The sequence below is a fragment of the Neptuniibacter sp. QD37_11 genome (genome assembly GCF_047778105.1).
GTDB lineage: Bacteria > Pseudomonadota > Gammaproteobacteria > Pseudomonadales > Balneatricaceae > Neptuniibacter.
Genome location: NZ_CP180552.1, coordinates 3,228,229 through 3,285,899 on the forward strand (window position 1 = coordinate 3,228,229; position 57,671 = coordinate 3,285,899).

58 protein-coding genes (2 of these 58 only partly in view) are annotated in these 57,671 nt (G+C 45.1%); 22 read left to right on the top strand and 36 right to left on the bottom strand.

The genetic code is table 11. The annotated features are described in order from the left end of the window. From ACMXYT_RS15160 to rpmE, 6 genes are all read right to left on the bottom strand, one after another. A protein-coding gene (locus ACMXYT_RS15160) for a sigma-54-dependent transcriptional regulator (protein WP_415911645.1) crosses the window boundary here: on the bottom strand, positions 1–140 show its 5' end (the start). 1,204 nt of this gene lie to the left of the window's left edge; only the first 140 of its 1,344 coding nucleotides appear in the window; its start codon is at positions 138–140; the stop codon falls past the left edge of the window. A gap of 1 nt (position 141) precedes the next feature. After that, the gene (locus ACMXYT_RS15165) at positions 142–1,890 is read right to left on the bottom strand and encodes an ATP-binding protein (protein ID WP_415911646.1); all 1,749 of its coding nucleotides are present in this window, start codon (positions 1,888–1,890) and stop codon (positions 142–144) included. A gap of 187 nt (positions 1,891–2,077) precedes the next feature. After that, positions 2,078–2,278, bottom strand: coding sequence for a hypothetical protein (locus ACMXYT_RS15170; protein WP_415911647.1), 201 nt, complete (start codon positions 2,276–2,278; stop codon positions 2,078–2,080). A 173-nt stretch (positions 2,279–2,451) separates the two neighbouring features. Beyond that, entirely contained in the window at positions 2,452–3,699 is a 1,248-nt protein-coding gene (locus ACMXYT_RS15175) for a malic enzyme-like NAD(P)-binding protein (RefSeq protein ID WP_415882626.1), read from the bottom strand. A 160-nt stretch (positions 3,700–3,859) separates the two neighbouring features. Continuing rightward, entirely contained in the window at positions 3,860–4,642 is a 783-nt protein-coding gene (locus ACMXYT_RS15180) for a thermonuclease family protein (protein ID WP_415899379.1), read from the bottom strand. Between the two features lie 12 nt (positions 4,643–4,654). Next, entirely contained in the window at positions 4,655–4,870 is a 216-nt protein-coding gene (gene rpmE, locus ACMXYT_RS15185; RefSeq protein ID WP_415884686.1) for a 50S ribosomal protein L31, read from the bottom strand. A gap of 166 nt (positions 4,871–5,036) precedes the next feature. On the opposite strand from rpmE, the gene ACMXYT_RS15190 reads away from it, so the two are divergent. The 8 genes from ACMXYT_RS15190 (at position 5,037) to ACMXYT_RS15225 (ending at position 13,718) form a co-directional block, all read left to right on the top strand. Continuing rightward, complete coding sequence (locus ACMXYT_RS15190) at positions 5,037–7,232, top strand: primosomal protein N' (RefSeq protein ID WP_415911648.1); 2,196 nt, start codon at positions 5,037–5,039, stop codon at positions 7,230–7,232. 132 nt (positions 7,233–7,364) lie between these two features. Then, the gene (gene argS, locus ACMXYT_RS15195; protein WP_415911649.1) at positions 7,365–9,050 is read left to right on the top strand and encodes an arginine--tRNA ligase; all 1,686 of its coding nucleotides are present in this window, start codon (positions 7,365–7,367) and stop codon (positions 9,048–9,050) included. A 4-nt stretch (positions 9,051–9,054) separates the two neighbouring features. Further along, the gene (locus ACMXYT_RS15200) at positions 9,055–9,702 is read left to right on the top strand and encodes an SPOR domain-containing protein (RefSeq protein ID WP_415911650.1); all 648 of its coding nucleotides are present in this window, start codon (positions 9,055–9,057) and stop codon (positions 9,700–9,702) included. 161 nt (positions 9,703–9,863) lie between these two features. Further along, positions 9,864–10,394, top strand: coding sequence for an ATP-dependent protease subunit HslV (gene hslV, locus ACMXYT_RS15205; RefSeq protein ID WP_415882631.1), 531 nt, complete (start codon positions 9,864–9,866; stop codon positions 10,392–10,394). 20 nt (positions 10,395–10,414) lie between these two features. Next, positions 10,415–11,746 (top strand): ATP-dependent protease ATPase subunit HslU, encoded by a 1,332-nt coding sequence (gene hslU / locus ACMXYT_RS15210; protein ID WP_415882632.1) that lies wholly within the window; start codon positions 10,415–10,417, stop codon positions 11,744–11,746. Between the two features lie 28 nt (positions 11,747–11,774). Then, positions 11,775–12,155, top strand: a complete 381-nt coding sequence (locus tag ACMXYT_RS15215; RefSeq protein ID WP_415882633.1) for a gamma-butyrobetaine hydroxylase-like domain-containing protein — start codon at positions 11,775–11,777, stop codon at positions 12,153–12,155. Between the two features lie 162 nt (positions 12,156–12,317). Next, positions 12,318–13,076: a bifunctional demethylmenaquinone methyltransferase/2-methoxy-6-polyprenyl-1,4-benzoquinol methylase UbiE gene (ubiE, locus tag ACMXYT_RS15220; protein ID WP_415892702.1), complete on the top strand. Its 759-nt coding sequence runs from the start codon at positions 12,318–12,320 to the stop codon at positions 13,074–13,076. Positions 13,077–13,097: 21 nt separating this feature from the next. Further along, positions 13,098–13,718 carry an SCP2 domain-containing protein gene (locus ACMXYT_RS15225; RefSeq protein ID WP_415899384.1) on the top strand — a complete coding sequence of 207 codons (621 nt, stop codon included), beginning with the start codon at positions 13,098–13,100 and terminating at the stop codon, positions 13,716–13,718. A 30-nt stretch (positions 13,719–13,748) separates the two neighbouring features. Here the strand turns inward: ACMXYT_RS15225 and ACMXYT_RS15230 are convergent, their stop codons facing one another. Genes ACMXYT_RS15230 through ACMXYT_RS15245 form a run of 4 tightly spaced genes read right to left on the bottom strand, consistent with a single transcriptional unit; the run spans position 13,749 to position 16,866 of the window. Beyond that, on the bottom strand, positions 13,749–14,168 hold the full coding sequence (locus ACMXYT_RS15230; RefSeq protein ID WP_415882636.1) for a CopD family protein: 420 nt from the start codon (positions 14,166–14,168) through the stop codon (positions 13,749–13,751). Positions 14,169–14,177: 9 nt separating this feature from the next. Further along, positions 14,178–14,963 (bottom strand): DUF2927 domain-containing protein, encoded by a 786-nt coding sequence (locus ACMXYT_RS15235; RefSeq protein WP_415899385.1) that lies wholly within the window; start codon positions 14,961–14,963, stop codon positions 14,178–14,180. 3 nt (positions 14,964–14,966) lie between these two features. After that, positions 14,967–15,629, bottom strand: coding sequence for a fumarylacetoacetate hydrolase family protein (locus tag ACMXYT_RS15240; RefSeq protein ID WP_415899386.1), 663 nt, complete (start codon positions 15,627–15,629; stop codon positions 14,967–14,969). Between the two features lie 31 nt (positions 15,630–15,660). Then, the gene (locus tag ACMXYT_RS15245) at positions 15,661–16,866 is read right to left on the bottom strand and encodes an MFS transporter (RefSeq protein WP_415899387.1); all 1,206 of its coding nucleotides are present in this window, start codon (positions 16,864–16,866) and stop codon (positions 15,661–15,663) included. Between the two features lie 91 nt (positions 16,867–16,957). Here ACMXYT_RS15245 and ACMXYT_RS15250 point away from each other — a divergent pair, with 91 nt between their 5' ends. From ACMXYT_RS15250 to serA, 3 genes are all read left to right on the top strand, one after another. Further along, positions 16,958–17,842 carry a LysR family transcriptional regulator gene (locus ACMXYT_RS15250; protein ID WP_415899388.1) on the top strand — a complete coding sequence of 295 codons (885 nt, stop codon included), beginning with the start codon at positions 16,958–16,960 and terminating at the stop codon, positions 17,840–17,842. Between the two features lie 57 nt (positions 17,843–17,899). Continuing rightward, on the top strand, positions 17,900–18,181 hold the full coding sequence (locus tag ACMXYT_RS15255; protein ID WP_415899389.1) for a pyrimidine/purine nucleoside phosphorylase: 282 nt from the start codon (positions 17,900–17,902) through the stop codon (positions 18,179–18,181). A 227-nt stretch (positions 18,182–18,408) separates the two neighbouring features. Next, positions 18,409–19,641 (top strand): phosphoglycerate dehydrogenase, encoded by a 1,233-nt coding sequence (serA, locus tag ACMXYT_RS15260; protein ID WP_415899390.1) that lies wholly within the window; start codon positions 18,409–18,411, stop codon positions 19,639–19,641. A gap of 30 nt (positions 19,642–19,671) precedes the next feature. On the opposite strand, the gene ACMXYT_RS15265 is transcribed toward serA, so the two are convergent. Next, on the bottom strand, positions 19,672–20,649 hold the full coding sequence (locus ACMXYT_RS15265) for an alpha/beta hydrolase (RefSeq protein WP_415911651.1): 978 nt from the start codon (positions 20,647–20,649) through the stop codon (positions 19,672–19,674). 264 nt (positions 20,650–20,913) lie between these two features. Between ACMXYT_RS15265 and ACMXYT_RS15270 the strand changes: the two genes are divergently transcribed. Beyond that, entirely contained in the window at positions 20,914–23,091 is a 2,178-nt protein-coding gene (locus ACMXYT_RS15270; RefSeq protein ID WP_415899392.1) for a malate synthase G, read from the top strand. Between the two features lie 122 nt (positions 23,092–23,213). Continuing rightward, positions 23,214–24,044 carry an NAD-dependent protein deacetylase gene (locus ACMXYT_RS15275; protein ID WP_415899393.1) on the top strand — a complete coding sequence of 277 codons (831 nt, stop codon included), beginning with the start codon at positions 23,214–23,216 and terminating at the stop codon, positions 24,042–24,044. Here ACMXYT_RS15275 and ACMXYT_RS15280 read toward each other — a convergent pair. Further along, a complete protein-coding gene (locus ACMXYT_RS15280; RefSeq protein ID WP_415882655.1) occupies positions 24,041–24,235 on the bottom strand; it encodes a (2Fe-2S)-binding protein in 195 nt (64 codons plus the stop codon). The genes ACMXYT_RS15275 and ACMXYT_RS15280 overlap by 4 nt on opposite strands. A 361-nt stretch (positions 24,236–24,596) precedes the next feature. Here ACMXYT_RS15280 and bfr (ACMXYT_RS15285) point away from each other — a divergent pair, with 361 nt between their 5' ends. The 4 genes from bfr (ACMXYT_RS15285) to ACMXYT_RS15300 all read left to right on the top strand — a co-directional run bounded on the left by bfr (ACMXYT_RS15285) (position 24,597) and on the right by ACMXYT_RS15300 (position 26,311). Further along, a complete protein-coding gene (gene bfr, locus ACMXYT_RS15285; protein WP_415895302.1) occupies positions 24,597–25,061 on the top strand; it encodes a bacterioferritin in 465 nt (154 codons plus the stop codon). Positions 25,062–25,073: 12 nt separating this feature from the next. Beyond that, positions 25,074–25,544: a bacterioferritin gene (bfr, locus tag ACMXYT_RS15290; protein WP_415882657.1), complete on the top strand. Its 471-nt coding sequence runs from the start codon at positions 25,074–25,076 to the stop codon at positions 25,542–25,544. Positions 25,545–25,668: 124 nt separating this feature from the next. Beyond that, positions 25,669–25,953: a peptidylprolyl isomerase gene (locus ACMXYT_RS15295; protein WP_415886057.1), complete on the top strand. Its 285-nt coding sequence runs from the start codon at positions 25,669–25,671 to the stop codon at positions 25,951–25,953. 85 nt (positions 25,954–26,038) lie between these two features. Then, positions 26,039–26,311, top strand: coding sequence for a hypothetical protein (locus ACMXYT_RS15300; RefSeq protein ID WP_415899394.1), 273 nt, complete (start codon positions 26,039–26,041; stop codon positions 26,309–26,311). 27 nt (positions 26,312–26,338) lie between these two features. Here the strand turns inward: ACMXYT_RS15300 and ACMXYT_RS15305 are convergent, their stop codons facing one another. From ACMXYT_RS15305 to ACMXYT_RS15315, 3 genes are all read right to left on the bottom strand, one after another. Continuing rightward, positions 26,339–26,953 (bottom strand): flavin reductase family protein, encoded by a 615-nt coding sequence (locus ACMXYT_RS15305; RefSeq protein WP_415899395.1) that lies wholly within the window; start codon positions 26,951–26,953, stop codon positions 26,339–26,341. A gap of 72 nt (positions 26,954–27,025) precedes the next feature. Then, a complete protein-coding gene (gene ilvN, locus ACMXYT_RS15310; RefSeq protein WP_415882661.1) occupies positions 27,026–27,520 on the bottom strand; it encodes an acetolactate synthase small subunit in 495 nt (164 codons plus the stop codon). A gap of 2 nt (positions 27,521–27,522) precedes the next feature. After that, positions 27,523–29,244 (bottom strand): acetolactate synthase 3 large subunit, encoded by a 1,722-nt coding sequence (locus tag ACMXYT_RS15315; RefSeq protein ID WP_415899396.1) that lies wholly within the window; start codon positions 29,242–29,244, stop codon positions 27,523–27,525. Positions 29,245–29,708: 464 nt separating this feature from the next. Between ACMXYT_RS15315 and ACMXYT_RS15320 the strand changes: the two genes are divergently transcribed. Beyond that, a complete protein-coding gene (locus tag ACMXYT_RS15320) occupies positions 29,709–29,975 on the top strand; it encodes a hypothetical protein (RefSeq protein WP_415882664.1) in 267 nt (88 codons plus the stop codon). Between the two features lie 62 nt (positions 29,976–30,037). Here the strand turns inward: ACMXYT_RS15320 and ACMXYT_RS15325 are convergent, their stop codons facing one another. The 8 genes from ACMXYT_RS15325 to ACMXYT_RS15360 all read right to left on the bottom strand — a co-directional run bounded on the left by ACMXYT_RS15325 (position 30,038) and on the right by ACMXYT_RS15360 (position 38,299). Continuing rightward, on the bottom strand, positions 30,038–30,817 hold the full coding sequence (locus ACMXYT_RS15325; RefSeq protein ID WP_415899397.1) for a response regulator: 780 nt from the start codon (positions 30,815–30,817) through the stop codon (positions 30,038–30,040). Positions 30,818–30,985: 168 nt separating this feature from the next. Then, positions 30,986–31,657 (bottom strand): hypothetical protein, encoded by a 672-nt coding sequence (locus tag ACMXYT_RS15330; RefSeq protein WP_415899398.1) that lies wholly within the window; start codon positions 31,655–31,657, stop codon positions 30,986–30,988. A gap of 55 nt (positions 31,658–31,712) precedes the next feature. Continuing rightward, on the bottom strand, positions 31,713–32,447 hold the full coding sequence (locus ACMXYT_RS15335) for a hypothetical protein (RefSeq protein ID WP_415899399.1): 735 nt from the start codon (positions 32,445–32,447) through the stop codon (positions 31,713–31,715). A 290-nt stretch (positions 32,448–32,737) separates the two neighbouring features. After that, complete coding sequence (gene clpB / locus ACMXYT_RS15340) at positions 32,738–35,311, bottom strand: ATP-dependent chaperone ClpB (RefSeq protein WP_415899400.1); 2,574 nt, start codon at positions 35,309–35,311, stop codon at positions 32,738–32,740. Positions 35,312–35,475: 164 nt separating this feature from the next. Continuing rightward, positions 35,476–35,811, bottom strand: coding sequence for a hypothetical protein (locus tag ACMXYT_RS15345; RefSeq protein WP_415899401.1), 336 nt, complete (start codon positions 35,809–35,811; stop codon positions 35,476–35,478). After that, positions 35,795–36,751 (bottom strand): GTP-binding protein, encoded by a 957-nt coding sequence (locus ACMXYT_RS15350; RefSeq protein ID WP_415899403.1) that lies wholly within the window; start codon positions 36,749–36,751, stop codon positions 35,795–35,797. The genes ACMXYT_RS15345 and ACMXYT_RS15350 overlap by 17 nt, the downstream gene beginning before the upstream one ends. A gap of 226 nt (positions 36,752–36,977) precedes the next feature. After that, positions 36,978–37,331, bottom strand: a complete 354-nt coding sequence (locus tag ACMXYT_RS15355) for a hypothetical protein (RefSeq protein ID WP_415899404.1) — start codon at positions 37,329–37,331, stop codon at positions 36,978–36,980. After that, positions 37,328–38,299 carry a GTP-binding protein gene (locus ACMXYT_RS15360; protein ID WP_415899405.1) on the bottom strand — a complete coding sequence of 324 codons (972 nt, stop codon included), beginning with the start codon at positions 38,297–38,299 and terminating at the stop codon, positions 37,328–37,330. The genes ACMXYT_RS15355 and ACMXYT_RS15360 overlap by 4 nt, the downstream gene beginning before the upstream one ends. Before the next feature lie 438 nt (positions 38,300–38,737). Between ACMXYT_RS15360 and ACMXYT_RS15365 the strand changes: the two genes are divergently transcribed. Together ACMXYT_RS15365 and ACMXYT_RS15370 are read left to right on the top strand one after the other, a co-directional pair. Beyond that, a complete protein-coding gene (locus ACMXYT_RS15365) occupies positions 38,738–39,844 on the top strand; it encodes an FIST signal transduction protein (protein WP_415899406.1) in 1,107 nt (368 codons plus the stop codon). Continuing rightward, entirely contained in the window at positions 39,837–42,773 is a 2,937-nt protein-coding gene (locus tag ACMXYT_RS15370; protein WP_415899407.1) for an EAL and GGDEF domain-containing protein, read from the top strand. Before ACMXYT_RS15365 ends, ACMXYT_RS15370 begins: the two co-directional genes overlap by 8 nt. A 10-nt stretch (positions 42,774–42,783) precedes the next feature. Here ACMXYT_RS15370 and ACMXYT_RS15375 read toward each other — a convergent pair whose 3' ends face one another. The 3 genes from ACMXYT_RS15375 to rluD are packed head-to-tail and all read right to left on the bottom strand — an operon-like array spanning position 42,784 to position 45,119. Then, positions 42,784–43,410, bottom strand: coding sequence for a M15 family metallopeptidase (locus ACMXYT_RS15375; protein ID WP_415899408.1), 627 nt, complete (start codon positions 43,408–43,410; stop codon positions 42,784–42,786). A gap of 1 nt (position 43,411) precedes the next feature. Then, entirely contained in the window at positions 43,412–44,143 is a 732-nt protein-coding gene (gene pgeF, locus ACMXYT_RS15380; RefSeq protein ID WP_415899409.1) for a peptidoglycan editing factor PgeF, read from the bottom strand. 4 nt (positions 44,144–44,147) lie between these two features. Beyond that, the gene (gene rluD, locus ACMXYT_RS15385; RefSeq protein WP_415899410.1) at positions 44,148–45,119 is read right to left on the bottom strand and encodes a 23S rRNA pseudouridine(1911/1915/1917) synthase RluD; all 972 of its coding nucleotides are present in this window, start codon (positions 45,117–45,119) and stop codon (positions 44,148–44,150) included. 149 nt (positions 45,120–45,268) lie between these two features. On the opposite strand from rluD, the gene ACMXYT_RS15390 reads away from it, so the two are divergent. Further along, entirely contained in the window at positions 45,269–46,207 is a 939-nt protein-coding gene (locus tag ACMXYT_RS15390; protein ID WP_415899411.1) for an outer membrane protein assembly factor BamD, read from the top strand. Positions 46,208–46,286: 79 nt separating this feature from the next. Beyond that, positions 46,287–47,120 carry an ammonia-dependent NAD(+) synthetase gene (gene nadE / locus ACMXYT_RS15395; RefSeq protein WP_415899412.1) on the top strand — a complete coding sequence of 278 codons (834 nt, stop codon included), beginning with the start codon at positions 46,287–46,289 and terminating at the stop codon, positions 47,118–47,120. Positions 47,121–47,176: 56 nt separating this feature from the next. Here nadE and thiO read toward each other — a convergent pair whose 3' ends face one another. The 10 genes from thiO to ribF all read right to left on the bottom strand — a co-directional run. Beyond that, positions 47,177–48,262, bottom strand: a complete 1,086-nt coding sequence (gene thiO, locus ACMXYT_RS15400; RefSeq protein ID WP_415911652.1) for a glycine oxidase ThiO — start codon at positions 48,260–48,262, stop codon at positions 47,177–47,179. Between the two features lie 180 nt (positions 48,263–48,442). Further along, the gene (locus ACMXYT_RS15405; protein WP_415911653.1) at positions 48,443–50,074 is read right to left on the bottom strand and encodes a type IV pilus modification PilV family protein; all 1,632 of its coding nucleotides are present in this window, start codon (positions 50,072–50,074) and stop codon (positions 48,443–48,445) included. Positions 50,075–50,119: 45 nt separating this feature from the next. Next, on the bottom strand, positions 50,120–51,301 hold the full coding sequence (locus tag ACMXYT_RS15410; protein ID WP_415899415.1) for a PilX N-terminal domain-containing pilus assembly protein: 1,182 nt from the start codon (positions 51,299–51,301) through the stop codon (positions 50,120–50,122). Further along, a complete protein-coding gene (locus tag ACMXYT_RS15415; RefSeq protein ID WP_415899416.1) occupies positions 51,291–51,953 on the bottom strand; it encodes a PilW family protein in 663 nt (220 codons plus the stop codon). Before ACMXYT_RS15415 ends, ACMXYT_RS15410 begins: the two co-directional genes overlap by 11 nt. Continuing rightward, the gene (locus ACMXYT_RS15420) at positions 51,953–52,489 is read right to left on the bottom strand and encodes a GspH/FimT family pseudopilin (RefSeq protein WP_415899417.1); all 537 of its coding nucleotides are present in this window, start codon (positions 52,487–52,489) and stop codon (positions 51,953–51,955) included. The genes ACMXYT_RS15415 and ACMXYT_RS15420 overlap by 1 nt, the downstream gene beginning before the upstream one ends. Continuing rightward, positions 52,490–52,897, bottom strand: a complete 408-nt coding sequence (locus tag ACMXYT_RS15425; protein ID WP_415899418.1) for a type IV pilin protein — start codon at positions 52,895–52,897, stop codon at positions 52,490–52,492. 263 nt (positions 52,898–53,160) lie between these two features. After that, a complete protein-coding gene (locus tag ACMXYT_RS15430; protein ID WP_415899419.1) occupies positions 53,161–53,589 on the bottom strand; it encodes an FKBP-type peptidyl-prolyl cis-trans isomerase in 429 nt (142 codons plus the stop codon). Next, entirely contained in the window at positions 53,586–54,116 is a 531-nt protein-coding gene (gene lspA, locus ACMXYT_RS15435; protein ID WP_415899420.1) for a signal peptidase II, read from the bottom strand. Before lspA ends, ACMXYT_RS15430 begins: the two co-directional genes overlap by 4 nt. Continuing rightward, positions 54,116–56,932: an isoleucine--tRNA ligase gene (gene ileS, locus ACMXYT_RS15440; protein WP_415911654.1), complete on the bottom strand. Its 2,817-nt coding sequence runs from the start codon at positions 56,930–56,932 to the stop codon at positions 54,116–54,118. Before ileS ends, lspA begins: the two co-directional genes overlap by 1 nt. 16 nt (positions 56,933–56,948) lie before the next feature. Continuing rightward, positions 56,949–57,671, bottom strand: the 3' portion of a protein-coding gene (gene ribF, locus ACMXYT_RS15445) for a bifunctional riboflavin kinase/FAD synthetase (RefSeq protein WP_415899422.1). Its footprint extends 210 nt past the window's final position; 723 of the gene's 933 nt are visible here — the last part of the coding sequence; its start codon lies off the right edge, out of view — the gene reads right to left on this strand; its stop codon occupies positions 56,949–56,951.

Genomic DNA, 57,671 nt, shown 5'->3' on the forward strand with positions numbered 1-57,671 from the left:
CCTTGAAAATGCTCATCCAGTGTTTTTAAAGCCTGCGTACCGTTCGCGAACGCCTGGACTTCATAACCTTCTATCTTTAGAAGCTGGCTAAGGGAGTCACGAATGATCTCTTCATCGTCGATAATCCAAACTTTTGTCATTTTAATTGCTTCCAGTGTTACTTGATTTCAACGAGATCGTGAATGTAGCCCCAAGCCCAGAATCCGCATTCTTAGCCGTCAACTCACCATCGAAAGAACGAATAATGTTACGCGAGATAGACAAGCCCAACCCTAAACCTTGATCGGACTTAGTGGTAAAAAAGGCATCAAATATAGTGTCTATATTTTGCAGGTCCAAGCCAATACCACTGTCGGTTATATGAATATCCACATAACCTTCTCTTTGGCTAAAGCTGATGCTAATAGATTTTTCCTGCTGCTCAGACATTGCATCTATAGCATTAGATAAGAGATTAACCAGGACCTGCTCTAACTTTAAGGCCTCACCCCAAACAAAACCGCTGTAGCGCTCCACAGACAAATCTACTTTATAGTTTGTGATCTGGGGCCCTACCACCACTAAAGCGGCATCAAGGCACTTAGACCATTCACACCAAGCTAATGAGGGTTCTTTATTCCGACTGAATTGTTTTAACTGTGAAACAATTCTATGAACCCGCCCAGTCATATCCTGAATTGTATTAAGCGTCTCTTTAGCTTGCTGATAGTCCCCCCTATCAAGTAATCGTCGACAAGCAGCTATATAAGCATTCATAGCACTGAGCGGCTGATTGATTTCATGATTGATCGAAGCTGACATCTGCCCAATCGTAGCTAGCTTAGTCGACTGCATCAGTGCTTTATGCGCTTTATCTAACTCATCAGTGCGAACCGATATCTCCTTTTCTAACGCCCTGCGGGTATACAGCAACTGACGATAACCAGCAAAGCGTCGATAAAGGTAGAACGCCAAAACAAAGACCACGCTATACCCCAGCGAGAGCCAAATCATAAAATTGGTGACTTGATAGCCCACCGTTGCCGCGGGGCTAAACGTAACGAGCTTAAGACTCATGCTAGGCAAGCTGGATTCACCATAAAAATACAAGCCCTGCTCGGCCTCGGCGTACTCTATTTGCCACTGCTGTAAATCAGCAAGTGCATACTTTCTTTTGCTGTTATTTAAGATATTTTGCGTCAGGTCGAGGTAACGTTGGCTTTCTTTAATCTGAGCCCAACTCAATTCTTCGCTCTCGCTGAGCTGCTTGAGGCGCCAGTATGGGTGATTAGACATAAAGATGACATTGTCAGGTCCATAAACCATAAACTTTGTAGAATGCTGACCAGATAACCACTCTGTATCCTGCTCAAATCTGGAAATATCTACCTTTACAGCAGCAACACCAATAATCTTTTCATCGACGTAAACCGGAGATGAAAAAAAGATGCCGCGCTCTTTAGAGCGAACACCTAGGGCGTAATACGTCGAATTCTGCCCCTCAATTGCCTGCTGAAAATAAGGACGAAAAGAAAAATTGCCGCCTATAAAACTCGATGGGTTTTGAAAGTTACTTGCAGCAACAACATCGCCTTTAATATCGAGCACATAAACCTCACTAGCCCCGGTCGTTTTAGCAATATCAAGTAACAGTAGGTTTAATTCTTGCTCCCCTGTTTTGAACTGCAGTAGCTGACGAATCTGGTAATGGTTCGTTAACAGCTCTGGAATATGTGCATAACGAGCAAGTTCTTTATTGAAATAGGTACTGACATTTTCAGCTTCATTCTTCACTTTTTGATCAAGTTCGATATAGAGACTTCGCTGAAAAAGAGAAACGCCTGTAGACAGAGCAAGACCTAGACATACGAGGTAAATTAAGAATACAAATAAGATTTTCCTGTCTCGCATACCAGAGCCCATACATTATTACCCGCATACTATGCCGTAATAACTATTTTAAATCATCGTGCGCAGGGTATCTTGATGTTTTAGAACGCCCTTAGTGCATTGTTTAATGCTCAAAACACACAAAAAGCCCTGCTAGCAAAACTAGCAGGGCTTTTTTAAATACGTCTTTTTCTATCTGGCTGCTGCGTTAGCAGGCAAGACCCCATAGGGTGTCAAAGTCCAGATTTTCCCACCCGTCTTCGCCATCGTGAATCCAGAATGCGCCACAGCATTCACAGCGATAGATCGAGCTTTCAGGGATTGAGCTAATTAGCTTTAGGTCAGCATGCGGAAAGCCAAGCTTTTCTTGCTTTTCACAGTTACTGCAGGATCTTTTGTCATCTTCCATGATCGTGTACCTAAGTTTATTACCTAGATAAGCTTACTGAATAATACCGTTTGTGAAACTAGGAAAAATTCTTAATTCCTTAAATTTTGAACAGAATGCTATAATTTTCTATAGTTTTCTACAGACACAAAAAAACCGGCCTAAGCCGGTTTTTTTTAGTACGCCAGTGTCGATTAAGACAGTGGGTAGTTGTCTGGTAGTGGCAGACGCGCAACACCAGAATCGATCGCTGCTTGAGCAACTGCAGTAGATACAGCACCAAGTAGACGAGAGTCTGTTGCTTTAGGGATGATGTAGTCACGACCGAACTCTAGAGAGTCTAGACCGTAAGCATCAAGTACTTCTTGAGGAACTGGAGTCTTAGCCAGATCAGCAAGAGCGCGTACAGCTGCTTCTTTCATCTCTTCGTTGATTGCAGTAGAACGAACGTCCATTGCGCCACGGAAGATGAATGGGAAGCCAAGTACGTTGTTTACCTGGTTAGGGAAGTCAGAACGACCTGTCGCCATGATAACGTCATCACGAGTTTCGTGAGCAAGTTCTGGACGAATCTCTGGATCTGGGTTAGCACATGCGAATACAACTGGGTTAGCAGCCATTTTAGATAGCTGCTCAGCAGAAAGCAGGTTAGGACCAGATAGACCAACAAATACGTCAGCACCGTCGATAGCATCGTCTAGAGTACGCTTGTCTGTTTCAGACGCGAACGCTGCTTTCTCTGGAGTTAGGTTTTCACGGCCAGAGTGGATAACACCCGTACGGTCGATCATGTAGATGTTTTCGATCTTAGCACCCATGTTCACTAGCAGCTTCATGCAAGCGTGAGCTGCAGCACCAGCACCTAGGCATACGATTGAAGCTTCTTCTAGCTTCTTGCCAGCTACTTCTAGTGCGTTGATCATGCCAGCAGCTGTTACGATAGCTGTACCGTGCTGATCATCGTGGAATACAGGGATGTTACAACGCTCAATCAGAACACGTTCGATTTCGAAACATTCTGGAGCTTTGATATCTTCTAGGTTGATACCACCGAAAGTGTCCGCGATGCGCGCAACAGTGTCGATGAATGCCTGTGGGCTTTCAGCGTCAACTTCAATATCGATAGAATCAAGGCCAGCGAAGCGCTTGAACAGCAGTGCTTTACCTTCCATTACTGGCTTAGAAGCCAATGGACCTAAGTCACCAAGACCTAGAATTGCAGAACCGTTAGAAATTACTGCGACCAAGTTACCTTTAGCCGTGTAACGGTATGCGTTTTCAGGATCCTTTGCGATTTCACGAACCGGCTCTGCTACACCCGGGCTGTACGCCAAGGAAAGATCACGCTGAGACTCAGCGTCTGTAGACAGTTCCACACTGATTTTACCTGGACGTGGGAACTCATGGTAATCAAGAGCGGCTTGTTTCATATCATCAGACATAGCTGCTGTTCCAATCTAGTTAAAAAGTCGAACACAGAACTATATAGAAAACATATTTGCCGAACAACTATTCCGCACCTGCAACAGGCTTTTTTTCTTTAGGTTAAACCTAAAGTACTAAAAAAACCTGCAAGAAGTCGCATAAAGATAGGAATATTGTTTAATGATCCAAATGCACGGAGTGGCTAATGTTGATTAGCCAAGGTTGGTAGTGTGCAGGTGCGTTATGGCTTTTTGGCTTAATCCAACCCCTAACAGTTAGGGTTTTACCCTTAAAAGCTTCAATTTTTCTCTTGCCGCCTAGCTGCTCTGCAACAATAGGGCTAAATTTTACGGCTAACTCGTCACCAATCTCTAAAATCCAGCCAGAACGGATCTTTTTAACCGCTACCACTTTACCTTTTAAGATTCTAAAGCCTGATTCACGATTTTTTAGCGAAGCCACATCTCGAATCGGAGTTTGATTCCACAACCCAAGTTTGGCATCTACCGCACGTAGCTCTGCAGATTTAAGGCAATCAAGATAACCAAGATTCGGGGGTACCGCTATATGGTAGGCCAAGCCATTTTCAAGCAGAGATTCCCCAACATGCTGACCGTCAGCATAAAGATGGGCCAACCAACGCTTGTAGCGATCTTTTGACTCTTTACCAACCACTAACGAAAGATCAGCACCTTTTAGTAAGGTTTTCAGGTGAGCGGTTGCTTGATCAGCAAAAGCTTCGGCAAGTTTATCTTCCTTGGCAGTTTCTGGGGTATTGATACCGATAAGACGAACACGACGACCATCGGTCAGTTTTACTGTATCGCCATCATATATATGCGCAACGCTTACCGTTTCAGCATGATGAGGTTGTTCACACTGAGCTGCGGTAACAGCAGCACTGTAGCCAGAAACAAAAAAGGCGCACCACAATGGGAGCGCCTTTTTCAAAATTCTCATAAGTGACATCACTTATTTTTTCATGCCGCGGCCGCCAAAACGCTTGTTGAAGCGATCGATACGACCACCAGAAGTAGCTTCTTTCTGCTTACCAGTGTAGAACGGGTGGCAAGAAGAGCAAACGTCCAAGTGGATGTCTTTGCCCAGAGTGGACTTAGTTTTAACAACGTTACCGCAAGAACAAGTAGCGTTAATTTCTGCGTATTCCGGGTGGATACCAGCTTTCATGATAAACCTCATTAGATTCATGCCGCCACCTGATCTTCTGCCAGGCACCGCATTGATTTAAACTACCAGCAAAATAACTGGTACGTTAAGTAGGCGGCGAATTATACGCATCGATATAATGCTGCGCAACTTAAAACCGTTTAAAAAGTGAGCAATTTAAGCATATATGAGCATTTTACGGCTTGCCATTCCTAGCCCCCTACGCAGACTGTTCGATTACCACTGCCCAGAAGGGATCGATTCCCTTTCATTAAAGCCCGGTATTCGCGTTCTAGCCCCGTTTGGGAACAGAGAAGTCATTGGTATTTTAGTCGAGGTGGCGCAAAGCAGTGAGTTTGATCATAACAAGCTTAAAAGCGCCTCACAGATTTTAGATGACACGCCGCCTCTGCCTGCTCACCTGTTTAAACTGGCGCGCTGGTCTGCAAGCTATTATCAGCATCCAGAGGGCGATGCTCTACAACAAGCATTGCCGGTTTTACTGCGTAAAGGCCAAGCCTGCGAATATCAACACGAAACGTTGTGGCGCGCCGCCGCAGGCGCTTGCTTAAGTGCCATTAAGAGCAACGCTAAACGCCAATTGGAGGCGTTGCAGCTATTACTCGATCATCCTCAAGGGATCAGCGCCGATGCTTTCCGTGCAGAAGGCGGGCAGACCGCCACTCTTAAAACCTTACAAGAGAAGCAGCTCGCCGAATCATTTAAGCGCGAACACAAACAGCACACAGGCCCGATTCTGCATGAGTCGCCTCTTCCATTAAATGACGAGCAAGATAATTGCGTAAAACAGATCGCTCAATTTGATGGTTTTAACGCCTGCTTATTAGAAGGGGTTACTGGCTCAGGTAAAACCGAGGTTTACCTGCAAGCGATCGAGAAAATCATTAATGAAGGCAAACAAGCCCTAGTGCTCGTACCAGAGATTGGTTTGACGCCGCAAACTGTAGCGCGCTTTCAGCAACGCTTTAGCGTGCCTATTGTTGCCCTACACTCTAATTTAACTGATCGCCAACGTTTGGATGCATGGTTACAAGCGCGCGAAGGCATTGCGCGGATTATTATTGGTACCCGTTCGGCTATTTTTACACCGATGAAAGCGCCCGGCATCATTATTATTGATGAAGAGCACGATGCTTCGTTTAAGCAACAAGACGGCTTCCGCTTCTCCGCTCGCGATTTGGCGGTCGTTCGTGCCCGCTCGGAAGAGATCCCTATTGTTTTAGGCAGTGCCACACCTTCTTTAGAGACGCTACAAAATGCGATCGAAGACCGCTATCACTGGCTTAAGTTGACTCAACGCGCGGGTAACTCATCTCCTCCTGAATTCAGGTTGTTGGATATCCGGCAGGAGAACTTATCAGATGGCCTATCGCCGCAACTGATACTGAACATAAAGAAGCATCTAGAAAGCGGCACTCAGGTTTTAGTGTTTTTGAATCGTCGTGGATTTTCGCCGACATTAACTTGTCACGATTGTGGCTGGATAGCAGATTGCACCCGCTGTGATGCCCATATGACGTTGCATCAACGTCCTGCGCATCTACACTGTCATCACTGTGACAAACAAGCCGCTATTCCGCACCGCTGCCCTGAATGTAATAGCGATCAACTGCAGCCGGTTGGCGTAGGCACTGAGCGCAGCGAGCAAGCATTGCAGAAGCTTTTCCCGAACTTCCCGGTGATTCGTGTCGACCGCGACAGTACCCAGCGGAAAAACGCGATGCAGGAGATCATGAATCAGGTGAACAGTGGCGACCCCTGCATTTTGGTAGGCACACAGATGCTCGCCAAAGGACACCATTTCCCACGGGTAACACTGGTTGCGATCATCAATGCCGATAGCGGCTTATTTAGCGCTGATTTCCGCGGTATGGAGCGTACGGCGCAGTTAATTCTGCAAGTCGCAGGACGCGCTGGGCGTGCCGACCATGCGGGCACAGTTATGATGCAGACCTACCACGCAGATCACCCAACCCTGCAAACACTGGTTCAGCATGGTTACAGCGCATTCGCGCAAGAGGAGCTGCATAATCGTAAAATGGCGCAACTACCGCCGTTTACTCACTATGCATTGCTTCGCGCAGAAACAACCCAAAATGGTCGCGCAGAATCGTTTTTGAGTGCGATTAGACAGCAGCTCGAAGATGACATGCTGCTGCCACAGGATGCCCATTGGATCGGACCTTTCCCTGCCCCTATGGAAAAACGCGCAGGCATGCATCGAGCTCAGCTGATGATCTATGCGCAAAATCGCAAAGCGCTTCATCAGTTATTAGCCAACCTGTGCTGGTATCTAGAGCAAAATAAAGAGTCTCGAAAAGTACGCTGGTCTATAGATGTCGATCCAGCGGATACTTTTTAAGCAGATCTAGCCTTTCAGCTCTTAACATAGGCTGATTTTACAGGGATAATACGCGGTTCTTCTGAAGCCCCATCCGATCAAATTGATCGACCTTGGGCTCACCGACTTACTTCAAACGGTATTTGTACGCTAATGAAAGAGATAATTGCAGAGCTGATTGACTCCGCCCTGAAGACACTGATTGAAAATGGCACTTTGCCTGCCGACGTAGAACCTAAAATCATGGTGGAAAACACCCGTGATAAATCTCATGGTGACTACGCTTCTAATATCGCTCTGACATTAGCTAAACCAGCTCGCTGCAACCCTCGCCAATTGGCTGAGAAACTGGTTGACGCACTACCTGCATCAGACAACCTAAAACGCACAGAGATTGCGGGCCCAGGTTTCATCAACTTCTTTATTAGTGGTGCGTCTACTAGCTCGCTGTTGAAAAACATTCTCGAGCAGAAGAACAACTACGGCCGTAACAACAACGGCGAAGGTAAAAAAGTTCAGGTTGAGTTTGTATCTGCAAACCCGACTGGTCCTCTTCACATCGGTCACGGTCGTGGTGCAGCTGTAGGTGACTGCCTATGCCGCATCATGGAAGCGAACGGTTGGGATGTAACGCGTGAGTTTTACTACAACGATGCTGGTCAACAGATCAATAACCTGGCGCTTTCTGTACAAGCACGCTGCAAAAACCTAACACCAGATGATCCAAGCTGGCCTGAAGACGGTTACCGCGGCGACTACATTATCGACCTAGCGAACAGCTACATGGCTGGCGACACTGTTGTATCTGAAGACCAGTCTTTCACTGGTGCTAAAGATGCAGATGATCTGGAATCTATCCGTCACTTCGCTGTTGCTTACCTACGTCGCGAACAGGATCTAGACCTTAAAGCGTTTGCGGTAGATTTTGATGTCTACTTCCTAGAGTCTTCTCTGTACGCAGAAGGTAAAGTAGAAGCAGCGGTTCAGACACTGATCGAAAACGATTTCACATACGAAGATGGCGGCGCACTTTGGTTACGCACAACGGACTTTGGCGATGACAAAGACCGTGTAATGCGCAAGAAAGATGGCGGTTACACTTACTTCGTACCAGACGTGGCTTACCACCTTGATAAGTGGCAGCGTGGTTTCGACACAGTTATCAACGAACAAGGTGCCGACCACCACAGCACAATCACACGTGTACGTGCAGGTCTTCAAGCACTTAAAGCAGACATCCCTCAGGGCTGGCCTGACTATGTACTTCACCAGATGGTTACCGTTATGCGCGGTGGTGAAGAGGTTAAGATCTCTAAGCGTGCAGGTAGCTATGTAACACTACGCGACCTAATCGACGAAGTAGGCCGTGATGCGACCCGTTACTTCCTAGCAGCACGTAAGTCTGACAGTCATCTGACCTTTGATATCGACTTGGCTCGCTCTCAGTCTGCCGATAACCCGGTTTACTATATCCAGTACGCTCACGCGCGCGTTTGCTCTATCTTCCGCAAACTAAGCGAAGGCAACTTGGAGTGGAACGAAGCTGAAGGCATAGCTGCACTAGATAAACTAGAGCTAGAATCTGAGAAGAATCTAGTGATCAATCTGGGCAAATACCCAGAAGTGGTTAAGAACGCAGCCAATGCACGCGAACCACACCAGATCGCTAACTATCTGAAAGATCTAGCGGCTGAATTCCACACTTACTACAACTCAGAGAAAACTCTAGTAGAAGACGCCGATGTACGTAACGCGCGTCTAACACTGGCTGTAGCGGTACGTCACGTACTTGCAAACGGTTTGGATCTACTAGGTGTATCTGCACCGGAGCAAATGTAAGTAGATGGCATCTCGTAAGGATTACGCCAAAACCAAGCGTGGCAAAGCTTCAGCTAGCCGCGCTAAACCTGCCCCAAAGAGAGTCCCTGCTAAGCAGAAAAAGCGCTTTCCCACTGGGCTACTGGCGTTAACCTTATTGCTGCTGGGCGGCCTTGGTTACGGTTTATATAACCTAACTAAGGTTGATCCTGGCGAAGCCAGCACGCCACTGGCCAACAGCAAACCTAAGCCTGCCCAGACGGCTGAAAAACCGAAACCGGCCCCATCAAAACCGGTTAAAAGTCAGGCCCCTGTTGTTGAGAAGTCGACTACCTCGACTGATAAGAGCCGTTTCGAATTTTACGAAATGCTTAAAGAGAGCGAAGTTGAAGCACCCAAGGATGTGTATAAATCCACGCCGAAGGATGCCAAAACTCAGCATAAGTATCTGCTACAAGCCGGCTCATTTAAAGCCAAAGCAGATGCAGAGAGAATGCGCGCTCAGTTGATACTGCTTGGACTGCCAAACGTCCACACCAATATCAGCACCAGCAAAGACGGTACTCAATGGTATCGGGTGCGGGTTGGCCCATTCGATAACCGCTCGCGCTTATCTAAAGCCTACGACAAATTGGTTCAGCAAAATATCCAGCCTTTGCGAATCAAACAGTAAAAACTAAAAGCCCATCCTTAAGTCGATGGGCTTTTTGTTTTTACAGCCTTGAAATTCATCTCTTAGTCACCATCTTTCTTTAAACCTATAAAGAAACAGTGCATTACGCTTCATCGATTTATAACGCACTGTTTAAGATTCACTCCCATTAGGAGCAGATAATGACAACGATAGTATCCGTACGTCGTGGCGATAAAGTAGTTGTAGGCGGTGATGGCCAAGTATCGCTAGGCAACACTGTAATGAAAGGCACTGCACGTAAAGTTCGCCTTCTGCCTAAGCACGATGTAATTACCGGTTTCGCCGGCAGTACCGCTGACGCCATTACCCTACTTGATCTTTTTGAAGCTCAGCTAGAGAAACACCAAGGCAACATTTTCAATGCCGTTGTAAGCCTTGCGAAAGAGTGGCGTGGCGACCGTGTGCTGCGCAAACTTGAAGCGCTTATGCTGGTAGCCAACAAAGAGAAAACTTATCTAATCTCGGGTAGCGGCGACATTATCGAACCCGAAGATGGCGTTATCGCTATCGGTTCTGGCGGCAACTTCGCTTTAGCTGCTGCTCGCGCCCTAACTGACAATACTGAGCTTTCTGCTAAAGATATTGTTGAGAAGAGCCTACATATCGCTGCTGGTATCTGTGTATTTACCAACGGCAACCTGACTATCGAAGAACTTGATTCAGTTCAGTAATCCAGCCACAGGAGCTAAAAATGTCTAACATGACACCACGTGAAATTGTATCCGAGCTGGATCGTCACATTATCGGCCAAGACGAAGCAAAACGCGCAGTAGCTATTGCACTACGTAACCGCTGGCGTCGTATGCAACTTGATGATGAGATGCGTACTGAAGTTACCCCAAAAAACATCCTGATGATCGGTCCTACCGGTGTAGGTAAAACTGAGATCGCTCGTCGTCTAGCAAAACTAGCTAACGCACCGTTCATCAAAGTTGAAGCGACTAAATTTACCGAAGTCGGTTATGTCGGTCGTGACGTAGAAACCATCATCCGTGACCTTGTTGATATGTCTATTAAGATGCTACGTGAGCAGGAGATGGATAAAGTACGCTTCCAAGCTGAAGAAGCAGCGGAAGAGCGTATTCTTGACGCCCTACTGCCACCAGCACGCCCTGCAAACTTTGGCGAAGAACCAACGCGCGAAGACAGCGCTACGCGTCAGGTATTCCGTAAGAAATTACGTGAAGGCCAATTAGACGATAAAGAGATCGACATCGAAGTGGCTCAGCCACAGATGGGTGTTGAGATCATGGCGCCTCCGGGCATGGAAGAGATGACTAACCAACTGCAAAGCATGTTCTCAGGCATGGGCGGTGGTAAGAAGCAATCTCGCCGTTTGAAGATCAAAGATGCCTTTAAAGCCCTAACTGATGAAGAAGCAGCTAACCTTGTCAAAGAAGATGAGCTGAAACAATCTGCAGTTGAGCTAGTTGAACAGCACGGTATCGTCTTCCTAGATGAGATCGATAAAGTCTGCAAAGGCGGCTCAAACAGCAGCGGTGACGTATCTCGTGAAGGTGTACAGCGTGACCTGCTGCCGCTAATCGAAGGCTGCACCGTAAGCACTAAATACGGCATGATCAAAACAGACCACATTCTGTTTATCGCGTCCGGTGCATTCCATTTGGCTAAGCCATCTGACTTGATCCCAGAGCTGCAAGGTCGTCTGCCTATCCGGGTTGAGCTAAACGCTCTAACACCAGAAGACTTCCGCCGTATTCTTAAAGAGCCAAATGCGTCGCTGACTGACCAGTACACAGCACTACTTGGTACTGAAGGCGTGAGCGTTGAGTTTACAGATGAAGGTATTCATCGTGTGGCTGAACTGGCATTTGAAGTAAACGAAAGCACAGAAAACATCGGTGCACGTCGTCTACACACAATGATGGAACGTCTACTAGAAGAGCTTTCTTTTGCTGCATCAGACTGCTCTGGTCAGACAATCAAAGTAGACAAAGCTTTTGTTGATCAGCAGCTTAGCGAGCTAAGCAAAGACGAAGACCTAAGCCACTACATTCTGTAATTAGGACCCTATAACTGGGAGTAAGATGATGTCTAAAGCACCATTACCGACACAGATAAAGCTGCACAAGAAGTCTCGCACGCTGGAATTAAGCTATGAGGATAAAACCTTTGAGCTGAGTGCCGAGTACCTGCGCGTGCACTCTCCATCTGCTGAAGTACGCGGCCATGGCATCGGCAATGGCGTGCTACAAACTGGCAAAAAGTTGGTAGGCATTAAAGAGCTGATCCCTAGTGGTAACTATGCCCTAAAGATCGTTTTTGATGATGGTCATGACAGCGGAATCTATACTTGGGATTGCCTACATGACCTTGCCTACAACCACGATCAGTATTGGCAGGAGTATCTTCAGAAACTCGCAGATGCTGGCGAATCGCGCGATGGCGGTATGATCGCTATCGGCCGATAAGCTTTCCAAATCGATCATAAACATTTAAAAGGGCTATTCATTAATAGCCCTTTTTTATTTCTGGGTCACCTCCACCTAAAATAATCCCTCTTCAATCGCAGACAATTTCAGCGGATAAGGTTAAAATCCCCCACTAATCTAAGATTTTCAGGACATCCGGATATGGCAGATCAACGCAACGACAACACCACTCACTTTGGCTATGAAAACGTCAAAACAGAGGAAAAAGTACAGCGTGTTGCTGATGTTTTCCACAGTGTTGCTGGCAAATACGATCTGATGAACGATCTAATGTCTGGTGGCGTTCACCGTCTTTGGAAACGAATCACTATCGAACAAAGTGGTGTTCGCTCTGGTAATACAGTCCTAGATATCGCGGGCGGTACTGGCGATCTGACCATGCGTTTCTCTCGCCTTGTAGGTCCTACAGGTAAAGTTGTTCTTGCTGACATCAACGACTCTATGTTGAAAGTTGGCCGTGACAAGCTGATGGATAAAGGCGTAACAGGCAACGTTGAGTTTGTGCAAGCAAACGCTGAAGCCCTACCATTCCCTGATAACACCTTCGATGTGATCACAATCGCCTTTGGTCTACGTAACGTAACCGATAAAGATGCAGCGCTACGCTCTATGGCTCGTGTACTTAAGCCGGGCGGTAAATTGATGGTATTGGAGTTCTCTAAAACAGATAACCCACTGCTAACTAAAGCGTACGATTTCTACTCGTTCAATATCCTACCGCACATGGGTTCTGCGATTGCTGGCGACGCTGATAGCTACCGCTACTTAGCTGAGTCTATCCGCATGCACCCAGATCAGGAAACTCTGAAAGGTATGATGCAGAATGCTGGTCTGACAAACTGCCGCTACCAGAACATGACTGGCGGTATCGTTGCGCTACACACAGGTATCAAGCCTTAATCGCTTTTTAGGATCTAACCCATGCTCGAGATGCTTCAAGCTACCCTATTCACGACTGCAGAAATGGTATGCAACCAACTGCTTAAACGTGACCCGGTTACCCTGCAACATCTTGAGCGCCTCACTGGCAAAGTGATAGCGATTGAGTGCACTTCACCTGCACTTAACCTTTACTTACTTCCTAATGCCGATGGTCTTCAGATCCAATCGGCCTACAACGATGAACCGACCACCACGCTTCGTGGTAACGCCGCCGACTTTATCACTCTTCTAACGAGCAAAGACAAGTCTGATGCGATGTTTGGTAAGACGGTTCAGGTTAGCGGTGACAGCGCTTTAGCTACCCGCTTCCAACAGATTCTGAGCGACGCTAAAATTGATTGGGAAGCGATGCTAGGCGATGTGATTGGCGACCTTCCAGCACACCAAGTAGCTCTGTACACAGTTTGGAAAGCTCAGTGGTATAAAAACAGTGCTTCTAGCTTTATCCACAACTTGGATGAGTTTGTGAAAGAGGAAGTAAGGTTTATCCCTACACGTCCAGAGATGGACTTTTTCACCAATGAAGTTGAGCAACTTCAAGAGAGAGCTGAACGACTCGCCGCTCGCGTTGAACAAACGCTGGCAAAGCATAAAGCTTAAGTTACCAACGTCTGCTCCATTCGTTCCGAATTAGAACGGTTTTACAACGACAAAGATCAAAATCGGAATAAAGATCAGTAACGGCAGTTCGTTAAACAGACGGAAGTAACGACCACTGCGATCTAAAGTCCCCGCTCTCATTTTGTTTAAGTACGCTTTACACCAGAAGTGATAGCCGATCAGCAAGCCGACAAACGTTAGTTTTGCATGCATCCAGCCACCGCCAATACCGTAGCCAAACATCAGCCATAAGCCTAGGCCTAAGGTAAAGATCGCCATAATGCTCATAAAGCCGTAGAGCTTACCGGCCATGATCTCTAATCGAGCAACATCCTGCCCTGCTTCACGCCCTTCAACGTAATGAACAAAGATACGTGGAAGGTAAAAGATACCTGCCATCCAACTGGTCATCGCAAGAATATGAAAGACTTTTATCCACAAAAACGACATACAAATTCCTTAGTAGCCTAGCAGCGGATAGAGTTCTCCGCGCTTAACAATTTTATGAGCAGATTGAATCGTACCGTCACTCTGCCATTCTGAGATAACTTTCTTCAACAGAGGTAAGGCTTGCTCTTCGGTCATACCCGGTTTAAGAACCGGCTGATAGAGCAACTTGAGTAGAAGGTAATCTAAACCAGACAACAATGTCTCTGGAGTACGATCATTAAAAATGGAGGGATAAACCTTGTCCGAATCGTTTGGCAAACCCATCACCTGTGTGATCTCTTCAACGATACAGGTGACTAATTTGCCATGCATCCTCGCCTGATCAACCGGAATAATCACTGCCGCCTGATCGATCTCATAGCGGCCATTCACTCGGAAGTTCGCCATGCAAACCGCACCATGAACGATCTTTTCCGCACGCTTACCAAAGAGCTCACCTACCTGACGTTTCCACAAAGACTGCTTAGTAAAAACCATAATCAGGTTAGCGTCCTGTTTACGACTGACGGTCTTAATCGATAAACCAGTTATCTCGGACAGATGTTTGAGGTGCATATTTACCAAACTGGTATGCACCTCAGCGTCGGGCACTTGGTGATCCAGCCACACCCGAATTGGCTTATTCCAGCGTCTTACCATACGCCCTTGAAGACTGTATTCATTGCGCAGCGCCACCTCTTTAAAAGCCTGTAGAATAAACTCAGGCTGCTGCCAACGAACCGCTGGATCTACAGCCGCCGCAGGTAAGGCAAATAGCGCGCTGAATAACGCAATAAACAGAACGAAGCTTTTCACGTATTACACAGCTTCTGTTGTTACGGAAAGAAGACCTGTCAGCTCTACCAGCAGCTTATCTCCAGGTACTACGGGGCCTACCCCCGCAGGCGTGCCGGTTAACACTACATCGCCCGGCTCTAGGGTAAAGAACTCACTGGCATGGCTAAGTAGCGGCAGCACTTGATTCAACATAGCTGAACTGTTGCCCTGCTGACGGATCTCACCGTTAACGGTCAATTTGATCTCTACGTCTTGTAGATCGACAACTGCATTTGCAGCAATAAAAGGAGAGAGTGGGCATGAACCATCGAACGCTTTCGCCTTCTCCCACGGATGACCTTTCTCTTTTAGCTTTCCTTGAAGATCACGCAAAGTTAGATCTAAACCTAAGCCTACGCCGCTAATCGCCGCTTTCGCTTCTTCTTCAGATGCATTGTTCAGTTTAGAACCAATCAGAATCGCCATCTCCGTTTCAAAATGAACAGAACCATGCCCTTGAGGCACAGTAAACGGCTGAGTCATATCAACCACACTCGTAGCGGGTTTGATAAACAACATAGGCTCGGTAGGTATTGGATTATTTAGCTCTGCAGCATGATCGGCATAGTTACGACCGACACAAATCACTTTACCCGTTGGCAGGTTTACCAAATCTCCGTCGACATTACTGTGTTGATAGCTCATAGGTACTCCTTTTATTATCGTGGGGTGAAGTTTACCCCCCTGCCGCACAGCGCTCCAGTTTTACACTGGTTTTATAGTAGAGCATTAAACTGGATAGCAACGTAATCAGCAGAATACACAAGGATCCAAAGACCACACCATTCCAACCCCAAGAGTGCCAAAACGGGTCCAAATAGAAGCCTCCACTACTAGCCCCCAGATAATAGAACAACAGATAGATAGACGATGCTGTCGCTCTAGCGTGCAACGCGGTATGGCTAACCCAACTACTTGCACAGGAATGAGCTAAAAAGAAACCAAAGGCACTGACCAAGAAGCCTAAAATGATCGCCCATAAACTACCCTGCAGAGTCAGCAGCGTACCGGCCATCAAGATAATGATCCCCATAGCCATGACTATAGGCTGCGGTATATTTTTAGCAATACGCCCAGAAAACGCAGCTCCCACCGTACCGCTCAGGTAAGTGAGGAATAGTAATCCAAGCACACCCGCCGATAGGTAATAGGGCTCATCAGCCAACAGAAAAGTGGCATAGCTATATTGGTTGATAAAGATAAAGAAGTTAAGTCCGCCAACGATATAAGCGAGTAACAACAGAGGATTAGACAGATGCTGATAAGCGTCTTTTATCATCTGTGTTGGCACAACTTTTCTTGCGTTGAAATTCTCTGATGGCGGTAACAACCAAACAAACAGACATAAACAAAAGAAGCTAATAAAGGTCATCAAGGCGAATGCTTCCTGCCAGCCAAACAGTTCACCGGCAAAACCACCAATAAGGCGCCCGCCAATGCCCCCTAAAGTGTTACCGCTGATATACAAACCGACTGCGGCAATTAAGCCTTTTTTTGTGAACTCATCGCCCATATAAGCGATCGCAATTGCCGGCAAACCCGCTAAGCAAATACCCTGCAATGCTCTCCAGAACAGCAACCATGTAAAGTCAGATACCTGTGACAATACAAAACTACAAAGCACTGCCCCGCACATAGTCATCAGCATCAAACGCGTGCGCCCAAGGGCATCAGATAAGGGGCCAAACACCAACAGAGACAAACCTAAAGTCAAAGTAGTCACTGTTAAGCTCCAACTGGCTAACAATGGACTAATCTCAAATTCCTCAGCCAACATCGGTAGCAAAGGGTGCGTGATGTAGAGATTGGCAAACACCATAAAAGAGCCTACGCATAAGGCGATAGTTGCGCGCCAAAATTGACTTGTACCTGCTTCGATCATGTTCCACCTCTCATTCGTGGTGGAAGACTAGCAATCGCAAAGCCATCATAAAAATATATACTTCTTATAGCTTTGATAAGAAAATATGATGATGGATATAAAACACCTACGCTATTTCAAAACCGTTGCCGATCTCAACAGCTTTACTAAAGCCGCTGAAAAGCTACACATTGCACAGCCTGCGATGAGTATGGCGATCAGAAAGCTAGAAGAAGAGTTAGATCTAAAACTTCTACATCGATACGACCGTAAAATCAGCCTGACCGATGAAGGTGAACACCTTTATCGCCATGCCAATAAGATTTTGCAGGCTACCGAAGATGCCATTTTGGAGATGCAAGAGCTGAAAGGCTTACTCAAAGGCGAGGTGCGCGTAGGCATTCCAAGCATGCTTGGTTCTTATTATTTCCCACCTATTTTGATGGCGTTTCGGCATCGTTATCCACAACTGACATTAACCGTTATTGATGGCGGCGCAGGCAAACTGCAACGACTTTTAGAGCAAGGGGAACTCGATTTAGCTGTTATCGTCGATAAATCTATCCCCAGCAAGAACTTAGAATCCAAAGTCTTTCTGCAAGAACAGATGATGGTGATCTCACCTCTCGACCACCCCTTTGCCAGTTTAAAAAGCGTTGAATATTCACAACTATTTGCGGAGGAACTGGTGATGTTTAATACCGGCTTTTTCCACCGCAATGTAGTCGATGATCTGGCAGCACAGGCAGGTATCACGCCCAAGATCAGCTTTGAGACGAATCTGATTCCTCTGATTAAATCAATTGTTAAACAGGGCTATGCCATCTCAACCCTGATGGCGATGGTGATCGAAGATGAACCTGGATTAGTCGCACGTCCTTTCACAAAACCTGTCTGGTTGGACCTTTCAATCGCATGGCGTAAAGACGGTTATCTATCTCAGGCTAACCAAACCTTTGTCGATTTTGTGTTGGAAAACAGCCCGATTAAATCCTGAAATTTGCAGCGATTAGCATTTAATTTTATGATTCGCGCAAATTTTAGGAGATCAAACATGCTGAACGTAAACGAATACTTTGACGGCAAAGTAAAATCTATCGGCTTCGAAAACAGCGAAGGTAAAGTAACTTCTGGCGTAATGGCACCAGGCGAATACGAATTCGGCACAAGCGAAGACGAACTAATGAAGGTAGTTAGCGGCGAGCTAATCGTTAAACTTCCTGACAGCGAAGAGTTCCAGTCTTTCCCAACAGGCACTGAATTTAAAGTTGCAGCGAACCAGAGCTTCCAGCTTAAAGTTGAGCAAGCAACTGCTTACCTTTGCTTCTACGGCTAAGGAAAAGCAAGGCTTCTGTATTCGCAATATAGAAGCCTTTTCCCTCCAAACATCCCCTTTATACAATCCATCTCATCTCAAGATGAATATTTTTCCGCCAATCTGAGCTTATCATTCATCCTTTTCAACTTTGGCTGTGCTAATATTCGCGCTTAATTTTAAAGCGTTTAAACCTGTGGCCCTCCTAGATACTAGAAAAAGCCACGCAAATTAAAGAGCTGCACACCATGAGCCAAACAACCTCTCTCGATAAAAGCAAAATCAAAATTTTGCTTCTGGAAGGCGTACACCAATCTGCGGTGGACACTTTTAATCAGAATGGTTACACCAACATCGAATTCTTAACTGGTTCCCTACCAGAAGAAGAGTTGATTGAGCGTGTTAAGGACGTTCACTTCATCGGTATCCGTTCCCGTACTCAGCTAACTGAAGAAGTTTTTGAAGCTGCTGAAAAATTGGTAGCTGTTGGTTGCTTCTGTATCGGTACTAACCAGGTAAATCTGGAAGCAGCTACGATGCGTGGTGTTGCGGTATTTAACGCACCTTTCTCTAACACTCGATCTGTAGCAGAACTAGTAATCGCTGAAGCGATTCTTCTGCTTCGCGGTGTTGCAGAGAAAAATGCTAAAGCTCACCGCGGTGAGTGGCAGAAGTCTGCTAAAAACTCTTACGAAATCCGTGGCAAGAAGCTAGGTATCGTAGGTTACGGTAGCATCGGTTCTCAGCTAAGCGTTATTGCTGAAGCAATGGGTATGGATGTTTACTTCTACGATGTTGTCACTAAGCTTCCGCTAGGTAACGCAACTCAAGTTGGCTCTATGAAAGAGCTTCTAAACATGAGTGACATCGTTTCTCTACACGTACCAGAAACACCAGCTACTAAAGATATGATGGGCGAAGCTCAGTTCGCTGAGATGAAACAAGGTTCCATCTTCCTTAACGCTGCTCGCGGTACTGTTGTTGTAATCGATGAGCTATGTAAAGCACTAGATTCTGGTCGCCTACTAGGCGCGGCTATCGACGTATTCCCAGTTGAGCCACGTACTAACGATGACGAATTCATCTCACCACTACGTGAGTATGACAATGTAATCCTAACTCCACACGTAGGCGGTTCTACGATGGAAGCTCAGGAAAACATCGGTTACGAAGTAGCTGAGAAGTTGATTAAGTACAGTGATAACGGTTCTTCTATCACGTCTGTTAACTTCCCAGAAGTTGCACTACCAGAGCACCCACACGTTCACCGTCTACTTCACGTACACAACAACGTGCCGGGCATTATGTCTGCGATCAACACTGTCTTCTCTGAAAACAGCGTTAACATCAGCGGTCAGTACCTACAAACTAACGAGAAAGTTGGTTATGTAGTGGTAGACGTTGATGCAGATTGCTCTTCTGTAGCACTAGAAAACTTGAAGCAGATCGAAGGCACAATCCGCTGCCGTCGTTTGTTCTAAGTTGATCTGATTTAATCAAAACGGGCAGCCCTAGGGCTGCCCGTTTTCGTTTTCCCAGCGTTTAAATATCGCATCAATCTGATTGAACACCTGATCCCGGTATTGCGGTGTTTCATTCACCAGGTGATGTTTCGCCTCCTCAATCAACGTTAACTCCATCTCAGGATAAAGCCTGCCCAATACAGCCATATTGTGCTGCCAGTCGACCGTACTATCGAGGGTTCCCTGAATCATATGAATACGCCCCGGTACAGGCAGATGCGCTTCGATCCAATCCCCCCACGCCAACATCGCTCCGACCCAACTCACAGGGATTTCGCGGTGCTGCAAACAATCCCCTTCTCGTAGAAAGCGAATAAAGTCGTCATCATGAGAGTTTTGGCTATAACGTCTCGGCACTCGGCGTAATACGTATTTCAGCCAGCGAAATTTGCGCTGTATGCTACGCCATAGGCTGGGTCTTACTAAGGGTGCCAACAGCACTCGCTCACCCAAGGAAGGCATAGTTTGATCGGTAAACAGCAACTGATGTGCCATCACTACTGCACCACCTGTACTCTGGCCAACTAAATGAACCGGGTAAGATAGCTCCTGATCCAAACTCGCCAGCAGCTCCGCTAGCTGAGTCGCATAATGTTGAAAATCGTCCACTGCCAGCGGATCACCATCGGATAAACCATGACCACTCAAATCGTAACAGAGCAGATCAAACCCGCTTTTCAAAAGGTCATCAATCAGGTGCTGATATAACCCAACATGGTCCATATAACCATGCACCAATACAACCGTGCCGCGGTTACGGGAACGATCTAAAACCGAGAAGGATTGCAGGGTCACAGAGACCTCATCGAGCGCTATACGGCCAATCCGATAATTCGATTTTTCAGCGATATCCAATAAGCCATAACAGGCTAAATACGCGCGAACACTTTCGCTCGGTATTCCAAAACCCGTTTCAATATAAGGCCTTAGCCCTTTAACGAGGAGGTCACGATCAAATAAGGTCATAGACACCACCTTAGGGACATTCCCGCACAACTTAGGTGATCATTTCATACTTAACCTTAGCCAATACCGCAGCCATTCGCTCAATTTATACCGAATATAAGGCCCATTTATCATACTTTTGGGTCGACTTAGGCGACAATAAGACACCATTGCGCTACTGTGCGATGCACAAATTTAGCTGCAAATTAATCGACAGCGATCATTCACTCAGCTACCGGTAGCCTCGCACCGGAGCTGGCAGAATATTTACTGGGGCAATTCATTATGAGTCAAAGAGTACAGAGTGGCGGTCTTCAGGTTGCACAGGCTCTATACGATTTCGTTAACAACGAAGCACTGCCAGGCACTGGCGTAACTAGCGAACAGTTCTGGGCTGGCTTTGATGCCATCGTTCACGATCTGGCGCCAAAGAACCGTGACCTACTAGCTAAGCGTGATGCGATCCAAGAGCAGATCGATGCATGGCACCGTGAGCGTCAAGGTCAGGCTTTCGATCTAGAAGCATACAAAGGCTTCCTATCTGAGATCGGTTACCTATTGCCAGAAGGCGAAGATTTCGAAGCGACTACTTCAAACGTTGACCCAGAAATGGCGACAATGGCTGGTCCTCAGCTAGTAGTACCTGTAATGAATGCTCGTTTCGCACTTAACGCAGCTAACGCACGTTGGGGCAGCCTATACGACGCGCTTTACGGTACTGACGCAGTATCTGAAGAAGGCGGCGCTGAGAAATCTGGTTCTTACAATCCAGCTCGTGGCGCTAAAGTTATCGAAGCTGCACGTACTTTCCTAGACACAGCAGCTCCACTAGCGGCAGGTTCTCACAAAGATTCTGCAGGCTACAGCATTCAAGATAACAAGCTTGTTGTTGTAATGCGCGATGGCAGCGAAACTACGCTAGCACAAGCTGAAAAGTTGATCGGTTACACTGGTGAAACAGCTGCTCCGACTTCTATCCTATTCAAAAACAACGGTCTGCACTTCGAAGTACAGATCGACCGTGAAAGCCAGATCGGTAAAGACGATGCTGCAGGCATCAAAGATATCGTGATGGAAGCTGCTCTAACAGCGATCATGGACTGTGAAGACTCTGTTGCTGCTGTAGACGGCGCTGACAAAGTTGTTGTTTACCGTAACTGGTTGGGTCTAATGAAGGGCGACCTAACTGAAGAAGTTACGAAAGGCGGCAAGACTTTCACTCGCTCTATCAACGCTGACCGTGAGTTCACTGCACTAGACGGTTCTAACCTTGCACTTAAAGGCCGTAGCTTGATGTTCGTACGTAACGTTGGTCACCTAATGACTAACGAAGCTGTACTAGACAAAGATGGCAACGAAGTTCCTGAAGGCATCATGGACGGTGTTGTAACTACGCTTATCTCTATGCACGATATGCAGGGCAAAGGTAAGTTCAGCAACACAACTACAGGTTCTACATACATCGTAAAACCTAAGATGCACGGCCCAGAAGAAGTTTCTTTCGCTAACGAACTATTCGCTCGTATCGAAGACATGCTTGGCCTAGAACGCTTCACTATGAAGATGGGCATCATGGACGAAGAGCGCCGTACAACTGTTAACCTGAAAGAGTGTATCCGCGCTGCTAAAGAGCGTGTTGTATTCATCAACACAGGTTTCCTAGACCGTACTGGTGACGAGATCCATACATCTATGGAAGCTGGCCCAATGATCCGCAAAGGCGACATGAAAGCTGCTGCATGGATCGGTGCTTACGAAAACTGGAACGTAGACAACGGTCTTCTATGTGGCCTACAGGGTCGCGCTCAGATCGGTAAAGGTATGTGGCCAATCCCTGATCAGATGGCTAACATGCTTGAAGCTAAGATCGGCCACCCAATGTCTGGTGCTAACACTGCATGGGTTCCATCTCCAACAGCAGCTGTTCTTCACGCGACTCACTACCATCAGGTAGACGTATTCGCTCGTCAGGACGAGTTGAAAGTACGCGATCGCGCGAACCTAGACGACATCCTAACTGTACCAGTTGAAGCTAACCCAAGCTGGACTGCTGAAGAGATCCAAGAAGAGCTAGACAACAACGCACAGGGCATCCTAGGTTACGTTGTTCGCTGGATCGACCAAGGCGTTGGTTGTTCTAAAGTACCAGACATCAACGATGTTGGCCTAATGGAAGACCGTGCAACGCTACGTATCTCTAGCCAGCACATCGCTAACTGGTTGCGCCACGGTATCTGTTCTGAAGAGCAGGTAATGGAAACGCTTAAGCGCATGGCTGCAGTAGTAGATCGTCAGAACGAAAACGATCCTCTATACCGCCCAATGGCTGGCAACTTCGAAGACAGCGTTGCATTCGCAGCAGCGTGCGAACTAGTAATCGAAGGCTGCGTACAGCCAAATGGTTACACTGAGCCAGTTCTGCACCGTCGTCGTATCGAAGCAAAAGCTAAATTTGGCGCATAAACTGCCAAATTAAAAAGCTTTAAAACTAAAAAGCCGTGCTGAAAAGCGCGGCTTTTTTGTTTAATTCGCCTCCCCCTAAAATAGGTTACACTGATAGCATTCTTTGCCTTTGTGAATAACTTATGTCAGAAGCTCAGCAACTTGCCGAATTCATTCGCTCACACCCCAACCTTGTTGTTCTAACAGGAGCTGGCGTAAGTACAGATTCGGGCATTCCCGCGTACCGAGATGCTAAAGGTAACTGGCAGCACTCTGCCCCGACCCAGCATAAAGAGTATATGGAGAGCCACTACGCCCGTCAGCGCTACTGGGCACGTAGTTTGATCGGTTGGCCTGCCATTAGGGATGCCGAGCCGAGCGCGGCTCACACAGCGCTCTCTGAGCTAGAAACCATGGGATTTATTCGTTTACTGATCACACAGAATGTCGACCGCTTACACCAGAAGTCCGGCAGCCAAGCCGTTATCGATCTTCATGGTCGCTCTGATCGAGTCAGCTGCATGAGTTGTGCACAGAATTATGATCGTAAAGATATCCACAGGCATACTGAAGCGATCAATCCCCATTTCGAGATCCCTGAAGCTCCCCTTCGTCCCGATGGTGATGCCGATCTAGAAACCCATCTATTTGAAGATTTCTCTGTACCTGAATGCCAAGCATGCGGAGGAATCTTAAAACCGGATGTTGTCTATTTTGGTGATAACGTCCCAAAGGAACGTGTGTTTAGTGCCTTGGATGCTCTAGAAAATGCCGATGGTTTACTATGTGTTGGTAGTTCTTTGATGGTCTATTCAGGCTATCGCTTCTGTAAACGTGCCCATGAGTGGGGAAAACCGATCTGTTCTTTAACGATTGGGGTAACGAGAGCAGATCCACTTCTGAATCTAAAGCTGGACGCTCCGATTGCAGAGACGCTGACCGAAGCAGTAGAGATACTAAAGCGAGAAGGCTAAGCAGGTACGGCTAGATCGAAATCCATGTCGTCTAGATGCTCTTTCATTACCTTACGTGCCATGCACACACACTTACCGCACTGACTACCAACGGCAAGCTCTTTGTTTAGATCACGCACGCTACGCGCGCCTTGATCTACGGCGTCACGAACGTCACTACAGGTAATATTTTCACAAATACAAACGAACATTGAAACAATAACCAATCTCAATTAAATCGGGTAATGATAATAGTTATCAAATAAGCAACTTTCAATACATTTAACGAGAATCTTGTTGAAAATTATTCTCATTGAATTGCAATTATTGAATGCTCTTCATAACTCGCCAACTAATTGATTTACTTATTAAATTTATTTTCAAAAATCACACAATAAAAAACTGGTTATTTATTATACAGAATCGCAATGAGAATCTAACGCATTAATCTTTGCAACCCATTGTTTTATAAGGATTTTTTTGATTTAAGTCATTTTATAAACTAGACTCTTGATCACTTTGAAATTGCTAACCCACACATAGCTGGGCGGTTATTACTAAAGGAGATCCCCCATGCAAGGCGACAAACAAGTCATTAGTCACCTGAACAAGGTTCTGACAAGTGAGCTCACTTCAATCAACCAGTTCTTTCTTCACGCACGTATGTACAAGAACTGGGGCCTAGATGAGCTAAACGGGAAAGCTTATAAAAAGTCCATCAAAGATATGAAACAGGCAGACGATCTAATCGAGCGCATTCTGTTTTTGGAAGGACTACCTAACCTGCAACAGTTAGGTCGACTACGCATCGGCGAACATACTGAAGAGATGCTGCAATGTGATATGGATTTCCAATTGGAGCAACTGACAATTTTGCGTGAAGCTATCGCTTACTGCGAAACGGCGCAAGACTACGTCAGCCGCGATCTGCTGGAAGATATCCTAGAATACGAAGAAGAGCACGTAGACTGGATCGAAACTCAGCAATACCTAATCAGTAATGCAGGTATCGAAAACTATCTGCAATCTCAGATTTAACGGGAGAAGACAATGAAAGGCAATCAAAGAGTCATTGACGCACTAAACGGCCTGCTAGCGATGGAACTAGCAGCAATGGATCAGTACTTCATCCACTCCCGTATGTACGATGATTGGGGCTTACATAAGCTGTACGAGCGTATCGATCATGAGTTTGATGATGAGAAAGGCCACGCAGCTGCATTGATTGAGCGTATGCTGTTCTTGGAAGGCACGCCAGACATGACCACCCGTGATGGTTTTAAAGTCGGCACTGACGTTCCTTCAATGCTTGAGTCAGATCTTCGCGTTGAATATGAAGTTGATAAAAAACTTAAGGACGCGATTAAAGTCTGCGAAGAAGAGCAGGACTATGTCAGCCGTGAAATCCTAGAGAAGCTTCTGGAAGACACCGAGGAAGATCATGCGTACTGGTTGGAGAAACAGCTAGGTTTGATCAAAAAAATCGGTCTACCAAACTATCTCCAGTCTCAGATGGGCTAATAAGCTTATCCACTAAGATCATGCAAAGGCGCTGTTTATCAGCGCCTTTTCTTTTCCTACCATGAACCTGCAGCCCCTGCCTTTTTGCGATAAAATTAGTCTATAACTTTTAGGAGAGCAGAACATGGCTAACCGCGCTTGCGCCCGACACATATTGGTTAAAACCCGCGACCAAGCGGAAAGGCTAAAAATGCGCCTAAAGTTAGGCAATGACTTTGGTAAGCTCGCTAAAAAATACTCCCTATGCCCATCGGGCAAACGCCAAGGTGGTGATCTGGGAGAGTTTCGTCGCGGCGATATGGTGAAACCGTTTGATGATGTCGTATTCAAAAAGCCACTGCATGAAGTACATGGTCCGATTAAGACCAAATTTGGCTGGCACCTTATCGAAACCATTTACCGCAAATAAACTAGGGTTAATTTACAACACGTAAGACTTTGTTAAGGTTCGGTCAGTATGATTAAGTTTTTATCTACTACTGACCGTAAGCGCCATGCCTAAACTGATTAAAGACTTCCGTGATTACCAATTCGTTTATTACTGGTATGAAAAAGGCACAGGCAAACTTAGCCCTTACCTACCAACTCTGACGCATGCCGAAGAGTGGATTGAACAACACCGTTCAACTCAGTTTAAAGGCTTAGATCGTCGTAGACGTGAACAATCGTCTATCTATCAACGCCGAGCATCGGACCAAGTGTTACGTGTAGATGTCGATATCTCGGTGCAAAAGATTGCTGATCTCAAACAATCTTTTGCAGCCTGAGGTTCTGAAAAACTTCAGATTCCTGCTTTACGCTGGCCTAGGCACAGTCACCACGTCGCCGAAGGTTTGGTAATCGAAACCACCTAGACGTGCCAGTGGATCAACTAACGCAGCGTCAATTTTAGGTCGGCCCTGTTGATCCATTTCGACCACCGCGTCATCCAACCATATTTTCTCTATACGGCCAAAGACGAGTCGTTGCGGAGCATTACCAATATCCTCTTGCTGATACAGAGAACAGGACATAGCGATCTTAGGGCCAAGGATCCTAGGCAACTCAAAACCTTCAACATCGATTGTTTCCAGATCACACAGCTCAATTTCCGATTCTCCCCTAGGCAACGTCACGGAACTCTGGGTCACCTTGGTCGCGAGATCAGAACCAGCGATATGAATCACGAATTTTTCGGTATCTGCAATATTTGCATAGGTATCTTTTGGCGAGCCATCAGGCTTTGAACCTATAGATAACATGATCAATGGTGGATCACTGCACACCGCTGAAAAGTACGAAAACGGCGCAAGATTGAGTGCACCTTGTTGATTAGAAGAGAGCACCCAGGCCACAGGACGAGGTACAACAACTTGCGTCAGCGCATGATAGACATCTGACTTTTCCATATTCTCTAATTCTAAAAGCATATCCTTACCTGCAATAAAAAAGCCGCTTTCTGTTACCAGAAGCGGCTTTAGTAATCAGACTAACTTAAGTAATTACAAAGTTAGAACTTTCTCGCCACGTGCAATGCCAGAAACACCCGAACGTACAACTTCCATAATGTTAGAAGTACCTAGTGCTTCAATGAAAGCATCCAGCTTACTGCTTGCACCCACCAACTGAACGGTGAAAGTGTTAGGCGTAACATCGATGATAGTGCCGCGGAAGATATCCGCAGTACGTTTGATTTCAGCACGAACAGTACCATTGTTCGCCTTCATCTTAATCATCATCAGTTCGCGCTCAAGGTGTTCACCTTCAGTTAGGTCAACAACCTTAACAACATCAATAAGCTTGTTTAGCTGTTTAGTGATCTGCTCAACAACACGGTCATCACCTAGCGTAGTCACTGTTAGTCGAGACAATGTCTCATCTTCAGTTGGCGCAACAGTCAAAGACTCAATGTTAAAGTTACGCTGAGAGAACAAACCAACAACACGAGACAGAGCACCTGGCTCGTTTTCCATCAATACAGAAATGATATGACGCATGATTATGTTCTCTCCGTTTTGCTCAGCCACATGTCACGCATAGAACCACGAGGTACCTGCATTGGGTATACGTGCTCAAACGGATCAACTGCGATATCCATGAATACCATACGATCTTTCATTGCAAAGGCTTCACGCATAGCACCTTCAAGGTCTTCAAGACGCTCAACGCGGATACCTACATGACCGTAAGACTCAACCAGCTTGATGAAATCAGGAAGAGACTTCATGTAAGACTGAGAGTGACGAGACTCGTAGTTCATATCCTGCCACTGACGAACCATGCCCAAAGACTGGTTGTTCAAGCAGATAACCTTAACCGGAATATCGTACTGATTAATGGTAGATAGTTCCTGAATGTTCATCTGGATACTACCTTCACCTGTTACGCATACTACTTCTTCATCAGGGAAGTTCAGCTTAACGCCCATAGCAGCCGGAAGACCGAAGCCCATCGTGCCTAGACCGCCAGAGTTAATCCAACGATTTGGCTTGTTAAACTTGTAGTACTGCGCAGCAAACATCTGGTGCTGACCTACGTCAGAACAAACGTAAGCATCGCCATTAGTCACTTTGCTAAGCATTTCGATAACTTGCTGAGGCTTCATTAGCTCAGAGTCATCTGTGCGGTAGCGACCACCGTGACGCGCACGCCATTCATCGATCTGCTCCCACCAAGCTTGCAGGCTATCAGCGCAAGGCGCTTTCTTAGCCGCACGCACCTGTTCTAGCATCTCTTTAAGAACAGCTTGAGCTGGACCTACAATTGGTACATCAGCTTTGATCGTTTTAGAGATCGAAGCTGGGTCAATATCAATATGAACGATCTTAGCTGTTGGACAGAACTTATCTGTACCGTTAGTTACACGGTCATCAAAGCGTGCGCCTACAGCCAAAATCATGTCACTGTGGTGCATCGCCATGTTTGCTTCATAGCTACCGTGCATGCCCAACATACCGATAAACTGCTTATCAGTTCCTGGGTAACCACCCAAGCCCATCAGCGTATTCGTTACTGGGTAGCCAAGCTCTTGAGCTAGTTCAATCAGTTCAGCACTCGCATCACCTAAGATTACACCGCCACCTGTATAGATAACTGGGCGTTTGGCAGCCAAAAGCATATCTACTGCTTTTTTGATCTGACCTGTGTGACCTTTAGCGATCGGATTGTAAGAACGCATTTTTACGCTCTTAGGATATTCGTATTCGTAACGCTCTGTAGGCGTAGTCATATCTTTAGGGATATCGACTACAACCGGACCTGGACGACCACTTTCAGCGATGTGGAATGCTTTCTTAATGATTTCAGGAATATCTTGCGGACGCTGCACGCTGAAACTGTGCTTAACGACCGGACGTGAAATACCGATCATGTCGGTTTCCTGGAAAGCATCTTCACCGATCAGGTGTGACATAACCTGACCCGTAATAACCACCATTGGAATAGAATCTGTGTATGCAGTAGCAATACCCGTTACTGCATTTGTTGCGCCTGGACCAGACGTAACTAGTGCCACACCCGCTTTACCGGTAGCTCGTGCGTAAGCATCAGCCATGTGTGTAGCTGCCTGTTCGTGACGGACCAGAATATGTTCGACTTCGTCTTGCGTAAAGATTGCATCATAGATGTGCAGCAATGCACCACCTGGATAGCCGTAGATGTATTTAACGCCTTGATCACGAAGCGCGCGAATTGTCATCTCTGCGCCTGAAAGTAATTCCACTTTTCTCACCCTCTAACGACGTCAGTGTCTCGTTACTGACGAAATTAACAGTTTTTGTTTCTGTAACGTTGAACGTGCCTGTACCAGACAATATTTGTTGAATCTCTAGCGATCTCACTCTGAACCATTCCAGGGGTAGAGCTGCAGGTTCACGTTCGGGTGTGTGCCGGTGTTGGGGATCGCCCAACCGACAGACCTTTGAGAAACGGCCCTCAGAAAGCTGTCTCCCTGAGCTTCGGGTTGTCCTACACACTCAAGGCCTCAAAATTCGAGGCGGAAATTATCTCACATAGGTGCTTATTTTTTCAACTAAAATCATGCTGCACCTGCGGAATAACGGGCGATTAGCGTCAAATACTATGCTCAATTTCAGTATCGGGTTATAGTTTTGCTATGCAGAACTCAGAACAGAGCCTTTATACTACCCTTCATCGGCTCTGAATGTACGTTTACAGGAGATCCCTATGAGTATCGCTGAGATTAAAAACAAAGAGCGTGTAATCAACGAATTGATGTCTTTTATCCGTAAAGTATTAGTTGAACCGGATATTAGTGAGAAGGCGTTAGAGATTGCGCGTGAACACTTGAATGATGAAAACGCGGCTCAAGTAATTGCTGACAAGCTTTCTGCGACAACTAATATCAAGATTCCACTAGAGCATAGCGAAGCAGATCGACTTTTCTTGGAAGTTCTAATCGATGTAATTAAGGATGAGCAAGCGCTGTATTAAGCGATACTCCTGTAATAAAAAAGGCTGCATTAAGCAGCCTTTTTTATTTAAATAACAATAAGTTATTTTTTCCCAAGACTAGAAATATAGCTTGTTAGCACTTCCAGTTTTTCAGGGTCATTATCCATAAACTGAACATCGACACCGATAAACGTCGTTTCGATACTCTTTTCGTTAGCCGCAAGAGAGCTGACATAACCATTCATCTGCGCAACCTTGCCACCTTTAACTTGCTCGATATCCACTACCACTTGCTCAAGCAGGTTAGGAATTCCCTCTTCACGCTTCACCATGATCTTAACTTGTTGAAGAGTGATATCTTTGATAGCACATCGAAGTACGCCTGAAGAGATTCGTAACTGAGCCAAGCCTTTTGGTTTCTTCGCCGCTTTTGGCGCAGCAGCACTTTTACCGGTAGCCAACATTTGCGCTGCTTTACGGCGTGATGCAGCACTAGATTCGATACGTTTACCTATATACTTCTTAACTTTTTCAACAAGCTGCAAGTCTTCGAAAGGTTTCCCCATATAATCATTAACACCCGCCTGGATCGCTTTAAGAACGTAATCACGTTCGCCGCGGCTGGTTACCATGATAAAAGGGATATCGCTGTAATGAGGCTGTTTCCTAGCCCAATTTAGAAGGTCTAAACCAGACATGCCCGGCATCTCCCAATCACACAATATTAGATCGTAATTGGTTGCTTCCATTTTCGAACGGCCATCATCACCGTCTTCCGCAGCATCGATTTGATAATCAGGAAAATGCTCTTTCACTATACGTGATACATGATCACGGATGAAACGCGCATCATCAACAATCAGCACTTTGATTTGACTCATTCTACCTCTAGTCCTTTTAATACAAGAGGATATAGGCTGCTGAGCAGACCAATAATCCACTACTGCTTTCAAGGTTAACTCTTTCAGAATAGCCGATTAGAAAGAGAAAATGAAAGACTTATTCAGCAATAATGCGTATCCCTCAACGACTAGAACGACTCTCGATAACTATACATTTGGGATCCTCAACATCGGAAACTGAGCTTTCAAAGAAACTAAGATTTGCTGTAGCTGCCCCAAATTTTTGAAGACCAGAATAGTATCCTTATCTCCAAAGTAAGGGCCCAAAGCTCCCGGCAAACCATATCCAACCTTAAAGATCGACCTATTCGTAAGACCAGTACATTCAAAGTACCCTGGCTGAACTGGAAATATCCATTTCCCTCCTCTCCATAAAGGAGGTGCGGAAGCCTGCGTAACCAGACATACCTTAACCTGCTGCAGAACCAAAGCATAACCATTTCCAAAGTTAGGATGGCTAAAAGAAATTATGTTGGCCACCGGCGACCTACCTATTCCACTGGTAACGTAAGCCCAACTATCATCAAACTTTGATCTATAAGCAAAGACAAGTTTACTGGGATCCGTATCATCGACTTGCCCGTCAAAAACATAACTATTCGTTATCCTTCTAGGATTAACCAAATCATAATAAGGCTCGAACGAAAGGTTATAAATTAGAGGCTGCAAATAATCAGCTACAGGAGAAGAGGAATAATTAATAGAATAAGGAACACTAATCGGCTGAGGCTCTGGTTGAACTGTCGGAGCCTGTTGTACTGTTTTCCCCGCACAAGCAGACAAAATCCCAACTAAAAGTAAAATCGTTAATATTCTCACTGTAGTTTTCCCAGTCAATGATCAAACTACACTTTAGAAGTGTTACCCTTCATGATCAATATGTACGATATACAAAATGCTGAGCTTCTTTATAGTTAGGTAAAGCAGGGACCGTCAGCACAGGAAATTGCCTTTTCAGGGATACAATGACTTTCTTGAGCTCATTCGGCTTTCTAAAAGTTAAAACAGTATCTCCCTCTGAATAATAAGGGCCTAGTAATCGAGGAAACTCAAAGCTACCTTTAAAAATACTGCTTCGGGCTGAACCAGTACACTCGAAATACCCAGGTTTGCCAGCAAACACCCACTTTCCGTTTTCCCAAACAGGTAAACCTGAAGCCTTACTGACCAGACAGATCCTTACTCCCTTAAGCACAAGGACATAAATCGGGTCTCGTCTATCACTCTGTACCACAAAGGCATTAGCTGAACTTTGAGGAGCTACACTTGTGGTGAGATAGCCCCATTGGGCCCCCTCTTCTTTTTTAAAACCTAGAATTGTTTTTCTACGATCCGAGGAATTAATCCTGCCTTCATATTTATAAAAGCCTCTCAGTTCTTCACCGTTTTTAATACGGTAGATACTTCTCTCTGCAAGGTTTTTTAATAAAGGATGAGCGTACCCATTGTAGAAACCAGCTTGGGGTTGTTTCGAAAGGTTTACACTTAACGGTATAACTCTGTACTGAATACTTGAATCTAATACATCTTTTGTCACTGCGGCCTTGGCATTAGTTACGGAAAAAACGCTCAAACTTAAAACAATACAAACAACCAACTGATACTTCACAGATCCCCCTATACAATCTGACTAATTCAGTTATTGTTCGAGGATACACTAATGAACAAATAACAGCCAAACAGTCGTTTAAATCATTTGTTTTTCTTTACATTAACCAGATCTATTCTTGCCAATTCAACCAAGGATATCGACCTCTCCCAATAAACCTTTAGCCGCGAAAAGACTATGTATAATACCCATCAACTTACGCCGCCTAATTTTTAAGCAGACAAGGGACTCCCATAAAAAAGCCAGCTAAAAAGCTGGCTCTTCTTCTAAAATACAACTAAATCTGCGGATCAACGAAAAACAAAACTGCCTTGTTCAACATCAACCGCAATTTCAGTACCCGGTACATAACGACCAGAGAGTATCTCCTGCGCTAACGGATTCTCAATCCACTGCTGGATCGCTCGTTTCAACGGTCTAGCACCATAGATAGGTTCAAAACCAACATCCACCAGCTTATCCATCGCTGTTGAGGTTAGTGTCAGGCTTAGATCACGTTCGGCGAGACGCTTCTGCAAACGCTGCAGTTGGATCTTGGCAATACCGGCCACCTGATCTTTTTTAAGACTGTGGAAAACTACTACTTCATCAATTCGGTTAATTACTTCTGGACGGAAGTGCGTACCAACCGCTTCCATAACAGCACTCTGCATCAGCTGGTAATCGTCATCATCACTAAAGTTCTGAATCAGATCAGAGCCCAAGTTCGATGTCATCACTACAATGGTGTTGCGGAAATCAACAGTCCTGCCTTGGCCATCGGTCAGACGCCCATCTTCCAGCACCTGTAGTAAAATATTGAAGACATCAGGATGGGCTTTCTCTACCTCATCTAGCAACAGTACAGAGTAAGGTTTACGTCGCACAGCTTCGGTAAGGTACCCCCCCTCTTCGTAGCCCACATAGCCTGGAGGCGCACCAATCAAACGTGCGACTGAATGCTTCTCCATAAATTCGGACATATCGATACGCACCATCGCTTCTTCCGTATCAAACAGGAAGCTAGCTAACGCTTTACATAGTTCCGTTTTACCCACACCTGTTGGGCCTAAGAAAAGGAAAGAGCCATTAGGACGGTTGGGGTCAGCTAGACCTGCGCGAGAGCGACGTACCGCATTAGACACAGCGATAACTGACTCTTCTTGACCGACAACCCGATCATGCAGGGCTTGCTCCATTCGAAGCAGCTTTTCACGTTCACCTTCCAGCATTTTGCTAACAGGGATACCTGTCCAGCGTGCTACAACTTCTGCAACCTCCTCTTCAGAGACTTTGTTACGTAGAAGCTTAGCTTCCTGCTGCCCTTGTTCTTCCGCTTCTGAAGCGACAGCTAACTGTTTTTCTAACTCAGGGATTTTGCCATATTGAAGTTCTGACATTTTCTGCAGATCGCCAGAGCGAGTGTGCTTTTCAAGTTCGATACGTGCTTGATCTAACGCCTCTTTTATCTTCTGCGAACCTTGCAGCGCCAGCTTTTCTGCTTTCCAAACCTCATCTAGGTCAGCAAACTCTTTTTCGACATTAGCAATGGTGCTTTCTAGCTCTTTTAGGCGCTGTTGCGCGGCACTATCTTTCTCTTTTTTAAGTGCTTCGCGCTCCATTTTTAGCTGGATCAGGCGACGCTCAAGGCGGTCCATATCTTCCGGCTTAGAATCCATCTCCATACGGATACGGGATGCAGCTTCATCAATCAGATCAATAGCTTTATCCGGCAACTGTCGATCTGTGATGTAACGCTGCGATAGCTTAGCTGCAGCAATAATCGCAGAATCGGTAATATCAACACCGTGATGCACTTCGTAGCGTTCTTTCAAGCCACGAAGAATCGCAATCGTTGATTCCTCATCCGGTTCATCAACGATGACTTTCTGGAAACGGCGCTCAAGGGCAGCGTCTTTCTCGACATATTGGCGATATTCGTCAAGGGTAGTCGCACCAACACAATGCAGCTCCCCACGAGCTAATGCGGGCTTCAGCATATTACCCGCATCCATTGCGCCTTCACCCTTGCCCGCTCCAACCATGGTATGCAGTTCATCGATAAAGAGGATAATTTGCCCTTCTTGTTTGGATAGTTCGTTCAATACCGCTTTAAGGCGCTCTTCAAACTCTCCACGGAACTTAGCACCCGCAATTAATGCACCCATATCTAGAGATAAAACTTGCTTACGCTTTAACCCTTCCGGCACTTCGCCATTCACGATTCGTTGAGCTAAGCCTTCAACGATGGCCGTTTTACCTACACCAGGCTCACCAATAAGCACTGGGTTATTTTTGGTACGACGTTGTAAGACCTGAATGGTACGGCGAATTTCGTCATCACGTCCGATGACAGGGTCTAGTTTGCCTGCTTCTGCGCGCTCAGTAAGATCAATACAGTACTTATCCAAAGCCTGACGATTATCTTCTGCATTGGGGTCCTGCACTGACTCCCCTCCTCGAATTTGATTAATGACCTGATCTAGCTTTTGCGGGATAACACCCGCATCTTTTAAACATTTACCCGCGCTGGATTTATCTTCAGCTAAAACCAATAGAATCAATTCACTTGCGATATATTGATCGCCTTTCTGCTGGGCAAGTTTGTCTGCTTTGTTGAAAACCCGTGCCACATCCTGTGAGAAACGCAATTCACCATCAGGATTTTGAACTTTAGGTAATTGCCTAACGGTTTGATCAACATGATTTTTAAGTGCATGAGCATTAGCACCCGCTTGTTCTAGCAACGCTACTGTTCCTTGCTGATCAATCAATGCACTTAAAAGATGAATAGGTTCTATGTAGTTATTATCTAACCCAACCGCTAATGATTGAGCATCAGCCAACGCTTCTTGAAGTTTGGATGTAAATTTATCAGGACGCATACAACCTCCACATAGCTTTTAAAGAACCTGTATCTGACAACACAACAGCGTGCTGTTTTTGGATACTAGGTTATCGGTATAACAGAGGTATGGGGACAAGTTAGAACAGCTTCAAGGGCTAAGCGGTCAAAAATTAGACAGAACTTATATAAAATAGACAAGCATCATGAGGGTAGCAGATCTAAAAATCGCTGCTTATTTTCGTCTATATATTCTCTTAAATAATGCTGTCGAGCATCAGAGTCACAAAAGCAGATCAATATGGTATCTGCATCTAGCTGATAGCCACTGTAGTGATGGTCCCCTACTTCCATATGCGCTTCATCATAACCATCATCATTTTGCGCTGCGCTCTTAAATATGTAGAGCAATGCCTGCTTAGCAACTGCTAAATGTTTCTTATATTCAGCAGGGAAAGTAGATACTTTTACGGCACCTGACGACAACAGACAGCCTTGCAAGATTAACTCTCGCTCCTGCATTTCACGCCAGATAGTCATTTTCTTTACTCCATTGCAGCAAATCACTCGCCTGCTGGCGCAGTACCGGTAGAGATATTTCGTTATCAGAACATAAGCAAAGTGCCTGTTCTTGGTCGGTAAACATAGAAAGGGTTTGGACTTTAGGGCCAGCTACAACAACGTTACTGACCTCCCCCATAAATGCAGCTTTTTCCGCCAACGCTTTGGAAAGCTTATTGACGCTTTTAAGTAGTGCTTTACGAGACTTACTATCTATATTAGAGCAGAGAATCTCTTGATTTTCATCGAGGTGCATAGCCCCTAATACACCACGTTTATTCATTGCAGCGTCAAGCAGGGTTTCTTCATAAACTGGCTTATAAAAATCCAAGGAGAAGCCATTGTTACCCAGCAGCCGATCACAAAGCTCATCCCATTGGACATTAAGTTCTACCGCAGAGATTAACTCTTCAACAACCCCCAAAACAGCACGGGGATCACGGGCATCAAGAAACATCACCGTTGCCATCAATCCCATTTCCCTAACACACGCCTGATAATCTTGAATTGAAGGATTTGGCTCTACATCGGAGTGAGTCACCGCAATAATTAAACGACGCTTTTGGATATACTCACGGAACTCTTTTGCGTAAAAACGGATATCGCGGAAAGGGTCTTTTCGAGTGTTATCCACCAGCAAAACCATGCCAATGGCATCGTGGGCAAATTCACAAGCCAACATTTCCCACATAAAGCGGAAGCGTTCTTGGCCTGGAGTGCCGTAAAGGTGTACACGCGCTTGATCGTGCAGATCCAGTACACCGTAATCCATAGCTATTGTGGTATTTTTCTTACGGCGAACCGTAACATCACTGGCACGCGCATCGGTATCTAGTGTTTCAATATCACTTAAGGATCGAATAGCTGTAGATTTACCTGAACACACTGACCCTGTGAAAAGGATCTTGTAGTTTTGCATGCACGCTTTCCTTGTCTAGATAAGAAGGTAACTGTAGTTTACAACTCGCTACTTGAGCCTCAGCTAAAAATTTCCTCTACTTATACAACCAGCTCAGTCTGAGCAGATTGCAACTCAAGCATCTATTGTGCAGCGCAAAATGACAATTATTATAAAGTCGACATTAGGCTATTGATTGATCAGACTCAATCATGAACATTCTATGCTTATACAAGAAAGAAAGGCTTTAGGACTCCAGTTTCTTTGCTACTTGTTCCCGAAGAAAAGCAGTATGCACTTCTCGAATATGCTTTCGCACCAGCGCAATATTAGAGTCTTTCGCCGACAGACAAACCAAAATCAATCCTGGCTTTAATTGATAGCCACTAATGCGGCGATCACCTATCTCAAGATGAGATTCATTATGTTTGGTTCGCATTTTTGCTACATTAGAAAACACATAAATAAAAGCCTGTTTTCCTATAGTCGCATGGTTTTTATATTCAGCTGGGAAGCTGGAAGCGACAACCTCTTTGCCGCTTAGCACCATACTACACTCGATAACCCCAGGCTTATCAACCTGAGTCAGTAGCTCAATCATTGATGGCTCCACTGCAATAGATCAGACGCTTGCTGTTTAACCACATTCAGACTTAGACCTCGATCAGAACACAATCCCAATGCCTGCTCCCTTTCAACGAATACTGATAAAGTTTCTTGATTAGGCCCACATAATACTAGATCGTCTATACGCCCCATAAAAGCTGCTTTATTTTCCAAAGCAGCTACAAGATTAACCATGGAACGAAGTAGTTCTTTATTACTTTGATTTCTAACACTAGCGCTGAGCACTTTACGATCAGCTCCCAGATGCATGGCTCCTGTAATCCCCCGCGTATTCATTGCTGCATCCATAAGAGATACATTATCAATGGCTTGAGATTCTGGTTTCTTTCCTTCAACAAGATCATCATCAGAATCAGGCATTGTACTGTTAACCTCAAGACGTTTGCTCATGCCTTCCCAATCAATGCCTTTTTCTAGACTGCCCACCAGTTCTTTAACAATATTTAAGACTGATGAGGGGTCTCGAGCATCAATAAATACAACGGTAGTAAAGAGCCCCATTGCTTTTAACTCACTCATGTAATAATTATGATCAGGATCACTTTCTATATCGGAGTGAGTCACAGCAATAATCAAACGACGACGAATAATAAAGTCGCGAAATTCTTCGACATAGAAACGAATGTCTTTGAAAGGGTCGTTACGGGTATTGTCCACCATGAGGATCAGCGCTTCGGCATCATGCACCAAATCACTCATCATAAGCTGCCACATAAACTTGAAACGCTCTTGTCCCGGCGTGCCATAAAGATGCAGTTTAGACGTACTGTTTAATTCCAGTATCCCATAATCCATAGCTATGGTGGTTTTTTGCTTTCTGCGAATGGCTGAATCACTGACATTCGCATCCGTATCTACAGTTTCAATATCACTCAACGAGCGGATTGCTGTCGTTTTCCCTGAACAGACAGAACCGGTAAATAAAACTTTATAATCAGACATCTAAATCCCTCAGTGCTCTATAAAGCTATTTGAGCAATAAACCCTTGTACAAAGATTGCCATTTCAGCAGCATCGCACTAGCCACAAAAACCGCCGTTACAGGGTTTGATTGGATAGATTGGTAATTAACTAATTCTTAGCCGAAACCACGAAAGTTTCAACCATTCCAGCAGGATAACTTCCCCTCTAATCACTTACTTTATCCGCACTATTGCACAAACCAGACTTACATCTCACATAAAAGGTCACCATACCAATTCCGTTGCTAGTTCATCTGAAATTAGAAAATTTGAACTCCATTGTTAGATGTAGAGGAAGCATTAGGCTATAAACAGGTCATACCCCTACTCAAAACAGGTAATTGCAATAACAACCTTCTCAGTATATTAATGGGTTCTTTACTACCTGAATAATAAATACAAAAAAGTAAGGTGTGAGATGTACATCCGGTTTAATGATATTTCAGAACTTGTTTCTGCAATCGGAGGCGAAACGCTCAAGGATCAAGAGCATTGGTTAATTTTTCTTGCTGATAAGCATCAAGATGATCTCGATAACTTAGTCGAACAACTTAACCTTATACAGTGCAAATTCTTTGGCGCAGTATTCCCCGGTTTAATCCACGGCAAGCGCATGCTCTACGAGGGCGCGTTAGCTATTAAAGTCAGCTGTCTAGGCACTCCCATTGTTTTGCCGATGCCTTCGGAAGAAGAAAAAATTTCTAACCTACCCAGTTACAATGACATTCCTGAAGAGGGCGCTACTTGCCTAACCCTGGTTGATTGCTTATCCCCACAAATCGACAACCTGCTTAACCAACTTTATAACCGCTATAGCAAACGCTGTAGCTACTTTGGTGCCGGTGCAGGAAATCATGAACTAAAAGCCGATGCCTGTATTTTTGGGCCTTGGGGCACAAAAATAGACGCAGCATTAGTTGCTATTATCGACCAACCTAGTCGCAGCATTGCAAAACACGGTTGGGTTAGACATTCAGGACCATTTGTTGCTAGCAGAACCACAGGTAACGTCCTCCACGAACTAGATTGGGAAGATGCGGAGACAGCTTACCGGAATTCCCTTCCCTCTAAACTGCAAGGGACTCCGGCTGAACGTTTTTACAAAGATGTTACACCTCGATACCCATTTGCTGTTGAACACCCTGGTGCAGAAGATGTGGTTCGAGACCCAATAGCTCTTTGCGGCAGTAATGACGTAATGTTTTTATCAGACATTCCCCAGGGGGCACTTATGTACCTTGTAGAAGGCACCCCAGAAAACCTCATTGAAGCCGCGCGAGAAGCGGTTGAAGAAACCATGTCAAACAACACATCTGGGGTTTTAGTCTGTGATTGTTTATCAAGAACAGTAGCACTCGATAGTCAATTTCCAGCAGAACTGCGCACAGTTTATGAGCAAGTAAACCAAATAAACCCAGGCACGGATGTCTCCGGTATATTAGCCTTAGGTGAAATAGCAAGTAACGGCGAGCGTCCGGTAAACTTCTATAACAAAACCTTCGGCATATGCAGTTTCTATGAGTAAAGCTCCAACAGACTTAAGGTCTGATATACAGCGGATGTACGAATTATCATTGGCTGTAGGAAATAGCCTAGACCCTGATCAGGTATGCCAAGAATTCACTGCATCCCTTATGCGTCAAAGTGAAATAACGTTTCTTGGCATATGGCTGTTACCGGAAAAATTTACTCAATCAGCACAAGAATATAATCTTTATTTCGCCTTCCCTTATAGTAGATCTAAAGAAACTAAGCTTCCCTTTAACCACCCCGCCATTTCACTTCAAGATGATGAGGACTTTTGTTGCTACGATTTAGCAACAGCATCCCCAGAACAGCTCGCTGAGAAGCACTGCGCAGAGGGAAGCGCCGCTATATTCCGTTTAGGGGCGCTAGGTTATGTACGCTTGTTACGAGACAATAGTTACTTCTCGCAAAAAGAGCTACGTCAGTTAAGGCCCATCATCGAAAAGCTTTTTGTGGCTTTAGGTGGTGCCCTTGCCTATAAACAGCTACATAAGGAACGATCATTCCTTGATTCCTTAGTGGACACTATTCCCGAATTGGTTTGGCTTAAAGATCCAAACGGAACCTATTTAGCATGCAACACCCGTTTTGAAGAGTTCGTTGGTGCTCTGGAGCATGAGATAGTTGGTAAAACAGACTACGACTTTGTCGATAAAGAACTCGCCGACTCTTTCCGTAAACATGATCAAACCACACTAGAAATTGATAGAACAAATACCTTCCAAGAGTGGGTAACTTTTGCCAACGATGGTCACCGCGCTTTGCTAGAAACGACTAAAACCCCTATGAAATCAACTTCTGGGGAGCTGGTAGGCGTGTTGGGTGTTAGTCACGAAATTACTCAGCTACATGAAGCTCAAAAAGCGTTAAGCACCAGCGAAGCAATTTTTCGTAGCTATTTTGAACTCGGCTTGATTGGTATGGCCTTAATTACCACCGATGGTGATTGGATCCAAACCAACGCTTATCTCTGCGAAATGCTTGGTTACGAACCGGAACATCTACAGATTACGCCACTATCAGAATTGATCCATCCAGATGATCAGACCAATTTTAACCTGATGTGCGAAAGCTTATTAAATGATGGTGCAGACCATATCCGTCATGAGATTCGTTTACTTAGCTACTCTGGACCTGTTGTTCATACAGAGATAGCCATGAGTGCACAAGAGAGCACAGAGGGGCATATCAATCATTTTGTCACGCTCATTTCCGATATATCTGAACGTAAACGCACCGAACAACAGCTTAGATTAGCTGCAAGTGTATTCGAGCATGCCAGCGAAGGTGTGATGATCACCAATGAACAAGGGATCATTCTAGATGTAAACAACGCCTTTTATCAGTTAACAGGCTACAACGCGGCAGAAGTTATCGGTCTCTCCCCCAGCATATTAAAATCAGGCCATCACAGTGAAGAGTTTTTCGCTGCCATGTGGCAGAGCCTCAGACAAAATGGGCACTGGCGCGGCGAAGTGTGGAATCGCAATAAATCTGGAGAAATTTACGCTGAACTACTTAATATTGCTGCGGTAAAAAGCCCTAACGGGGATACCACTCATTATGTAAGCATCTTCTCCGATATTACACAGCTGAAAGAGCATCAGCATCAATTAGAAAAAATGGCGCATTTTGACGCCCTAACTCAACTACCCAACCGCGTTTTACTCTCTGACCGCTTACAAACAGCACTTCAACACTGCAAGCAGCACAAACAGATGATGGCAGTTGCTTATATCGATTTAGACGAATTCAAACCTATTAATGACACTTATGGGCATGATGTTGGTGATATGCTTCTAGTCGAAGCAGCTAAACGTATGCAGAAGACATTAGGCCCCGAGCAGGTTATTGCGCGACTCGGTGGTGATGAATTTGTTGTAATTTTAACGCAACTAAAAAATGTCACACACTGCCAAGGGATTTTAGCGAATTTAAACCGAACTCTGGCAATGCCTTTCCAAATAAAGCAGCGCCATCTCTCGATATCAGCCAGCATAGGCGCGACACTTTATCCAGATGATGATTCCGACGCGGATACCATGATCCGTCATGCAGATCAGGCCATGTACACTGCGAAACAAACAGGTCGTAACCGCTATCACTTTTTTGACCCTGCTGTAGATCGGCAAACCCAAGACCAACACAAAGCTCAAGATGAAATTCACGAAGCACTTATAAATAGGGAATTTGTGCTGTTTTACCAACCAAAGATCAACATGCAAACAGGTGAAGTTTATGGAATGGAAGCGTTGATTCGCTGGCAGCATCCAACGCTTAACCTTTTACCTCCTGATAGTTTTCTACCACATATAACCAACCCAGATCTTGCTACCAAGCTAGGTTCTTGGGTGATGAATGAAGCGATACGACAACTACGTGTTTGGAGGGGTGCAGGGCTTGAGCTGTCCACTAGCATCAACATTTCAGCCGAGCATTTACAAAACCCAGCGTTTCCAGAGCAATTAGCCGACCTACTAGAGAAATACCCTGAGGTTCCGCCAGAAACGATCGAATTAGAAGTATTAGAAACTACTGCGTTTAATGATGTCAGTGCAGCCCGCGACATTATCGATAAATGCCACCAGTTGGGAATAAAATTCGCGTTAGACGACTTTGGTACAGGCTATTCTTCTCTAACTTATCTTCGCAAAATTCCTGCAGATACAGTAAAAATTGATCGTAGTTTTGTTATGGATATGCTGGACGATGATGAAGACAAAACAATTGTTGAAGGCATAATTGGGCTAGGTAAAGCCTTTAATCGTGGGGTCATAGCCGAAGGCGTAGAGAGCGCCGAGCATGGCCGCTGTTTAATGGCACTCGGCTGCAACCATGCGCAAGGCTACGGCATCGCCAAACCGATGCCAGCAGATCTGATCCCCGATTGGCTAACCACGTTTAATTTGAGCCAGCACTGGAAATAAACAAGCCGAATCAGCTTATTTCGAAATCAAAATACTGATTTGGGAATGGTTCATCCTGCAAGGTAAAGTGCCACCACTCTTGATGAAAAGGTACAAAACCATGCTGGACCATTACTCGTTGCAGTAACATTCTATTCGCACGCACCTGCGCAGATACCGAGTTTGAATCAAACCACGATTCTGGGCCAAAGAAATCAAATTCCGTCCCCATATCGAGTTCTTCCTTGGAATCCAAATCGATCAATGTCAGATCAACCGTACTGCCTCGCGTGTGGCTGGAATGCCGGATAAGGTACCCTTTACTGAAAAGCTCTGGACGCTGCAATGTGGGAAAAAATCGCTCCTGCGTAGGGTTAGCACCGTCTTGGTCGCACCATGCAATAAACTGATCAACTGAGCGCTGAGGTCGGTAGGCATCAAACACTTTTAGCCCTAGACCAAATTCAGCGAGTGAGTGTTGAACCCTTTGTAAAGCCAACGCAGCAGGCTTGGTTAAAAGGCACGTCTCTCTCAGATAACCGCAAACTGACTCACCCACAAAGTTATCACCGGTAAAATATTTAAGATCGATAACAATGCTGGAGTCGACATCTAAGAGATCAACAAAGAGTTCGGGCTTAGTCGTAATTAAATCCACGTTATTCAATCCAGATAAGACTTGCCATACGGCCCGTAACACCATCTCGACGATAGGAATAAAACCGTTCTGCATCAGTATAGGTGCAATATTCTCCGCCAGAGACAAAATTTACACCAACGGAGTTTAGCCTTTGACGGGCTAACTGATAGATATCTGCTAGAAACTTCCCTGACGAACCTTCGACAGGAGTAAAAGCTTGATTAGCCTGCGCCTGGACCGCGACAAATTGATCTCGCACTTCTTGTCCTACTTCAAATGCATCTGGGCCTATGGCCGGGCCTAACCAAACATGCAAATTTTCTGGCTTTTGGAAGCCCCCGACAGCTTGCTCCAAAATACCATCCAACAGCCCTCGCCAACCGGCATGCACTGCAGCAACACGCTTTCCATCACCATCAGCAAACAGTACCGGAAGGCAATCAGCCGTCATCACAATACATGCCTGGCCTTTATCTTGGCTCCAGCAACCATCCGCTTCCCGGCAAACACCATCAACTTTAGCTTCGATGATATCAATCCCATGAACTTGCGAGAGCCACTGAGGATTACGCTGTAAGCCCAGCTCATCAATCAAAATCTGCCGATTTTGTTTGACGTGCTCGGGATCATCTTTTACGTGATCTCCCAGATTTAAACCTTTATAGGCACCACCACTCACACCATCGAAGCGTGTAGTGGTAAAGGCTTTTACCCCTCGGGGAGCATTCCAATCTGGGAGAATCAATTGCATTTAATTACACCATTTCATCTGCATGAGCATCTAAGTCAGCCTGAAGTAGCGATAACAGATGCTGAAAATCATCGGGCAGATCCACTTCCCAAGAAACAAGCTCACCTGTTTCTGGATGCCAAAGTTCAAGCTTTTTGGCATGAAGGGCTTGGCGTTTAAAATCACGCAGGCCTTCAATCATCTCATCACTACAACCTTTAGGTAGACGGAAACGACCACCATAAAGCTGATCACCTACAAGCGGGTAATTGATATGCGACATGTGCACACGAATTTGATGGGTACGGCCAGTTTCAAGCTTCAAACGGATATGAGTATGGGCACGCATTTTCTTTAAAACACGATAATGCGTAGTCGCTTCTTTGCCTACCCCAACAACGGCCATCTTTTGGCGGTTTTTAGCGTGACGCCCCATAGGCTCATCAACCGTACCACCACCAGTCATTACACCGTGAACTATAGCTTCATACTCACGCCCCATCGAACGCTCTTGCAACTGATCGACCAGCTCCGTTTGAGCTGCAATGGTCTTCGCAACCACCATCAAGCCAGTAGTATCCATATCTAGACGATGAACAATACCCGCACGAGGCACTTGGGCGATATCAGGGCAGTGGAACAGCAGTGCATTTAGTAAGGTACCGTCACGGTGGCCTACAGCAGGATGCACAACTAATCCGGCCGGTTTATTAATGACTAAGATATGATCATCTTCGTAAACAATATCCAGTGGGATATCCTGCGGCTGATGATCTTCGATCATCTCCAACTGAGTATCGATAACGATGGTTTCTCCCCCAAATAATTTATCTCGAGGGCGCTTTACTTCGCCATCAACTTTAAGAGAACCATCTTTGATCCAGCCCTGTAGACGTGAGCGGGAATAATCGGGAAATAGCTGCGCTACGGCCTGATCCAGTCGTTTACCGACAAGATCATCTTCGATACGTGCTTCTAAATGTATTTGATCAGACATTCGAACCTGTCAGAACTTTCTAATTGATATGTCTGGGTCTGTTAACAGGCCCTATCAGTTATGGTTAAATAGGCCGTTGAATTGCATATAGCCTCTTTCTGTCCAGTATAACCGTTCGGGCAAGAGACTACACCGGGATTAATATAAAGATGCGTATTACCAAGAGTCTTATTGTTGCTTTATTCTGCCTAATGACAGCAGCTTGTTCATGGTTCGAAGACATTCAAGAATATCCAGATGTTCCTGAACAGCAGTTGTATCAAGAAGCTATCACCGCATTGGATGACGAGAGCTATGATGTAGCTATAGAAAAATTCCAACTTCTAGAAGCTCGTTACCCATTTGGCCGCTTCTCTGAGCAAGCGCAATTAGAATTGGTTTACGCTTATTTTAAAAACTATGAACCTGAAGCCGCACGAGCAGCAGCTGATCGTTTCATCCGCTTGCACCCGAATCACGACAACATTGATTACGCATATTACCTAAAAGGTTTGACTGCGTTTGAACAAGATATTAACTGGATTACTCAATACTTACCTGTTGATGAGACTAAACGTGATCCAGGTGCAGCCCTAGATTCTTTCGAGAGCTTCTCAACACTGGTTAGCCGCTATCCAGATAGTCAATATTCTCCTGATGCACAAAAGCGTATGGTTTACCTTAAAAACCGTCTTGCTGCTTATGAAGTCCATGTAGGCCGCTACTACATCCAACGCGAAGCTTTTGTTGCTGCTGCTAACCGTGGACGTTACGTCATTGAAAATATGCAGGAAACACCTGCTGTACCTGATGCATTAGCGGTCATGATTGAAGCCTATACTCACTTAGGCCAGCAAGACCTTGCCGCAGACACACAAGCCGTATTGGCGAAGAACTTCCCTAACTACCAATACACGCCTATTTTTAAAGGCGAGAAAACCTTATTTGATGCAGCAACATTTGACCTGTTTAGCGACACTAAAGAGCCTCCTGTTGCGACTCCTGTTCGTATGAACGAGAGTACTGATGCACCGAAACCTGATCGTTCTCTCTTCAGCACCATAACGTTTGGTGTATTTGATGATGAAGACGATGAACAGAAGAAATAACTAAGAACAATATAAAGGCACCTTAAAGGTGCCTTTTTTGCCTCTTAGGGAACCATAAAGAGAAATAAGAGAGATAAATATGCAGGCAGCAGCGATTATCAAAGAGATGCAGGTACTACCTGAAATCGACCCTGCTAAAGAAATTGCACGTCGAGTAAGCTTTATTAAAAACACACTTAAAGCTTCTGGCCTCAATAACCTTGTACTCGGCATTAGTGGCGGCGTGGACTCATCCACCTGTGGCCGACTCGCGCAATTAGCAGTCAATGAACTAAACGAAGAAAGCGGCGAGAGCAGATATCAATTTATTGCTATGCGCCTGCCTTACGGCGTACAGAAAGATGAAGAAGATGCGCAACTAGCACTTCAATTTATCCAACCATCACAGTCTATAGCGGTTAATGTAAAACCTGGCGTCGAAGGCATACATACAGAAGTCACAGCATCACTCGCTGAAGCACAACTCAATCAGGCCTCAGAGGGCGCCGTAGATTTCGCTAAAGGCAACGTAAAAGCACGAGCACGAATGATCGCTCAGTACGAAGTTGCAGGTATTGTAGGCGGCTTAGTCATTGGTACTGATCACTCAGCAGAAAACATCACAGGCTTCTATACCAAGTGGGGAGACGGTGCTTGTGACCTTGCACCGCTATTTGGCCTGAGCAAACGCCAAGTTCGCCAACTGGCTCACGCTTTAGGTGCGCCCACACTACTTGTAGACAAAACACCTACTGCGGATCTTGAGTGCTTGGAACCTCAAAAAGCTGATGAGCAAGCACTAGGCCTAAGCTATGATCAAATTGATGATTTCTTAGAAGGCAAGAGCGTTGAAGTGGAAGTAGAGCAACGCATTATCGAAATCTACAATCGTACACAACATAAACGTCAGCCGATTCCAACCATATACGACTAAGCATCGCTATAAAGCCTGCAAACAATGTTACTGTTTTACAGGCTTTATTATTTTCTTTATCGATCCATTCTGTATGGATAAGCAGAGATAATTGTATCTCGACCCAGCAACATATCGGCAAGTAGTCGAGTAGATGCTGGCGCAAGAACTAAACCATTTCTAAACTGGCCAGCGTTGATAAACACATTGTCCAAGCCAGCAACCTCTCCGATAAAAGGGATACCTTCTGGCGAGCCAGGACGTAAGCCAGACCAATGATGTTCGACCTCATAGTCAGCCAACGCAGGAATAATATCTAACGCAGTTGCATGTAAGGATTTTGCCGCATCCTCGGTTGTTCGTTTAGTAAAACCTATACGTTCCATTGTACTGCCCACCAGCACTCGACCATCATTACGCGGTATCACATAACGTCCGCCCTTTAAAATGACACGATTTACCAAACCTGGTTTAGCTTTAAACAACATCATTTGTCCGTGGACTGGCTCTACAGGGAGTTTTCTATCTAACATAGATAACAACTCTGCACTCCATGCCCCCGCAGCAATAATTACTTTATTAGCACGCAGCTTATGCTCTGCCGTTTCAACGCCAACAACTTGGCTACCCTCAAGCTCAAAACCTTTTACTTCTTGGTTTTCTAACAGCGTCACACGTGGATTAAGCACTAAGCTTTCACGTAGGGAACGACCTAAACGCGGGTTACGGATACTGCACACCTCTGGCATCCATAAGCCCTCCTCCAAACCAGAACAAAGATTAGGCTCTTTCTGGTAGAGAAAGTCGGCATCCACTTTACGTAAAGGTCGGTGATATTTTTGCGCCCAACCTAGAGCATCCTGCTGATCCTCTACAGACACCATCAACATTCCTTTTTGACGCAGTTCAGGATCAAAACCGGTTTCATCCAAAAGATCTTGCGCTAGATGGATATAACTACTTTGCGACCAAGTCGCCAGCTCAGTGACGGCATCAGGGTAACGCCAAGGATATAAAGGCGAAACAATACCACCACCCGCCCAAGAAGATTCTTGTGCACACACTTGGCGATCTAACAACGTAACATCAGCATTGGCTTGAGCAAGCTCTCGCGCCAACATCATACCGATCACGCCACCACCGATTATTAAAAAGTCAGACATCTAATTTCTCAATTATCTTAAGTTACATACAGATAAAGCTATATTACAAAACCAAGAAAGGGGATGGAAAATTATGAAAGAATGGAAACCAAAAGAAAGCAATACACCAATTAGAGATAATTAAGGGGATACACATTCATGTATATCCCCTTCCTCTATAAATGTATTCCGTTTTAGAACTCAAGGAGTATCAGTAACAACAAAATCCTTGCCTGATGTCACATCAGCTGTCACCGGGCTGAGTGAGAAGTCATATTCCAATGGAGCAAAATCAAACGAAACAGCAGCACCTGATACAACCGAAGGAGTAACAGTACCGTTCCAAGAGTAATCAACAAAACAGCTATAGCCAAGAATTTGATCAGCCAACACTTCTAACTCACATTGCTGCGCAAAATCGGGCAATGGATCAACCCCAACCTCAATTGTGGATAATAATCCCTCAGCTCCTGAAGCAACCGACGACACGTCCAACTGTCCGGATATTTCATAGGCTAGATTAACATAACCCAGCACTTTTTCTTCATCGGGTATAGTGACGGTTACTCCATCTGTGTATGAATAATCATCTGTACTAAGGCTCGGATAACCTGCTGGCACATTATTCAATGCCGTCAGAAAGTCACTACAATCTTTATTACCATTGGTATTAATTACCAAAAAATGTTGGTTTAAGAGATTTCCTGAAGTGTTTAAAAGAGATGATTGAGTATCCTCTACATTAGTATCAACTTCAGAATACATATAGTAATAACCTAATCCTGGCGCTGCGTTCGACGCCGCTAGATAGGGTCCTGGCCCATTAGTCGTAGTAAAACGAACAAGGCCTGATTGACCAATAACATCTGAAGATTGAATGGTTCCAGACACAGTCGCTGGATCAATACCATAGTATTTATACTCTCGCGGTGATATACAAGCGCCAGGTTTGTTAGAGCCCTGAGCGTCTGGTAACAATAATGCGATTGTTCCGTACCAGCCCTCTCCGAATAGACATGTATAGCCGATATCACTGCCTAATTCATATACAGCGCAGCCACCACCTTCAGAGGTTAATACGTTAGGCGATGCCTCTAAATCTTCATAAGAAACCGAGACACTACTATCCACATATATATTGCCTTTAATAGAAAAAATTGGGCTTGATAAATCAACTAATTCAATGACAGTAACGACTTGGTCACATCCGGCATCACCATTGATACATTCATCATCAGTAATCTTGATACCATACTTATTATCAGCAAGTTCAATCCAATCACCTACAGATTTAGTCGCATCATGCACTTCATCTGATGTTTCTCTGGCCGTAGCAACGGCTGAACCTGAAGGCCTTTCAAAACTACCTATACTCTCATCAGTACCTGTACCTGCTTGATCGCTAGAGTCAAATGACGATTTTGGATCATTCCAAACCAAACGAGAATTCAGGGATACAGACTCCGCATTTCCAAGTGAATCAGTCCATGCAACATCAACGCCTAACATATAATGCGTTTGAAATGATGCTGCCGCAGTCGAGGCTAATGAATAAGAAACTGTATAAGCTGTGTTGCCCACAGTAACATTCGTGGATTCAGGATAAGATGCCAATGCCAAGCTAGCATAGCTATTTTCTAAAATTACGACTCTCTCTTGCTCAAGTTTCTGCTCTGCTAATTTAACTGCAACAGCACGAGCCTTAGAGTTCCCACTTTCAGTGACTAACTCACTTTGAAAAAGCGCTGCCCCAATAAGACCTATTGCTACAATAACAAATGCAAGCAAAGCCTCAATTAGTGTAAAACCTTTTTCATAACGATTTTGATACATATTAACCACCTTTCCTCAATCCCTCGAGAGCTTACTCAATGACCCTTACCAATCCTTCCAGCTCCCACGTATAACTTCCTTTGTATTAATTTGATCTAGATTATCAACCACTTCCTGATCGTAATAAACGTTAGCTGTACCATTACCCATGTCTAATTCACCTTCAGAAACAATGCCACCAAAGATGTCCACAGTGCCATTTACTCTATCAACATTTCTCGCAATAATAAGTCCGTAAACATCTGGCCCTCCACTCATCCTTAAATCACCATCGACAACAAGGATTACAGGATTAGCTGAACTACCAATCGTTCCTCCAGTAAGCCGAGCATCATTCAAATGTATTAATTGCCCTTCAATGTCAGAAGCATCGGCATCCCGCAACTCATTACCGGTCATGCTCAAACTGGCAGAGGCAACCAGCTCATCTAAAGTCCGCCCGAAGAAATTTTGAGTAAACTCATCTGCAGTAACATTGGCCATATTGGTATCACCATCAATCACATCAGGCCCAGTTGTGTTTTTTGTCGTGCTTTGTATATATTCAATATCGTCTATGTCATTTCCTGTCGCAGTTAAATGCCTTGAAAGATCATCAACCGTACCATCCCATGTATCACCGGAAAACCCTGTCCAATCTGGATCCCTGATATAAGTATCCGCAGACCCCCAAGAAGTAATATCATCACCCGCCCAAATGTTTAAATTGGTAAAACCATTAAAAACATTCATATTACCTGAAACATTCACATATCCACGCGCGACGATAGGGAGGTCGGGAGGGTTAGGGAGAAGAGGTAATTCCCCGATAAGAACACTGATAGAACGATTGATCAGCCCATCATCGCTGCGACCAACTGAATCAATCTGAATTAAAGACATATCTGCGTCACTACTGGCATCAGATAGCAAGACCGTAAAACCAACTCCGTCACCCCAGCTAACGGTTGCCCCCGAAACACTAAGATCTAAGACAGAGTTATTATCTTGATCGACTCCTACTCGAGAATAAGCTATTGCGTAATCAATACCAGCCTGGGCAGCATGAAATGCCTGCTTTGCACGATATTCATTTGCAACAATTTTCTTTTCAGTGATGACTGTTTCAGACGTAAAAAAGGACACACCTAGAACAATAACAACCATGACTAGAGCCAGAACTAATGTAGCTGCTCCTTTTTGGCGACCTATTCTATTATCTATATGATTATTTATTTTAATCTGCATAGAAGTCATTCCGAATTTTAACTGATTCCTGAACCGTTTTAGTCCAATCAGTATCATTTATAACGGATGCAGTAATCGTTATATCTATTTCCCTTACGGAACCAACTGCATTAGTACCTACATTAGAAGGGCAAGCTGCGCTGGCTTCATTAACAATACATAAAGAACTATCGGTTATAGACATCGCATTTACTGACATAAAGTTCTCATCAGAAAGCCTTTCCCATGTTCCTGTAGAGCAGGATGTCATACTAGTTCCTGACGTTTTCACCCAAATAGACGATGCTGAAAACCGCACCCCACTATGCTCATTTGTACCAATAAGACCATCCCCATCGACATCATAGTTATAAAGAGCACAAGATGCGCTGACTAAGTTAAAATCTTCACCCATATCATCATAAGGTGAGGATAATGCCCCACTCTGAACCCAATGCCCCGCTCGTCTAATATCATCAGCTATAATCGTTGTTATTGCCGCGAGCTCCTGATTTAGACGAGCACTGTAAACCACATCCCTACTACTTTTAAATGCGATAATAAATGTGTAAATCGCTCCAGATACAACTATAAGTCCAACAACCAAACCGATCATTAGTTCGATTAATGTGACACCTGCTTGCTTGGAAGGCACCTCTTGAAACGTTTTCATTATGGGCATCCTGCATAAATGTCCAAGGTATCTGAGCACAAACGTACTCGACCAATGGTGCTCAAAACCACTTTCGCATCACCATATCCGGGATAATTCAAAGTAATTGTCCCGTTTTCCATAGAAGTAGATCTCGGCGACAGAAAACCTGAATCATCACTTGTTAAATTCGTTGATAACTCAACGCTTGGGTAATCGCTGCCTGTAACATATCTAGCCGGTGCAGAATTGATGGTGCACAAAGCAAGAGAGGCCGCAGAAGAGCAATCACATGCAGCGGTATCACTTATACCCATGCACCAACCTGCAGCACCTGTACCTTTAAAAGCAATATAGATATCAGAACCATTAGAGATAGACTCGCTACGCGCATATTGAATATGCCCGTAAACTTTTTCCGCAGCTCCGGTCAGCTCAACCCGTTCTTGAAAATCATTTAAACTAGGTGCAGCAAGGGAAATTAGTATTGCCAATACAGCGAGCGTTACCATCAACTCTATTAGAGTAAAGCCTTTATATGTATGCAGCTTATTCATCTATCTTTCCCAACAGTCCGCATCAGCAAACCCACTCCCATAAACAGGTCCATTTTGCGTGATGCGAAACGAACCACATGCATCATTAGTTTGAACACCTGTCGGAGCTGCGGTAACGGTATAAGAACTAGCCCCTGTACTGCTGATAGTAATATTATAGTAACCTTCCCTTGAAGTAGAACCGTATGCTAATGATGCTGCCGTTGCATAAGCCACATTATTTGCTCTCCATTTTTCTTGTTCTAATCTGATATCAGCAAGGCTCGCCATAGCATCACCACGCCTCGCCTTCTCCACGAATGACTGATAAGCCGGATAAGCGATAGACGCAAGAATAGCGACAACAGCTACTACAATCATCAGTTCAATTAAAGAAAACCCTGATTGAAGGTTTTGATTTCCTTTCATTTTTTTCATTCCTAAATACGCACCGAGTATGCAGTTTAACGATTAATAGCAAAGTCTATAATTGAGACCAAAACACAACATCTCATTTTAAAGTGAGTAACTAAATTTTTACTAGAAAGACAACAACAAATCCTAATTTAAGATTAGTCGTTTAAGGGAACATACGCCATAGGTAGATTTTTCGGGGGTCTCAAGTAAGAATAGCTTAAGATAGGACAAATACAAAAAACCCGAATTAAAAAATTCGGGCTCTTAATATCATCTTAGCTAACTTGAAGAATTTCTACCTGAAAATCTAGCCTCTTCCCTGCCAGCGGATGATTAAAATCAACCGAAACCATCTTATCATCAAACTCAGCTATCACACCGGGAAGTTCGCCATTACCAGCATCCGCGAATGAAATAACCAAACCTTGTTCTAATTCCATGCCCTCAAACTGACTGCGAGGGATATTCTGCACATTGCTTGGGTTACTCATCCCAAAGCCATTTTCAGGCAGAATTTTAAGAGTTTGTTTCGCCCCTTCTTCCAAGCCGAACAATGCTTTTTCAAAACCTTCCAACAAATTACCATCACCCACAGTAAATGTCGCGGGTTCAGCCTCAAAATTGGAATCAATTATTTGACCGTCTTCCAGTTTAATTGCGAAGTGCAGCGTAACGGTTTTACCCGGACCGATCAATTTACTCATTGTGAACTCTCTTCAGATGATTTTCGCTTCCCTTCCAGAAATAACATATCCAGAATCAGAATAATCGCTCCAATCGTAATAGCGGTATCCGCAATATTAAAAGCGGGGAAGTAATAATTCTGATAATGCAGGGAGATGAAATCAATCACATACCCTTGTACCGCCCGATCATACAGATTGCCTAAAGCACCACCCAATACGAGGGATAGAGCTAGACCTAACCACCAATAAATACGAGGCGTACGCTTTAGCCAGATCACCAGTACAACACTCACAACCACAGCAATTGCCACAAAGAACCAACGCTGCCAGCCACCTGCTTCTGACAAGAAGCTAAAAGCAGCCCCAGTGTTGAACAACAGCGTTAGATCGAACATTGGCAGCACGGGATTAGGATCGGCATACTTTAGATTAGTTACCGCTAAGTATTTACTTCCTAAATCCAATACAACCACCAGCAGCGAGAGCACACCCCAGATAAGGCAGCTTCGCACTGGTTGTCTTTGTTGTTCAGTGCTCTGTGTCATTAAGCAAAGCTACGGCTTTCACCGGCACCTTTAACGTTATCAACACAACGACCACACAGCTCAGGATCATCAGAATCCTGACCTACATCTTCACGGAAGTGCCAGCAACGTGGACACTTATCAGCAGCACTTTTAACTACGCTAACCTTAAGCCCTTCAAGTTCTGTGTTATTAGCATCTTGTGCATCAGCTAATGGTGCTACTGCCGCTTTTGATGTGATCAAAACGAAACGCAACTCGTCTTCTAGTTTGCCTAGTAGAGCCTGTAGAGCGTCATCGCAATACAAAGTCACTTCTGCCTCTAAGCTACCGCCGATGTTGCCATCGCTACGCTCAGTTTCTAACTGCTTATTAACCGCAGTTTTCACTGCCATTACCTGTTCCCAGTATGCAGAATCAAATGTGCTATCAGCAGGCAGTTTGGTTAGGCCCTGATACCAAGTATCTAAATGAACAGACTCAGTACGTTCGCCCGCAAGCGTTGCCCAGATCTCATCTGCAGTGAAACTACAGATTGGCGCAATCCAACGAACCAACGCTTCAACAATATGATAAAGCGCTGTCTGAGCAGAACGACGTGCATGCGAATCAGTCGCAGCCGTGTATTGACGGTCTTTGATGATATCTAGGTAGAAACCACCCATATCCTGAGAACAGAAGTGAGATACTTTCTGGAATACTTGTAAGAATTCATATTGGTTGAAGTGCTCGATCAGCTCTTCTTGCAAACGCGCTGCACGATCTACTGCCCAAGCATCCAACGCTACCATTTCTTCTGGTTTAACCATGTGCTGAGCAGGATCAAAACCGCTTAGGTTAGCCAAGAAGAAACGTGCTGTGTTACGAATTCGACGGTAAGCATCCGCGGCGCGCTTCAAGATATCATCAGAACAGGTCATCTCACCGCTGTAATCAGTAGAAGCAACCCATAGACGCAAGATATCTGCGCCGTATTTGTTCATTACTTCCTGAGGCGAAACAACGTTACCAACTGACTTAGACATCTTGCGGCCTTGACCATCAACGGTAAAGCCGTGCGTTAGCACCTGTTTGTATGGCGCTTTGCCTTTGATAGCAATCGCAGTTTTCAAAGAAGACTGGAACCAACCACGGTGCTGATCCGAACCTTCAAGATACATATCAGCTGGGTATTCCAAGTTGTCACGCTGATCAACGACAGAATAGTGCGTCACACCGGAATCAAACCAAACATCCAAGGTATCAGTTACTTTTTCGTACTGATCAGCTTCGTCGCCCAAGACTTCAGCAGCATCAAGATCGAACCATGCATCCATACCCACTTTTTCTACACGCACAGCAACCTGTTCGATTAGTTCTGGCGTATTCGGGTGTAGTTGCTGAGTTTCTTTGTGGATAAACAGTGCAATTGGCACACCCCAAGTACGTTGACGTGATACACACCAATCAGGGCTCTGCTCAACCATCGCTTCGATACGGTTTTGCCCCCAACCTGGGAACCACTCAACACCTTTGATTGCTTCTAGGGCATCTTTCTTCAGGCCCTTCTCTTCCATGCTTACGAACCACTGAGGTGTTGCACGGTAGATCAATGGCGTTTTTGTGCGCCAGCAGTGAGGGTAGCTGTGCTGGAACTTGTGCTCCAAGACAAGCTTGTTGTTCTCCGTTAGCAGTGCAACGACTTTATCGTCCACTTTATAAACGTGTTCGCCAGCAAATACGCCTGCACCTTCACCTAGAACACCCGAAGCGTTCACTAGGTTCATTGTGCCGATACCGTATTTACGACCAACCTCAAAGTCTTCCACACCATGGTCTGGTGCTGTATGTACGGCACCTGTACCTGCATCAAGGGTTACGTGATCACCTAGGATTACAGGAACTGTACGCTCATAGAACGGGTGCTGTAGTTCAAATTTTTCTAGTGCTTGGCCCTGACAACGACCAACAATGCTGTACTCGTCAACACCGTAACGCTTCATAGCATCTTCAACTAAGCCTTCCGCTAGCAGAATACGCTCCGCACCTAAACCTAGATCTAGCTGAACAAGCACGTAGTCTAGCTCACCACCTAGCGATACCGCTTGGTTAGATGGCAGTGTCCAAGGCGTTGTTGTCCAGATAACTACCGATGCTTCGCCTTCACCTTCAAGACCCTCAAATTTCGCAAGGAAACCGTCCTGATCAACCGGAGTGAAACGTACATCGATCGCTGTAGAAGTCTTGTCCTGATATTCCACTTCAGCTTCAGCTAGGGCAGAACCACCCACAACACTCCAGTAAACTGGCTTAAAGCCTTTCACTAGGTGGCCATTTTCAACGATTTTGCCCAAAGCACGAATGATGTTGGCTTCAGTATCAAAATTCATTGTTAGGTATGGGTTATCCCAATCACCTAGAACACCTAAGCGGATAAAGTCTTTCTTCTGGCCTTCAACCTGTCGTGCAGCGTAGTCACGGCACTTTTTACGGAAGTCTTTGTGAGACAGTTTCACGCCCGCTTTGCCGTGCTTAGTCTCAACCTTATGTTCGATTGGCAGACCATGGCAGTCCCAACCCGGCACATAAGGCGCGTCAAATCCGCTCATTGTTTTGGATTTGATAATAATGTCTTTCAGAATCTTATTAACCGAGTGACCAATGTGAATATCACCGTTTGCGTATGGAGGGCCATCGTGCAAAGTGAACTTATCGCGGCCAGCACTGACTTCACGAATTTTCTGGTACAGATCCATCTTCTGCCAACCCTGTAGCATTTTCGGCTCACGCTGAGCCAAATTGCCACGCATTGGGAAGGCTGTTTCCGGAAGGTTCAATGTTGCTTTGTAATCGGTCATGGTTATAAGTTCCGAATTAACTACGGGTGCGGTCAAAGTAAGCCCGCACATCTTCAATATCTGCAAAAATTTGTTTTTTAAGCGCATCGATATCTGAGAATTTACGCTCATCACGAACAAACTGCTTAAACTCGACAGTTAGCAACTGCCCATAAATATCTTTATCAAAATCAAACAGGTGTGCTTCAAGCACCGGCTGCTGACCACAAACGGTTGGGCGTATACCAACGTTACATACACCCTGAGCAGTAAAGTTTGGGCCTTTAATTTCTACCGCATAGACCCCGCGCAAAGGGCAAGCATAACGATGCATACGTACATTTGCCGTTGGCACTCCGAGCTGGCGGCCCAGTTTTTGGCCATGCATCACACGACCAGAAACAGCATAAGGGCGTCCGAGTAAAACGGCAGCCGCTTCAAGATCATTCTGCTGTAACACACTGCGAATACGCGTACTGCTGACACGTTCATCAGCATTCAAAAACGTTTGTGTATTTACCACTGTAAAGTCGTGACGTTCGCCTGCATCACACAACATGTTGTAATCACCTGAACGATCACAACCAAAACGAAAATCATCACCAACGACAAAATGCTTCACCGCTAAACCATGCAGTAATAGCTCTTGTACAAACTGCTCCGCCGTCATCGCACGTAGACGGTCGTTAAAATTTAGGCAAAGATGGCGATCGATACCCTCTGCCTGCAACAATCTGTACTTTTCGCCAAAACGGGTTAA

Bases quoted from the DNA above. Each gene is read 5' to 3' on its own strand.
- ACMXYT_RS15165 (WP_415911646.1), bottom strand. From the start codon at position 1,890: ATGCGAGACAGGAAAATCTTATTTGTATTCTTAATTTACCTCGTATGT.
- ACMXYT_RS15170 (WP_415911647.1), bottom strand. From the start codon at position 2,278: ATGGAAGATGACAAAAGATCCTGCAGTAACTGTGAAAAGCAAGAAAAG.
- ACMXYT_RS15175 (WP_415882626.1), bottom strand. From the start codon at position 3,699: ATGTCTGATGATATGAAACAAGCCGCTCTTGATTACCATGAGTTCCCA.
- ACMXYT_RS15180 (WP_415899379.1), bottom strand. From the start codon at position 4,642: ATGAGAATTTTGAAAAAGGCGCTCCCATTGTGGTGCGCCTTTTTTGTT.
- rpmE (WP_415884686.1), bottom strand. From the start codon at position 4,870: ATGAAAGCTGGTATCCACCCGGAATACGCAGAAATTAACGCTACTTGT.
- ACMXYT_RS15190 (WP_415911648.1), top strand. From the start codon at position 5,037: ATGAGCATTTTACGGCTTGCCATTCCTAGCCCCCTACGCAGACTGTTC.
- argS (WP_415911649.1), top strand. From the start codon at position 7,365: ATGAAAGAGATAATTGCAGAGCTGATTGACTCCGCCCTGAAGACACTG.
- ACMXYT_RS15200 (WP_415911650.1), top strand. From the start codon at position 9,055: ATGGCATCTCGTAAGGATTACGCCAAAACCAAGCGTGGCAAAGCTTCA.
- hslV (WP_415882631.1), top strand. From the start codon at position 9,864: ATGACAACGATAGTATCCGTACGTCGTGGCGATAAAGTAGTTGTAGGC.
- hslU (WP_415882632.1), top strand. From the start codon at position 10,415: ATGTCTAACATGACACCACGTGAAATTGTATCCGAGCTGGATCGTCAC.
- ACMXYT_RS15215 (WP_415882633.1), top strand. From the start codon at position 11,775: ATGTCTAAAGCACCATTACCGACACAGATAAAGCTGCACAAGAAGTCT.
- ubiE (WP_415892702.1), top strand. From the start codon at position 12,318: ATGGCAGATCAACGCAACGACAACACCACTCACTTTGGCTATGAAAAC.
- ACMXYT_RS15225 (WP_415899384.1), top strand. From the start codon at position 13,098: ATGCTCGAGATGCTTCAAGCTACCCTATTCACGACTGCAGAAATGGTA.
- ACMXYT_RS15230 (WP_415882636.1), bottom strand. From the start codon at position 14,168: ATGTCGTTTTTGTGGATAAAAGTCTTTCATATTCTTGCGATGACCAGT.
- ACMXYT_RS15240 (WP_415899386.1), bottom strand. From the start codon at position 15,629: ATGAGCTATCAACACAGTAATGTCGACGGAGATTTGGTAAACCTGCCA.
- ACMXYT_RS15245 (WP_415899387.1), bottom strand. From the start codon at position 16,866: ATGATCGAAGCAGGTACAAGTCAATTTTGGCGCGCAACTATCGCCTTA.
- ACMXYT_RS15250 (WP_415899388.1), top strand. From the start codon at position 16,958: ATGGATATAAAACACCTACGCTATTTCAAAACCGTTGCCGATCTCAAC.
- ACMXYT_RS15255 (WP_415899389.1), top strand. From the start codon at position 17,900: ATGCTGAACGTAAACGAATACTTTGACGGCAAAGTAAAATCTATCGGC.
- serA (WP_415899390.1), top strand. From the start codon at position 18,409: ATGAGCCAAACAACCTCTCTCGATAAAAGCAAAATCAAAATTTTGCTT.
- ACMXYT_RS15265 (WP_415911651.1), bottom strand. From the start codon at position 20,649: ATGACCTTATTTGATCGTGACCTCCTCGTTAAAGGGCTAAGGCCTTAT.
- ACMXYT_RS15270 (WP_415899392.1), top strand. From the start codon at position 20,914: ATGAGTCAAAGAGTACAGAGTGGCGGTCTTCAGGTTGCACAGGCTCTA.
- ACMXYT_RS15275 (WP_415899393.1), top strand. From the start codon at position 23,214: ATGTCAGAAGCTCAGCAACTTGCCGAATTCATTCGCTCACACCCCAAC.
- ACMXYT_RS15280 (WP_415882655.1), bottom strand. From the start codon at position 24,235: ATGTTCGTTTGTATTTGTGAAAATATTACCTGTAGTGACGTTCGTGAC.
- bfr (WP_415895302.1), top strand. From the start codon at position 24,597: ATGCAAGGCGACAAACAAGTCATTAGTCACCTGAACAAGGTTCTGACA.
- bfr (WP_415882657.1), top strand. From the start codon at position 25,074: ATGAAAGGCAATCAAAGAGTCATTGACGCACTAAACGGCCTGCTAGCG.
- ACMXYT_RS15295 (WP_415886057.1), top strand. From the start codon at position 25,669: ATGGCTAACCGCGCTTGCGCCCGACACATATTGGTTAAAACCCGCGAC.
- ACMXYT_RS15300 (WP_415899394.1), top strand. From the start codon at position 26,039: ATGCCTAAACTGATTAAAGACTTCCGTGATTACCAATTCGTTTATTAC.
- ACMXYT_RS15305 (WP_415899395.1), bottom strand. From the start codon at position 26,953: ATGCTTTTAGAATTAGAGAATATGGAAAAGTCAGATGTCTATCATGCG.
- ilvN (WP_415882661.1), bottom strand. From the start codon at position 27,520: ATGCGTCATATCATTTCTGTATTGATGGAAAACGAGCCAGGTGCTCTG.
- ACMXYT_RS15320 (WP_415882664.1), top strand. From the start codon at position 29,709: ATGAGTATCGCTGAGATTAAAAACAAAGAGCGTGTAATCAACGAATTG.
- ACMXYT_RS15325 (WP_415899397.1), bottom strand. From the start codon at position 30,817: ATGAGTCAAATCAAAGTGCTGATTGTTGATGATGCGCGTTTCATCCGT.
- clpB (WP_415899400.1), bottom strand. From the start codon at position 35,311: ATGCGTCCTGATAAATTTACATCCAAACTTCAAGAAGCGTTGGCTGAT.
- ACMXYT_RS15345 (WP_415899401.1), bottom strand. From the start codon at position 35,811: ATGACTATCTGGCGTGAAATGCAGGAGCGAGAGTTAATCTTGCAAGGC.
- ACMXYT_RS15350 (WP_415899403.1), bottom strand. From the start codon at position 36,751: ATGCAAAACTACAAGATCCTTTTCACAGGGTCAGTGTGTTCAGGTAAA.
- ACMXYT_RS15355 (WP_415899404.1), bottom strand. From the start codon at position 37,331: ATGATTGAGCTACTGACTCAGGTTGATAAGCCTGGGGTTATCGAGTGT.
- ACMXYT_RS15360 (WP_415899405.1), bottom strand. From the start codon at position 38,299: ATGTCTGATTATAAAGTTTTATTTACCGGTTCTGTCTGTTCAGGGAAA.
- ACMXYT_RS15365 (WP_415899406.1), top strand. From the start codon at position 38,738: ATGTACATCCGGTTTAATGATATTTCAGAACTTGTTTCTGCAATCGGA.
- ACMXYT_RS15370 (WP_415899407.1), top strand. From the start codon at position 39,837: ATGAGTAAAGCTCCAACAGACTTAAGGTCTGATATACAGCGGATGTAC.
- pgeF (WP_415899409.1), bottom strand. From the start codon at position 44,143: ATGCAATTGATTCTCCCAGATTGGAATGCTCCCCGAGGGGTAAAAGCC.
- rluD (WP_415899410.1), bottom strand. From the start codon at position 45,119: ATGTCTGATCAAATACATTTAGAAGCACGTATCGAAGATGATCTTGTC.
- ACMXYT_RS15390 (WP_415899411.1), top strand. From the start codon at position 45,269: ATGCGTATTACCAAGAGTCTTATTGTTGCTTTATTCTGCCTAATGACA.
- nadE (WP_415899412.1), top strand. From the start codon at position 46,287: ATGCAGGCAGCAGCGATTATCAAAGAGATGCAGGTACTACCTGAAATC.
- thiO (WP_415911652.1), bottom strand. From the start codon at position 48,262: ATGTCTGACTTTTTAATAATCGGTGGTGGCGTGATCGGTATGATGTTG.
- ACMXYT_RS15405 (WP_415911653.1), bottom strand. From the start codon at position 50,074: ATGTATCAAAATCGTTATGAAAAAGGTTTTACACTAATTGAGGCTTTG.
- ACMXYT_RS15410 (WP_415899415.1), bottom strand. From the start codon at position 51,301: ATGCAGATTAAAATAAATAATCATATAGATAATAGAATAGGTCGCCAA.
- ACMXYT_RS15415 (WP_415899416.1), bottom strand. From the start codon at position 51,953: ATGAAAACGTTTCAAGAGGTGCCTTCCAAGCAAGCAGGTGTCACATTA.
- ACMXYT_RS15420 (WP_415899417.1), bottom strand. From the start codon at position 52,489: ATGAATAAGCTGCATACATATAAAGGCTTTACTCTAATAGAGTTGATG.
- ACMXYT_RS15425 (WP_415899418.1), bottom strand. From the start codon at position 52,897: ATGAAAGGAAATCAAAACCTTCAATCAGGGTTTTCTTTAATTGAACTG.
- ACMXYT_RS15430 (WP_415899419.1), bottom strand. From the start codon at position 53,589: ATGAGTAAATTGATCGGTCCGGGTAAAACCGTTACGCTGCACTTCGCA.
- lspA (WP_415899420.1), bottom strand. From the start codon at position 54,116: ATGACACAGAGCACTGAACAACAAAGACAACCAGTGCGAAGCTGCCTT.
- ileS (WP_415911654.1), bottom strand. From the start codon at position 56,932: ATGACCGATTACAAAGCAACATTGAACCTTCCGGAAACAGCCTTCCCA.